54 protein-coding genes and 1 other annotated feature are annotated in these 57,671 nt (G+C 44.4%); of the genes, 38 read left to right on the forward strand and 16 right to left on the reverse strand.

Annotation, left to right across the window (positions count from 1 at the left end):
* The first annotated feature begins 70 nt into the window (after nucleotides 1-70).
* Nucleotides 71-1,000, forward strand: coding sequence for a TolB family protein (locus tag ACRN9H_RS12900; RefSeq protein ID WP_432314220.1), 930 nt, complete (start codon nucleotides 71-73; stop codon nucleotides 998-1,000).
* A 23-nt stretch (nucleotides 1,001-1,023) separates the two neighbouring features.
* Here the strand turns inward: ACRN9H_RS12900 and ACRN9H_RS12905 are convergent, their stop codons facing one another.
* On the reverse strand, nucleotides 1,024-2,133 hold the full coding sequence (locus tag ACRN9H_RS12905; protein ID WP_432314222.1) for an anhydro-N-acetylmuramic acid kinase: 1,110 nt from the start codon (nucleotides 2,131-2,133) through the stop codon (nucleotides 1,024-1,026).
* 20 nt (nucleotides 2,134-2,153) lie between these two features.
* Nucleotides 2,154-3,560: a peptidoglycan DD-metalloendopeptidase family protein gene (locus tag ACRN9H_RS12910; RefSeq protein ID WP_432314224.1), complete on the reverse strand. Its 1,407-nt coding sequence runs from the start codon at nucleotides 3,558-3,560 to the stop codon at nucleotides 2,154-2,156.
* 126 nt (nucleotides 3,561-3,686) lie between these two features.
* Between ACRN9H_RS12910 and tyrS the strand changes: the two genes are divergently transcribed.
* Nucleotides 3,687-4,880, forward strand: a complete 1,194-nt coding sequence (gene tyrS, locus ACRN9H_RS12915; protein ID WP_432314226.1) for a tyrosine--tRNA ligase — start codon at nucleotides 3,687-3,689, stop codon at nucleotides 4,878-4,880.
* A gap of 116 nt (nucleotides 4,881-4,996) precedes the next feature.
* Here tyrS and ACRN9H_RS12920 read toward each other — a convergent pair whose 3' ends face one another.
* The 8 genes from ACRN9H_RS12920 to gltB form a co-directional block, all read right to left on the reverse strand.
* Nucleotides 4,997-5,425 carry a hypothetical protein gene (locus ACRN9H_RS12920; RefSeq protein ID WP_432314228.1) on the reverse strand — a complete coding sequence of 143 codons (429 nt, stop codon included), beginning with the start codon at nucleotides 5,423-5,425 and terminating at the stop codon, nucleotides 4,997-4,999.
* A 124-nt stretch (nucleotides 5,426-5,549) separates the two neighbouring features.
* Nucleotides 5,550-6,041, reverse strand: coding sequence for a nuclear transport factor 2 family protein (locus ACRN9H_RS12925; RefSeq protein ID WP_432314230.1), 492 nt, complete (start codon nucleotides 6,039-6,041; stop codon nucleotides 5,550-5,552).
* A gap of 1 nt (nucleotide 6,042) precedes the next feature.
* A complete protein-coding gene (locus tag ACRN9H_RS12930) occupies nucleotides 6,043-6,669 on the reverse strand; it encodes a trimeric intracellular cation channel family protein (protein ID WP_432314232.1) in 627 nt (208 codons plus the stop codon).
* Nucleotides 6,666-7,043 (reverse strand): DUF2721 domain-containing protein, encoded by a 378-nt coding sequence (locus ACRN9H_RS12935; RefSeq protein ID WP_432314353.1) that lies wholly within the window; start codon nucleotides 7,041-7,043, stop codon nucleotides 6,666-6,668. Before ACRN9H_RS12935 ends, ACRN9H_RS12930 begins: the two co-directional genes overlap by 4 nt.
* Nucleotides 7,044-7,098: 55 nt before the next feature.
* Nucleotides 7,099-8,088: a cobalamin biosynthesis protein CobD/CbiB gene (locus tag ACRN9H_RS12940; protein WP_432314234.1), complete on the reverse strand. Its 990-nt coding sequence runs from the start codon at nucleotides 8,086-8,088 to the stop codon at nucleotides 7,099-7,101.
* 22 nt (nucleotides 8,089-8,110) lie between these two features.
* The gene (locus ACRN9H_RS12945) at nucleotides 8,111-8,821 is read right to left on the reverse strand and encodes a 5'-methylthioadenosine/adenosylhomocysteine nucleosidase (RefSeq protein WP_432314236.1); all 711 of its coding nucleotides are present in this window, start codon (nucleotides 8,819-8,821) and stop codon (nucleotides 8,111-8,113) included.
* Between the two features lie 215 nt (nucleotides 8,822-9,036).
* Nucleotides 9,037-10,443: an FAD-dependent oxidoreductase gene (locus ACRN9H_RS12950; RefSeq protein WP_432314238.1), complete on the reverse strand. Its 1,407-nt coding sequence runs from the start codon at nucleotides 10,441-10,443 to the stop codon at nucleotides 9,037-9,039.
* Nucleotides 10,444-10,449: 6 nt separating this feature from the next.
* Entirely contained in the window at nucleotides 10,450-14,898 is a 4,449-nt protein-coding gene (gltB, locus tag ACRN9H_RS12955; RefSeq protein WP_432314240.1) for a glutamate synthase large subunit, read from the reverse strand.
* A 585-nt stretch (nucleotides 14,899-15,483) separates the two neighbouring features.
* On the opposite strand from gltB, the gene ACRN9H_RS12960 reads away from it, so the two are divergent.
* The 3 genes from ACRN9H_RS12960 to oxyR all read left to right on the forward strand — a co-directional run bounded on the left by ACRN9H_RS12960 (nucleotide 15,484) and on the right by oxyR (nucleotide 18,146).
* Nucleotides 15,484-16,407 (forward strand): TIGR01212 family radical SAM protein, encoded by a 924-nt coding sequence (locus tag ACRN9H_RS12960; protein ID WP_432314242.1) that lies wholly within the window; start codon nucleotides 15,484-15,486, stop codon nucleotides 16,405-16,407.
* Nucleotides 16,408-16,607: 200 nt separating this feature from the next.
* Nucleotides 16,608-16,973 (forward strand): Hpt domain-containing protein, encoded by a 366-nt coding sequence (locus ACRN9H_RS12965; RefSeq protein ID WP_220774922.1) that lies wholly within the window; start codon nucleotides 16,608-16,610, stop codon nucleotides 16,971-16,973.
* 261 nt (nucleotides 16,974-17,234) lie between these two features.
* Entirely contained in the window at nucleotides 17,235-18,146 is a 912-nt protein-coding gene (gene oxyR, locus ACRN9H_RS12970) for a hydrogen peroxide-inducible genes transcriptional activator OxyR (protein ID WP_432314244.1), read from the forward strand.
* A gap of 43 nt (nucleotides 18,147-18,189) precedes the next feature.
* Here oxyR and ACRN9H_RS12975 read toward each other — a convergent pair whose 3' ends face one another.
* Nucleotides 18,190-19,257 carry an adenylate/guanylate cyclase domain-containing protein gene (locus tag ACRN9H_RS12975; protein WP_220774920.1) on the reverse strand — a complete coding sequence of 356 codons (1,068 nt, stop codon included), beginning with the start codon at nucleotides 19,255-19,257 and terminating at the stop codon, nucleotides 18,190-18,192.
* A 122-nt stretch (nucleotides 19,258-19,379) separates the two neighbouring features.
* Nucleotides 19,380-20,051, reverse strand: coding sequence for a DNA mismatch repair endonuclease MutH (gene mutH, locus ACRN9H_RS12980; protein WP_432314246.1), 672 nt, complete (start codon nucleotides 20,049-20,051; stop codon nucleotides 19,380-19,382).
* 690 nt (nucleotides 20,052-20,741) lie between these two features.
* Here mutH and rppH point away from each other — a divergent pair.
* The 10 genes from rppH (at nucleotide 20,742) to ACRN9H_RS13030 (ending at nucleotide 29,406) form a co-directional block, all read left to right on the forward strand.
* Nucleotides 20,742-21,266, forward strand: coding sequence for an RNA pyrophosphohydrolase (gene rppH / locus ACRN9H_RS12985; RefSeq protein WP_432314248.1), 525 nt, complete (start codon nucleotides 20,742-20,744; stop codon nucleotides 21,264-21,266).
* A 23-nt stretch (nucleotides 21,267-21,289) separates the two neighbouring features.
* Nucleotides 21,290-23,524 carry a phosphoenolpyruvate--protein phosphotransferase gene (ptsP, locus tag ACRN9H_RS12990; protein ID WP_432314250.1) on the forward strand — a complete coding sequence of 745 codons (2,235 nt, stop codon included), beginning with the start codon at nucleotides 21,290-21,292 and terminating at the stop codon, nucleotides 23,522-23,524.
* 57 nt (nucleotides 23,525-23,581) lie between these two features.
* Nucleotides 23,582-24,382 carry a sulfite exporter TauE/SafE family protein gene (locus tag ACRN9H_RS12995; RefSeq protein WP_432314252.1) on the forward strand — a complete coding sequence of 267 codons (801 nt, stop codon included), beginning with the start codon at nucleotides 23,582-23,584 and terminating at the stop codon, nucleotides 24,380-24,382.
* A 36-nt stretch (nucleotides 24,383-24,418) separates the two neighbouring features.
* Nucleotides 24,419-25,225, forward strand: coding sequence for a prolipoprotein diacylglyceryl transferase (lgt, locus tag ACRN9H_RS13000; RefSeq protein ID WP_432314254.1), 807 nt, complete (start codon nucleotides 24,419-24,421; stop codon nucleotides 25,223-25,225).
* Nucleotides 25,225-26,019 carry a thymidylate synthase gene (thyA, locus tag ACRN9H_RS13005; RefSeq protein WP_432314256.1) on the forward strand — a complete coding sequence of 265 codons (795 nt, stop codon included), beginning with the start codon at nucleotides 25,225-25,227 and terminating at the stop codon, nucleotides 26,017-26,019. Before lgt ends, thyA begins: the two co-directional genes overlap by 1 nt.
* Nucleotides 26,020-26,135: 116 nt before the next feature.
* Nucleotides 26,136-27,305, forward strand: coding sequence for a Na+/H+ antiporter NhaA (nhaA, locus tag ACRN9H_RS13010; RefSeq protein ID WP_432314258.1), 1,170 nt, complete (start codon nucleotides 26,136-26,138; stop codon nucleotides 27,303-27,305).
* Between the two features lie 2 nt (nucleotides 27,306-27,307).
* Entirely contained in the window at nucleotides 27,308-27,694 is a 387-nt protein-coding gene (locus tag ACRN9H_RS13015) for a hypothetical protein (protein ID WP_432314260.1), read from the forward strand.
* 51 nt (nucleotides 27,695-27,745) lie between these two features.
* Nucleotides 27,746-28,651, forward strand: a complete 906-nt coding sequence (gene nhaR, locus ACRN9H_RS13020; protein ID WP_220774537.1) for a transcriptional activator NhaR — start codon at nucleotides 27,746-27,748, stop codon at nucleotides 28,649-28,651.
* An 85-nt stretch (nucleotides 28,652-28,736) separates the two neighbouring features.
* A complete protein-coding gene (locus ACRN9H_RS13025; RefSeq protein WP_220774538.1) occupies nucleotides 28,737-28,985 on the forward strand; it encodes a succinate dehydrogenase assembly factor 2 in 249 nt (82 codons plus the stop codon).
* Entirely contained in the window at nucleotides 28,966-29,406 is a 441-nt protein-coding gene (locus tag ACRN9H_RS13030) for a protein YgfX (RefSeq protein WP_432314262.1), read from the forward strand. Before ACRN9H_RS13025 ends, ACRN9H_RS13030 begins: the two co-directional genes overlap by 20 nt.
* 46 nt (nucleotides 29,407-29,452) lie before the next feature.
* Here ACRN9H_RS13030 and nadB read toward each other — a convergent pair whose 3' ends face one another.
* Nucleotides 29,453-31,066 (reverse strand): L-aspartate oxidase, encoded by a 1,614-nt coding sequence (gene nadB / locus ACRN9H_RS13035; RefSeq protein WP_432305397.1) that lies wholly within the window; start codon nucleotides 31,064-31,066, stop codon nucleotides 29,453-29,455.
* Nucleotides 31,067-31,256: 190 nt separating this feature from the next.
* Between nadB and rpoE the strand changes: the two genes are divergently transcribed.
* From rpoE to ACRN9H_RS13095, 12 genes are all read left to right on the forward strand, one after another.
* The gene (gene rpoE, locus ACRN9H_RS13040; RefSeq protein WP_432314264.1) at nucleotides 31,257-31,835 is read left to right on the forward strand and encodes an RNA polymerase sigma factor RpoE; all 579 of its coding nucleotides are present in this window, start codon (nucleotides 31,257-31,259) and stop codon (nucleotides 31,833-31,835) included.
* 26 nt (nucleotides 31,836-31,861) lie between these two features.
* Nucleotides 31,862-32,473, forward strand: coding sequence for a sigma-E factor negative regulatory protein (locus ACRN9H_RS13045; RefSeq protein WP_432314265.1), 612 nt, complete (start codon nucleotides 31,862-31,864; stop codon nucleotides 32,471-32,473).
* Between the two features lie 15 nt (nucleotides 32,474-32,488).
* On the forward strand, nucleotides 32,489-33,421 hold the full coding sequence (locus tag ACRN9H_RS13050; protein ID WP_263188811.1) for a MucB/RseB C-terminal domain-containing protein: 933 nt from the start codon (nucleotides 32,489-32,491) through the stop codon (nucleotides 33,419-33,421).
* 10 nt (nucleotides 33,422-33,431) lie between these two features.
* Nucleotides 33,432-33,905 carry a SoxR reducing system RseC family protein gene (locus ACRN9H_RS13055; protein ID WP_263188812.1) on the forward strand — a complete coding sequence of 158 codons (474 nt, stop codon included), beginning with the start codon at nucleotides 33,432-33,434 and terminating at the stop codon, nucleotides 33,903-33,905.
* A gap of 166 nt (nucleotides 33,906-34,071) precedes the next feature.
* Nucleotides 34,072-35,862, forward strand: coding sequence for a translation elongation factor 4 (lepA, locus tag ACRN9H_RS13060; RefSeq protein WP_220773372.1), 1,791 nt, complete (start codon nucleotides 34,072-34,074; stop codon nucleotides 35,860-35,862).
* A gap of 185 nt (nucleotides 35,863-36,047) precedes the next feature.
* Nucleotides 36,048-36,965, forward strand: a complete 918-nt coding sequence (gene lepB / locus ACRN9H_RS13065) for a signal peptidase I (RefSeq protein WP_432314267.1) — start codon at nucleotides 36,048-36,050, stop codon at nucleotides 36,963-36,965.
* Between the two features lies 1 nt (nucleotide 36,966).
* A complete protein-coding gene (gene rnc / locus ACRN9H_RS13070; protein WP_220773370.1) occupies nucleotides 36,967-37,647 on the forward strand; it encodes a ribonuclease III in 681 nt (226 codons plus the stop codon).
* Nucleotides 37,644-38,660: a GTPase Era gene (era, locus tag ACRN9H_RS13075; RefSeq protein WP_432314269.1), complete on the forward strand. Its 1,017-nt coding sequence runs from the start codon at nucleotides 37,644-37,646 to the stop codon at nucleotides 38,658-38,660. The genes rnc and era overlap by 4 nt, the downstream gene beginning before the upstream one ends.
* A gap of 26 nt (nucleotides 38,661-38,686) precedes the next feature.
* Nucleotides 38,687-39,397: a DNA repair protein RecO gene (recO, locus tag ACRN9H_RS13080; protein ID WP_432314271.1), complete on the forward strand. Its 711-nt coding sequence runs from the start codon at nucleotides 38,687-38,689 to the stop codon at nucleotides 39,395-39,397.
* 70 nt (nucleotides 39,398-39,467) lie between these two features.
* Nucleotides 39,468-40,205, forward strand: coding sequence for a pyridoxine 5'-phosphate synthase (pdxJ, locus tag ACRN9H_RS13085; RefSeq protein WP_432314273.1), 738 nt, complete (start codon nucleotides 39,468-39,470; stop codon nucleotides 40,203-40,205).
* Nucleotides 40,205-40,588: a holo-ACP synthase gene (gene acpS, locus ACRN9H_RS13090; RefSeq protein WP_432314274.1), complete on the forward strand. Its 384-nt coding sequence runs from the start codon at nucleotides 40,205-40,207 to the stop codon at nucleotides 40,586-40,588. Before pdxJ ends, acpS begins: the two co-directional genes overlap by 1 nt.
* 195 nt (nucleotides 40,589-40,783) lie before the next feature.
* Nucleotides 40,784-41,305 (forward strand): DUF962 domain-containing protein, encoded by a 522-nt coding sequence (locus ACRN9H_RS13095; RefSeq protein ID WP_432314276.1) that lies wholly within the window; start codon nucleotides 40,784-40,786, stop codon nucleotides 41,303-41,305.
* A 99-nt stretch (nucleotides 41,306-41,404) separates the two neighbouring features.
* Here the strand turns inward: ACRN9H_RS13095 and ACRN9H_RS13100 are convergent, their stop codons facing one another.
* Together ACRN9H_RS13100 and ACRN9H_RS13105 are read right to left on the reverse strand one after the other, a co-directional pair.
* A complete protein-coding gene (locus ACRN9H_RS13100; protein WP_432314278.1) occupies nucleotides 41,405-42,679 on the reverse strand; it encodes an HlyC/CorC family transporter in 1,275 nt (424 codons plus the stop codon).
* 99 nt (nucleotides 42,680-42,778) lie between these two features.
* The gene (locus ACRN9H_RS13105; protein ID WP_432314280.1) at nucleotides 42,779-43,567 is read right to left on the reverse strand and encodes a cytochrome C assembly family protein; all 789 of its coding nucleotides are present in this window, start codon (nucleotides 43,565-43,567) and stop codon (nucleotides 42,779-42,781) included.
* A 288-nt stretch (nucleotides 43,568-43,855) separates the two neighbouring features.
* Here ACRN9H_RS13105 and ffh point away from each other — a divergent pair, with 288 nt between their 5' ends.
* From ffh to ACRN9H_RS13160, 11 genes are all read left to right on the forward strand, one after another.
* The gene (ffh, locus tag ACRN9H_RS13110; RefSeq protein ID WP_432314282.1) at nucleotides 43,856-45,229 is read left to right on the forward strand and encodes a signal recognition particle protein; all 1,374 of its coding nucleotides are present in this window, start codon (nucleotides 43,856-43,858) and stop codon (nucleotides 45,227-45,229) included.
* A gap of 217 nt (nucleotides 45,230-45,446) precedes the next feature.
* Nucleotides 45,447-45,698, forward strand: coding sequence for a 30S ribosomal protein S16 (rpsP, locus tag ACRN9H_RS13115; protein ID WP_006080788.1), 252 nt, complete (start codon nucleotides 45,447-45,449; stop codon nucleotides 45,696-45,698).
* 20 nt (nucleotides 45,699-45,718) lie between these two features.
* On the forward strand, nucleotides 45,719-46,249 hold the full coding sequence (gene rimM, locus ACRN9H_RS13120; RefSeq protein WP_432314284.1) for a ribosome maturation factor RimM: 531 nt from the start codon (nucleotides 45,719-45,721) through the stop codon (nucleotides 46,247-46,249).
* A 15-nt stretch (nucleotides 46,250-46,264) separates the two neighbouring features.
* A complete protein-coding gene (gene trmD / locus ACRN9H_RS13125) occupies nucleotides 46,265-47,011 on the forward strand; it encodes a tRNA (guanosine(37)-N1)-methyltransferase TrmD (RefSeq protein ID WP_220773360.1) in 747 nt (248 codons plus the stop codon).
* A gap of 34 nt (nucleotides 47,012-47,045) precedes the next feature.
* Nucleotides 47,046-47,399 (forward strand): 50S ribosomal protein L19, encoded by a 354-nt coding sequence (gene rplS, locus ACRN9H_RS13130; RefSeq protein ID WP_432314286.1) that lies wholly within the window; start codon nucleotides 47,046-47,048, stop codon nucleotides 47,397-47,399.
* 253 nt (nucleotides 47,400-47,652) lie between these two features.
* On the forward strand, nucleotides 47,653-48,744 hold the full coding sequence (locus ACRN9H_RS13135) for a 3-deoxy-7-phosphoheptulonate synthase (protein ID WP_432314287.1): 1,092 nt from the start codon (nucleotides 47,653-47,655) through the stop codon (nucleotides 48,742-48,744).
* Nucleotides 48,745-48,772: 28 nt separating this feature from the next.
* Nucleotides 48,773-49,912, forward strand: a complete 1,140-nt coding sequence (tyrA, locus tag ACRN9H_RS13140; protein WP_432314289.1) for a bifunctional chorismate mutase/prephenate dehydrogenase — start codon at nucleotides 48,773-48,775, stop codon at nucleotides 49,910-49,912.
* A 217-nt stretch (nucleotides 49,913-50,129) separates the two neighbouring features.
* The gene (gene hcp, locus ACRN9H_RS13145) at nucleotides 50,130-51,794 is read left to right on the forward strand and encodes a hydroxylamine reductase (protein ID WP_432314291.1); all 1,665 of its coding nucleotides are present in this window, start codon (nucleotides 50,130-50,132) and stop codon (nucleotides 51,792-51,794) included.
* Between the two features lie 61 nt (nucleotides 51,795-51,855).
* Nucleotides 51,856-52,989 carry an FAD-binding oxidoreductase gene (locus ACRN9H_RS13150; protein WP_432314293.1) on the forward strand — a complete coding sequence of 378 codons (1,134 nt, stop codon included), beginning with the start codon at nucleotides 51,856-51,858 and terminating at the stop codon, nucleotides 52,987-52,989.
* Between the two features lie 166 nt (nucleotides 52,990-53,155).
* Entirely contained in the window at nucleotides 53,156-53,491 is a 336-nt protein-coding gene (locus ACRN9H_RS13155) for a hypothetical protein (protein ID WP_432314294.1), read from the forward strand.
* A gap of 43 nt (nucleotides 53,492-53,534) precedes the next feature.
* Nucleotides 53,535-54,839, forward strand: a complete 1,305-nt coding sequence (locus ACRN9H_RS13160) for a cation:proton antiporter (protein WP_432314296.1) — start codon at nucleotides 53,535-53,537, stop codon at nucleotides 54,837-54,839.
* Nucleotides 54,840-54,989: 150 nt separating this feature from the next.
* On the opposite strand, the gene ACRN9H_RS13165 is transcribed toward ACRN9H_RS13160, so the two are convergent.
* Nucleotides 54,990-56,984 (reverse strand): chorismate mutase, encoded by a 1,995-nt coding sequence (locus ACRN9H_RS13165; protein WP_432314298.1) that lies wholly within the window; start codon nucleotides 56,982-56,984, stop codon nucleotides 54,990-54,992.
* A gap of 41 nt (nucleotides 56,985-57,025) precedes the next feature.
* Nucleotides 57,026-57,142: a sequence feature (Phe leader region), on the reverse strand.
* Between the last annotated feature and the right edge of the window lie 529 nt (nucleotides 57,143-57,671).

Consider the following 57,671-nt stretch of genomic DNA (forward strand, 5'->3'; position numbering starts at 1 on the left):
TTAATGCTTTTAGCTGCTTCTTTAGCAAAAGCTTCAATATCTTTGTTGTTCATGAGTAATCTGCCTATCCTTGACTCTCTATAGAGTACTTTTTGATAAGCAGTTACACAAAATTAGTTACAGTCTCGACAGCGGAGAACTTGTCTATCATCAATATCACCGTCAGTTTGAAATAGCTTACCTCTCCCTTAATAGTAAAGTGCCCACGACCTTATTTCCTTTGTTATATTCAGGGGTTAATCATCGTAATCCAGATTACTCAACGCAAGCCTTACGTCTTGTTTTTGTATCTAATGAGAGTGGTTTTAATGAGATTTGGACCTCAGACTTTAATGGCCAGAAGCTGGAACAACACACTAAGCTTAAAACTCGAGTCGCTTATCCGCGCTGGTCTCCGGATGGTACTAAAATTGCCTTTATTGCTCCAGATGACAATCACGAAGGCAATCGTATTTACATTCTAGATTTAGCAAGTAAACATATTATCGCGTTAGCATCTACTTACCATAATCATGGCAGACCAGCTTGGAGTTGGCAGGGGAAATCTGTTTATGCTTCAACAAGCGCAGGCATCACGGAGTTTTATTTAAATAACCAAGCTCCCAGAGTCGTTAACTCACTGAACATGGGCGTTGGTTTTGCAAGCTCAGCGTCAGAGTTAGTATTTACTCGCTCTGATACTCAAGGGCTATGGTTAATTAATTTAAATCAGCCTGATGTTGTTGAAACCTTGATTGCTAATACGGACTTTAAAACAACTAATAATTGGACATTAACGCAGGAGGGGATTTATTTTAAATCGGATCATATTGGTGAACAGAGATTAAATTTTTGGGATGCTAAATCTAAAAATATCATGCCAGTATTGCAAGTACCGCGCTCAAGTTTAAGCTCCTTTGGCTCTATGACTTATATTCCAGAGTCTAGTCGCTTATTGATGACGCTTGATGGTTACCCTCAGCGCGATATTATGTTACTAAAGCATAAATTAATCCGATAATCGGTGTTGTATGCTTAGTTGGCCTATTTCGCGCTAAAATATCCACCGAGTATGGCTTCGCGTGAAGCGCCTGTCACTGCGGGTAGATTGGCGGGTAAGCCTAAGTGATTACGCATGGCAAGCCACGCAAAGGCGATGCCCTCTACCCATTTAGGATCAACACCAAGGGCTGAGGTCGTATCTAATTGATAACCGGGTAATAAGACGGCTAAACGCTGCATCAGTTGACCGTTGAACGCGCCACCACCGCAAACGAATAATTCCCCTTCATTAGATAGCTTAATGATATCCCGAGCTATGCTGTGACAAGTTAAATCTAATAATGTCGATTGAATATCTTCTTCATCTAAATGGTTAAACGGCGATAACTGTTGTTCTAACCAAGCTTGGTTAAATAACTCTCGGCCTGTACTTTTAGGGTAAGCCAGCGAGAAATAGGGGTGCGATAATAGATGAGTTAATAGGCTTTGATCGGTTGTACCCGATGCGGCCCAGTCACCCCCTTTATCGAAGGGCTCACTTTTAACCTGTTGGATCCACGCATCAATTAAGGTATTGCCTGGGCCAGTGTCAAACCCGAGTACCTGTTCATTATTACCTGGTAAATAAGTAATGTTGGCTATGCCGCCAATATTTAAAATGATACGTTTTTTACCGACTTCCGCAAAGGTTTGCTGGTGGAATGCCGGAACTAAAGGCGCACCTTGACCACCGAGCGCAATATCTTTACGACGAAAATCCGCAATGACATCGATACCCGTTTCGGTCGCAATGGTATTAGGATCGCCAATTTGTAGGGTAAAACCCACTTCGAGGTTTGGCATATGGCGCACGGTTTGGCCGTGACTGCCAATGGCAATAATATCTTCTTTAGCAATAGCGCATTTTGCCATTAAATTATTGACGGCGAGGGCAAATAGCTCACCGACATTGCGATCTAAGCGGCCGAGACGATTGATTTCATCTGTGCTCGGTAAACATAAACGTTGTAGACCTTTGAGTAAATGACTCGGAATGGCCTCTGTATGGCTACAAATCAGTTGCGGTTTTATACCCGAAAAGTCGACTAATACTGCATCAACACCGTCCATGCTGGTGCCTGACATCAGTCCAATATAATACGCATTTTTCATGGGGAGGAGTCCGCCCTTCGTTATTGCATTGCCAATTGCGTTTGCTTGTTTTGCGAAAGTGTTGCCATCAACTGTTTACTGAGCGTATCGAATTGAGGTTTTTCTTTTCTCGCAATCGATTCTGATTTCGGTAGCGTAATCGTTCTTGGGTTACGGTGTACGCCATTGACGATAAATTCGTAATGTAAATGTGCCCCTGTCACGCGGCCCGTTTTACCTAAAGTACCGATAATTTGCCCTTGCTTGACGCTAGCACCTTTACTCACATTACGTTTAGTCAGATGCAGGTATTTGGTAGTATAAGTGTTGTTATGCTTAATAAAAACATAGTTACCATTAAATTGATTATAACCCGCCTCAATTACGTGACCACTACCCGCCGCTTTAATCGGAGTGCCAATGGCGGCAACGTAGTCTACGCCGCGATGAGCTTTAACTTGCCCAGTAACAGGATGCAAACGTCTTGGATTAAAGTTGGAACTGACATACTTGAAATCAACGGGTGAGCGCAAGAAAGCCTTACGCATGCTCGTACCATTCTCGGAGTAATAGTTACCATCGGTATAGCGAATGGCGGTATAGCGTTCATCTTGGTTAACAAATTCGGCGGCAAGAATATTACCGTTACGTAAAAACTCTCCATCGGCATATTCTTGCTCATAGATAATGGCAAAACTGTCGCCTTCACGTAAATCTAAAGCAAAATCGATATCCCAACCGAATACGGTCGATAACTGCATGATTTGGTTCGCGGTCATTCCCGCATCAACCGCCGCGCTCCAGAAGTTGCTCTTAATATTCGCACTGGTGAAATGGCTGCGGATTTCGATATCTTTTTCGGAGATTTTTTCGTGGTATTGTTCGTGATTTTTAGTGATAACTAGCGTCGAAACGGCATTAACTCGATAACGTACCTCAGTTAAATCACCATTAATATCCTTTGAAATCACAATTTCTTCACCAGGCATAATTTTAAGTAAATTTTGCTTGGCTAAGGGGAGTTGGGTGATTTCGTACACATCTTTAGTGGTTAAGCCTGCGCGATCAAATACCGCAGCTAAGGTATCCCCATTTTTAACATTAAAATGTTCGACATCTCTGTGATGGGCACTTTCGAGTGATTCAATGGCTTGATTATTGGCTTCACCTGCTGCTAGTGCATCGGATGAAGATAATGGCGTTGCCATTTCTACGGCGTTGTGTGTTTGATGTTCAAGTGATTCTGGCCGTTCAGGTGAGCGAAAGGCTAAAGGCACATCATAACGAGTGTTGATTTGAGAATGTTCACCTAGGCTGGCAGTTTGCTTTGAAGCTTGGGCTTCTTCTGCAGGTAGCAGCATGGTTATCATAGTGATAACAGAAAGAATGCTGAGGAGAATTTGATGCTTTTTAGGCAACAATTTAAATAATGTTATAACCTTTGCCATTGACGCCGATACCGATAACCAGAAACTTGAATAATCTCGTTAGTGTACACACTTTCAATTGTAGTGGCTAACAAGTAACATAAGTCTCTTCATTTTATGACCATGGCCCTAGGAGTCCTTGCCGAAATGGCTGATTTAGACCAAGTATTAGCAGAAATTAGACGTGGTACCGATGAGATTTTACTCGAAGCAGATTTGCTCGAAAAGCTCAAGGAAGGACGTCCACTGCGGATTAAATTAGGCGCCGATCCTACGGCTCCGGATATTCACCTTGGACACACAGTAATCTTAAATAAACTAAGGTTATTCCAAGAGTTAGGTCATGAGGTCATTTTCTTGATTGGTGACTTTACCGGTATGGTGGGTGATCCTAGTGGTAAAAATAGCACGCGTCCACCGCTGACCCGTGAACAAGTGTTAGCGAACGCAGAAACCTATAAAGAACAGGTTTATAAAATTCTCGACCCGGCCAAAACACGTATTGAATTTAACTCTAGCTGGTTGGAGCCATTGGGCGCTGCGGGTATGATCCGTCTAGCTTCTCAGCAAACGGTTGCCCGTATGATGGAGCGTGACGACTTTAAAAAGCGTTATGCGTCTGGCCAATCTATTGCGATTCATGAGTTTATGTATCCTTTATTGCAAGGTTATGATTCAGTTGCATTAAAAGCCGATGTAGAGCTAGGCGGAACAGATCAAAAGTTCAACCTGTTGATGGGGCGTGAACTGCAAAAAGCGGAAGGCCAAAAGCCACAAGCTGTGATCATGATGCCGCTGCTCGAAGGTTTAGACGGCGTGAAGAAAATGTCTAAGTCGGCGCACAACTATATTGGCGTGAGCGAACCTGCCAACGAAATGTTTGGCAAGCTGATGTCGATTTCGGACGACTTAATGTGGCGCTACTTTGAGCTGCTGTCATTCCGCCCACTGGCTGAAATTGAACAGTTTAAGCAAGATGTGGCGAATGGGTCTAACCCACGTGACATTAAAATCGCTTTGGCGAAGGAAATCATCACACGTTTCCACGACGAAGCGTCTGCCGAGAGTGCACACCAAGCTTTTGTTGATCGCGCGAAGGGAATTATCCCTGACGATATTGAAGAGCTGGAGTTAGCTGCTGGTGAAGGACTAGCAATTGCCAATTTACTAAAAGATGCCGATTTAGTATCGTCGACTTCAGAAGCCATGCGGATGATCAAGCAAGGCGCGGTGAAGATGGACGGTGAAAAACTAGATGATAGCCGTATGATGCTGTCTTCGGGTACTGTAGCGGTATTCCAAGTCGGTAAACGTAAGTTTGCCAAAGTGACGTTGGTTTAAGTGGCTTGGTTGTTTAAGTCACTTTAGTTTAAGTTATTTTCATTTAAATCAGTTAAATGAACAAAAAGAGCGCCTTAAGGCGCTCTTCGTTTTTAAGTCTTTTTTATCCCATAAAATTAAGGTGCTGTACTCGCTTCATGTTCAGCGATATTGCATCTATCGGTGCCAAAGTGTTTTCCATCACTGCATTTCCACGCTAATTGCGCCGAGCTAACTTGCCACAGTTTAGCGTCTTGCTTTAGAGAGATAATCAACAGCATCTGCGGATGTTGTTTAGAAAACTCACTTACTTGATAAGTTAAGATACTGTCTTTATTGGCCTGAGTACTTACTAAAGTAAATTTATCGCCAGCGTAGTGGTTACTGATCTTATTAGGATCATCCGCCCATGGTTGATGTTGCGCCTGAGCTACCCGCAATTGTTGGTTAAAATGGCTCACTGGCTGAACGGCGTAAGAAACGATAATGGGCTGCAATGCCAAGGCATTGGGGGTTAGCACTAGGCTATTAAGAAGGAGTAGAGCAAGTAATCCCAAAAACTTCATATGAACCTCATTGAAACGAACTAACTCAGTCAACCTGTCTAAGGCATCACACTCAGGTATTGACCTATTGTTAGTTTCGACCCTTTTTTAGGACTCAAGTTTCAAATATTCGTAAATTTTGTCACTACTGCATGGCTAATTGGTCAGACATGGTTTGGTAATCGAGCAGATCCATATGCTCAATTACCCTATGGTTGAGCATATCGAGTTTAAGGCTGGTGACGCCCGGAATGGCAATATCAATGATTTTACCCGGCTTGCCGAATTGTTCACCGGGGCCTTTTAAATGGTAGTTACCTATCATCACCACTAAAGAGCCGGCGTTATACATATGTTCTATGTTGAAGTCGTACTCGAGCACGCCCTCGTGGGCGCGCTCGAGAAAGTCGATAATAAAGCGGCCGCCAGTGTATTTACGGTTGGCGGTTTTGTCGAAAAAAACGCTTTCACGGTTATAGAATTTTCGCAGTGTCTTGTAGTCGTGTTCGGTTAGCGCATTCATATACTTTACGGCTAACTGCTGTTCTTGTGGCATTTCACCTGTATTGGCTGTTGCCGCTGTGGGATTGAAGGCTAGTCCAAAAATAAGACTCAACATAAAAAACAATATTCGCAAATTATTCCCTCTTGGTTTTGAGATCAAACGCTGGTAAAGACAGGTGCCATTTAATGGCGCTTAAACGGATCGTTAAGATGCTTGTCATCGCTAAAAATAGTGCCGTTTTTTCGCCCATGCCATAGGCTAAACTCACGGTATAGCCTATGCCACCTACGATAGAAGCCGTAGCATAGATTTCTGTACGCAATACCATCGGGATTTGTTTGCACAGTACGTCTCGAATAATGCCTCCTCCTACGCCTGTGATCAAGCCCATAACGACAGCAATCATGCCACTTAAGCCCATACTGAAGGCTTTTTCAGCACCAATTACCGTAAAAAGGGCTAATCCAAAGGCATCGGCAACGGGTAAAATGTATTCAGGCACCTTACGAGGCCGGCGTACTAACAGCAAACAGGCGAGTACTGTTGCGAGTATCACTATGATGTAATTGGGATCGCGGATCCAAAAAACGGGCGTTGCACCAATTAAGGCATCGCGGATACTGCCGCCGCCAACGGCGGTAACTGAGGCGAGTACAATAACGCCAAAAGGATCCATTTTATGACGCCCAGCAGCTAGCGCACCGGATAAAGCAAATACAGCAGTGCCACATAAGTCAAAAAAATAAATCCATTGGCTCATTTACTCATCTCTTTGATATGGATATTTAATGCATCGACGGAGATGCGGATTTCAATTACAGATAAAATCAGTGAATAGAGCAGTAACAACAAGCTAGCACCAAAAATCACTGAACCTGTTTTATTGAAGCCGATATAGATAAATATCATACACAATACGCACAGGGCGAAGCTTGATACACCAGCCTCTTGCATGCGGCGAATAATAGTGATGCGCTGGCTCAGGTTTTTAAGTTGATCTTTTTGCACTAGCTTATCACCATTGCTTAAGTTTCGGATTAATGCAGCCAAAGCAAAAAAACGGTTGGTATAAGCAAGCAATAACAATGAGATCGCGGGAAATAACAACGCAGGAGTTGTCAGTGAAACATGCATACTTTCGAGCAAAATAACCGCCTTTAACCTAGTGCTAACAGAGGGCTAGAGCATATCACATGCTATGTAACCAACGTAAACTTGCCCATAACACGGGGAGTAGAATAATAAAGCTAAACCAGATGGCGCAGGCGCGCGTGGTTAGCTTAATAGCTGGCGCAATGGCATCACTGTTTGGCTGCTGACCATAGCGGAATTTATCCACATTGATACGCACGCCAGCAAACTTTTGTGGTCCACCGAGCTCGATTCTCAAAATGCTGGCCACGAGATTCACACTGAGAACATAACCTCGAATAGCGTGATGATTTTTAGGGGCTCTAAAAAGTTTTGCAAACGCCTTAGGCCCGCCTTGAATGGCGAGCGACAGGCTCCACAACCAAGCCGGAATCGCCAGCAAGATAATGGATACACCATTCACAGTACTGCAGAAATGTTGATACTTTGGTTGAATGGGCGGCCAGCTCAATTCGAGTTGTTTGAGCATGCGCACTGCTAGCACTAACGGTGCTCCAGCAATAGCGAAAAAGAAAATGGTCGATGCTGTGCCGTAAATAGGCGCTGTGGCGAGTTTTTCTATGGTGGCTTTGGCTAGGCCGATTTCCGACAAACTATCGGTATCGCGCACCACCCAAGGCTGTAAAAGCTTTTTTGCGCTGACATTATCTCCACGTTTTAAGGCTTTAGCGATTTCATCGGCGACTTGGCTAAACCCTGCATCGGTTAAGCATAGATAAAGCACCAAAAATTCGAAAAACCATGGAAAGGCAGCCAGTTCGAGTAGAAAGGTGATAATGGCCCAAAATGGAAACAGCAATAGCAACATAGCTAAAAAGCCTGCTGTGGCTTGTTGGCTTGGAGATCGTTCAGGGCGATTCACTTTGGCAGCGAGTTGCTTGGCTAAATGCCCAAACCAAATAAGCGGCTGCATTTCCCGTGGCAATGGCGCTAACCGCGCCAATAACAAAGCAAAAAAAAGTACCAAAAAGCCTTCAAACAAAGCGCCATCTATCTCGACAAGTTGTTGATAAAAAGAGGTGTGCATTCGGTACTTTCCACTTAAGTGATTATTTTACTGCGCTAGGATTCAGTTGCTCAAGCAGCAGCATCACCATCAGAGCCGAGTGATAACCCGCTTTGACAATATAAGAGTCGAAATCCACTGGCGAGTCATTGTTGGCGTTATCCGATAAAGAGCGGATCACCACAAATGGCACTCCAAACTGATGACAAACTTGAGCTATTGCCGCGCCTTCCATCTCACAGGCGGCCATAGTCGGGAAGTTTTTGAGCATGGCTTGGGTGCGAATAGGATCGCAAATAAAGCTATCGCCAGTACAGATCAACCCTTCAATCGCTTTGACTTCACCCAGTTGAGCAATCGCTTTGTTGGCAGCTTCAACTAAATGTGCGGCAGGAATAAACGCGGCTGGTTGCTGCGCCATTTGGCCAATTTCATAACCAAAGGCGGTGACATCCACATCATGGTGACGCACTTCAGAAGAAATCACGATATCGCCAATGGCCAGCGAATCCACAAAACCACCGGCAGAACCTGTGTTGATCACCGCATCCGGCGCATATTTTTCGATGAGTAGCGTGGTCGCAATACTTGCGGCGACTTTACCTATGCCTGAGCGCGTCACGACAACGTCTTTACCCGCGAGAGTACCAGCAATAAATTCAATACCAGCAATGGTTTGCGATGTCGCATTTGTCATGGCGGCGATCAGGTGAGCGACTTCTGGCTCCATTGCGCCAATAATTCCAATTTTCATGGGAGACCTTTTTGATTCAACACTTAAGAGTGGGATACGAGAATGCTGGCTAATATACCACACAGTTTTGTGCAGTCGTTATGGCGAGATTGGGATTGCTTGATAATGGCTGAACTCGTTTGCACGAGTCCAGCCATTGGAGTGCTTGTTAAAATGACAGCGGTAAAATGTTTTTTAGCGATATAACAAACACGTTGGCGCTTAATCTATAGCGCTTAGTCTAAGTAGTTAAGAATACCTTGAGCAGCATCGCGACCTTCGGCAATGGCTGTCACGACTAAGTCAGAACCGCGCACCATATCACCACCGGCAAACACTTTTGGGTTGGTGGTTTGGAATGGGTTTTCGTCTAACTTACTCGCTTTAACACGGCCCCATTGATCGAGCTCGATACCATGGTCGACAAACCACGGTGCTGGGCTAGGTTGAAAACCAAAGGCGATAATAATCGCATCGGCTTCGAGCAACTGTTCGCTACCCGCAATCGCTTCGGCGCGTTGACGACCGCTTCCATCGGCTTTGCCCATGGCGGTTTCGACGCATTCAATACCGATCACTTTGCCATCTTGGGTTTTAATCGCAACAGGTTGACGGTTAAAAAGGAAATTAACGCCTTCTTCGCGCGCATTTTGCACTTCGCGGCGTGAACCAGGCATATTGGTTTCATCACGGCGGTAAGCACACACTACGCTGCTGGCACCTTGTCGTATTGCGGTGCGCACGCAATCCATCGCAGTATCACCACCGCCTAATATCACTACACGTTTACCTTCAAGGTTCAGGTAGGGCGTTTCGTCATTCTGGGTGCCCATTAAATGATGGGTGTTACCAATCAAATAGGGCAGGGCTTGGTATACGCCTTGGGCATCTTCACCCTCAAGGCCTGCTTTCATCGCGGTATAGGTGCCCATACCGAGGAAGACGGCATCGTATTCTTCGAGCAGTTTAGTAAATGGGATGTCCCTACCAACAGTGACACCGAGTTTGAATTCAATGCCCATGCCTTCTAATACACTGCGACGGGTCGCCATAACGGCTTTGTCGAGTTTAAAAGACGGAATACCGTAGGTGAGTAGACCACCAATTTGTGGATATTTATCAAAGACCACAGCTTTAACGCCGTTACGAGACAGAATATCCGCGCAGCCTAAACCCGCAGGACCCGCACCGACAATCGCCACTCGTTCAGGGCGAGGCGTGACCTTGCTCATATCGGGGCGCCAGCCTTGGGCGATAGCTGTGTCGGTAATGTATTTTTCGACATTACCGATAGTGACAGCGCCAAAGTCGTCGTTCAGAGTACAAGCACCTTCACAGAGTCTGTCCTGTGGACAAACGCGGCCGCAGATTTCGGGCAGCGTGTTGGTCTCATGCACTAAATCTGCCGCTTCCATGATGCGACCTTGTTCCGCTAGCTTGAGCCAGTTAGGAATATAATTGTGTAGCGGGCACTTCCACTCACAATAAGGATTGCCGCAATCTAAACAGCGGTCCGCTTGCTCAGCCACTTGAGGCTGGGCAAAAGGCTGATAAATCTCAATAAACTGAGTCGCACGTTTAGCTGCTGGGTGTTTAGCGGGGTCTTTACGACCCACTTCAATAAATTGAAAATCGTTACTCATGCGCCATTACCCCGCTTTTACAACTAATTCTGGGCTCGATTTCTCTAATTTGAGCAGATCGGCCACGGCAATATTTTTAGGTTTTACTAATACGAAGCAATCTAACCAGTTACCAAAATCACTTAAGATCATCTTGGCATGTTCGCTGCCCGTTTCGGCCACGTGGGCTTCAATCAGACCTTTTAAATGTTGTTGATGGATCGGTGATTCGAGTTTTTGAGTATCGACAAGCTCAGTATTCACACGGCGATTGAAGCGGCCGAATTGATCGAACACATAGGCAAAACCGCCTGTCATCCCAGCGCCGAAGTTCACCCCTGTTTTACCAAGGACAACCACAATGCCGCTGGTCATGTATTCGCAGCCGTTATCGCCAAGCCCTTCAACCACAGCAATCGCCCCAGAGTTACGGACTGCAAAACGCTCGCCTGCTTGACCTGCGGCGAAGAACTTGCCGCCCGTCGCGCCGTAAAGACACGTGTTACCGACAATGGCGCTGCGCTCACTTTGGAACGGACTGCCAATAGGCGGGTATATGACAATCTGGCCGCCAGACATGCCTTTACCCACATAGTCGTTGGCATCGCCGCAGAGTTTTAACTCAAGGCCTGGGCTGTTCCACACGCCAAAGCTTTGGCCGGCACTGCCGTTAAAGCTCAGTTTGACCGGCGCTTTGGTGCCTTTGACGCCGAGTGTGCTCGCGATATAGCCTGACAAGGTCGCGCCAACGGAACGGTCAGTATTGTTAATGCTGTAAGCAGCATAGAAACTCTCGCCCTTATCGACGGCGCTTTGGCATTCGTTTAATAAATGCTGGTTAAGCAGCCCTAAATCCGCCGGTGGATTGGTTTCTTGCCAAGTGCGTGACGAGGTTGCTGGCACCTTGGGTTGATACAAAATCGGTGACAGATCTAAGCCTTGTTGCTTCGCGGTTTGGCCTTCGAGGGCATATAACCATTCGCTGCGACCGACGAGGTCTTCAAACTTGCTCACCCCTAAGGTCGCCATCCATTCACGAACTTCCTGTGCAACAAACTCAAAGTAAGTCATCACTCGCTCTGGCAGACCATGGTAATGGTTGTCGCGCAGGTTTTTATCTTGCGTTGCTACGCCAGTCGCACAGTTGTTCAAGTGGCAAATACGCAGGTATTTACAACCTAGGGCGATCATAGGCACAGTACCAAAACCAAAGCTTTCGGCGCCCAATAACGCGGCTTTAATCACATCGGTACCGGTTTTTAAGCCGCCATCGACTTGCAGGCGAATTTTATGGCGTAGACCATTTTCTACTAGCGATTGATGCACCTCGGCTAACCCTAGCTCCCATGGACTGCCCGCATATTTCACTGAGGTAATTGGGCTGGCACCTGTGCCGCCGTCATACCCTGAAATGGTGATCATATCCGCATAGGCTTTAGCTACGCCGGTGGCGATGGTGCCGACACCGGGTTCTGATACAAGCTTCACTGAAATCAGCGCTTTAGTGTTGATTTGCTTCAAGTCGAAAATCAGCTGGGCTAAATCTTCGATAGAGTAAATATCGTGGTGTGGCGGTGGTGAAATCAAGGTTACACCTGGGCGTGCATGACGCAGTCCGGCGATTTCAACACTCACTTTATGGCCGGGTAACTGACCACCTTCACCGGGTTTTGCCCCTTGGGCGACTTTAATCTGCAACACATCGGCATTGACTAAGTAGTGCGCGGTAACGCCAAAGCGCGCCGAGGCAATCTGTTTAATCGCAGAGTTGCGTTCAGTATTAAAGCGGCGTGCATCCTCACCACCTTCACCTGAGTTCGAGCGGCCACCTAAGCGGTTCATCGCGATAGCCAGCGCTTCATGGGCTTCAGGGCTCAAGGCGCCGATGCTCATGGCGGCGCTGTCAAAACGTGAATATAGATTTGATGCCGCTTCTACATCGGCGACATCAATCGATGTTTGTGCGCCCTTAATACCGATTAAGTCACGCAGTGTGGCCACGGGACGATTGTCGACGAGTTCGGTGAATTTTTTATAGCTCGCGAAGTCTTTGTCAATCAATGATGCTTGCAAGGTGTTGACCACATCAGGGTTGAAACAGTGATACTCGCCGCCCTCAACGTATTTCAGCAGGCCACCTTGCGGTAATGGCACATGGGCACGGTAGGCAGCTTTGTGCAGAATAGCTTGGTCTTGGGCGATTTCTGCAAAGCCTGCACCCTCGATGCGGCTGATTACGCCTTTAAAACACAGTTCGATCACTTCGCTGGCAATGCCTATGGCTTCAAACTGTTGGCTACAACGGTAGGAGCCGACAGTGCTGATGCCCATTTTGGACATGATCTTACGCAAGCCTTTTTCGATGCCGTAACGGAAGTTCAACATTAATGCCGTGGTATCTGTTAAGTCATGGCGTTTCGCCAGTTCGGAAATTGACTCATACACTAAATACGGATAAATCGCCGTGGCACCAAAGCCAAGCAATACGGCAAAGTGATGCGGATCTCGCGCCGATGCCGTTTCAACTATGATGTTGGTGTCGCAGCGCAGGCTCTTATTCACTAGCATTTGTTGCACAGAACCGACCGCCATGGCCGCGGGGATCACTTGCGCTGTTTTACCTATGGCTCTATCCGAAAGGATCAACAAAGTCGTGCCGCTGCGGGCTAAACGTTCGGCTTCGGCAGTGATGCGGCGAATGGCGCTTTCTAAGCCTTCCTGTGGTTCGTAATTTAAATCGACAATATTGGCGCGATAGTAAGTGCTATCTAATCCCAGTAACTGGTTAAAATCACTGAATAATAAAATAGGTGAATTGAACATGACGCGGTAAGCATGCCCAGTCGTTTCATTGAAGAGGTTCTGTTCACGGCCAATACAAGTGGTCAACGACATGACGTGCTTTTCACGTAAGGGGTCGATAGGCGGGTTAGTGACCTGAGCGAATTTCTGTCTAAAATAGTCATACAGTGAACGTGACTTTTTCGACAATACTGCCATAGGTGTGTCGTCGCCCATAGAACCTGTGGCTTCTTCACCTTGCTTCGCCAATACCCAAATAACTTGTTCTAATTCTTCACGGGTATAGCCAAATTGTTTTTGATATTGCAACAATAGTTCAGGGCTTAACTCGCTGGCACCGTGCTGCTCAGAGGCTAAATCTTCCGCTGGCGTTAAAGTACGGCTGTTTTTCGCCATCCACTCTTTGTAAGGGTGGCGGCGTTTAAGATCGTTATCAATCTCAAAGGATTGATATAATCGGCCGTTCAAGGTATCTAATACCAGCAGTTCACCTGGGCCAACGCGACCTTTTTCAATCACTTCATCGGCGGAGTAATCCCAAATGCCGACTTCGGAGGCTAAGGTCAAGATGCGATCTTTAGTGATCACATAACGCGATGGACGCAGACCATTACGATCAACAGCGCAGGCGGCATGGCGACCATTGGTCATCACAATACCTGCCGGACCATCCCAAGGCTCCATGTGCATAGAGTTAAAGTCGTAGAAGGCTTTTAATTCGTCATCCATTTCCGGATTACTTTGCCAAGCAGGCGGGATCAATAGACGCATGGCACGGTATAAGTCCATGCCACCAGACAACAGCATTTCCAGCATATTATCTAAAGATGAAGAGTCTGAGCCTGTTTCATTCACAAAGGGAGCGGCCTGCTGCAAATCTGGCAGTAGCGGCGAATTAAATTTATAGGCACGGGCACGGGCCCATTGACGGTTACCCGTAATCGTATTGATTTCGCCGTTATGGGCTAAATATCTAAACGGCTGAGCTAATGGCCATTTAGGAGACGTATTCGTTGAGAAACGTTGATGGAATAGACAAATAGAGCTTTTTAAGCGAATGTCCGCGAGATCGGGATAAAACGCGGGCAAGTCCACAGGCATCATCAGACCTTTATAGACGATAACTTGACCTGACAAACTCGCGACATAGAAGTCATTATCGTCGATGATTTGTTGTTCTAAGCGACGACGAGCCATATAAAGACGGCGTTCTAAGTCTTTTTCACGCCAGCCAATTGGCGCGTTAATCAGCACTTGGTAAATCTGCGGCAAGCTAGCTTTACCTATTTCTCCTAACACATCTGCATTGATAGGCACTTTGCGCCAGCCAGCAATGCTTAATGTTTCACGCTCAAGCTCACGCTCAAGTATACGTTTTGCTTGTTCAGCCAATTCATTCTCTTGACTTAAAAACAACATTCCGACAGCAAATTTACGGCTCAAATGCCAATCGTTTTCTGCAGCAATCGCTTCAAAAAATTGCACCGGTAATTGCATCAATAAACCACAACCATCGCCAGTGCGGCCGTCGGAGGCAATGCCCCCGCGGTGCTTCATGCGATCTAGACCATGGATTGCCGTGCGCACTATACGGTGGCTGGCTTCGCCATCCATCTGTGCTATCAACCCAAAACCACAATTGTCCCGCTCAAAACTGGGATGATATAAGCTCATACAAAAACCTCCCTAGACCTCAACTAATTACTACTCGGGGAGAAAATGTTGGACTTTCTATAGATATGCACCCGAACCACTCAAATTAGCCTGAGATTCACTAAAGGTCAAACCAAAATTTTGCATAAAGTGTGGGTGTTTATCCATGTTTCATACACAAAACACAATTGCCTTACGTTAACGTAAACAGTAAATTTATACGTATAACATTATGAATAAAAAGAATTTTAAAAATAATAAAACCGTGGATTCACTAAGTTGTAACACTGTGACTGGATTGTTTTTTATTTAAAAATAGTGATTTTTATTATCAGCACAGTGTTTGAATAAAAAACTATTTTTATTGAATTTTTATACGTCCACGTATGAGGTGGCTCTTAGTGTGATTCTGCTGTATTTGAGAATACACTCGTTTATGGTTATAAGGTTATGTATTAGATGAGAACTTGACGTAGCGCAGTGAAACCGTTTTCGGCCTTGTTTATACTAAGTTTTTTATTCAATGGGTTGACGTTTTTCTTATCTATTGGTGAATTTATCTTGGCTATTGTTAATGAAACGATATGAACTTGGATTGGTGCTCTGATGGGGCTTGATGCATATGTTAATACTTTTGGTGCTGTTTGTAAGGCGCAATATGGTACTCGCTTACGAAAGCTTACCATTGATGCTAAGTTTACCTGTCCCAATCGTGACGGCACCTTAGGTCGTGGAGGTTGTACTTTCTGCAATGTGGCGTCATTTAACCATCAACCTGTTGATCTTCTTAGTATTACTGAGCAACTTGAACAGGGTAAGAGCCGTTATCGTGAGGCAAAACCTCGGGCGCAAGCCGATAAGTTTATTGCGTATTTTCAGGCTTATACCAGTACTTATGATGAGTATCAGGTGTTAATTGCTAAGTACGATGAGGCGGTCAAAGATGGCGATATTGTGGGGTTGTGTGTTGGTACTCGCCCCGATTGTGTACCAGATAAGGTATTAGGTTTGCTGGCGAGTTATCAGGCAAATGGCATTGATGTGTGGTTAGAGCTTGGATTGCAAACAGCTAAAGATGAAACCTTGCGTAAAATTAACCGTGGCCATGATTTTGCGTGTTATTGCGATACAGTTTCTCGAGCAAGGGCTCGCGGACTTAAGGTGTGTACTCATCTTATTCTTGGTTTACCCGATGAAACCCATCACGATTATATGATGACCCTCGCCGCTGTGTTACAGCAGGGCGTTGATGGTTTGAAGCTGCATCCTTTACATATTGTTGAAGGGAGCACTATGGCAAAATCGTGGCGAAGTGGACGCTTACCTTTATTGAGTCTTGAAGATTATGCTTACAGTGTTGGCGAGATGATCCGGCATACACCGCAGGCTGTGATTTACCACCGTGTCACCGCTTATGCTAAAAAACCAATGTTACTAGCACCTGATTGGTGCGCCTATCGTTGGAATGGATTAGTCGCAATTGTGGATAATTTACAGCGTTATGGTGGACAAGGACATTCATTGGCGTAATGGTAGTGGAGTGAGGGATTTCTTCAAAGTACACTGTTATTGTTATCATTTCATGGGCAGGATTTGTCAGCGTTGAGTGTATATTCTGTTAAATATGACGGTTATTAGACCCAGAATATCGCTATAAGTTGCACAGTCAATTTTAGTGAGTATTATGTGATAAATTCGTTTTAAGCATTGAACCACTTAAGGGAGGCCTCATGGCCACAGTTGAATTAGAAGCAATACTTGATCTCAATACTCTCGAACAATACTGCAGCGCTATTGGTGCCGGTACCTTGCTCAAGAGTGTGGTGTTATTTGAGCAGCTAATGCCTGAATATGTGGGAAATCTAATTAAGGCTAACGACGCTGCAGACAAAGAGACTTTATGCTCAGAAGCGCATAAATTTAAAGGTGCGGCTGGTTCGGTGGGCTTAAAACGTATTCAACAAATTGCCCAGCTATTACAACATGGTGAAGAGCCGCAATGGGATGCTGAACATGCGACTTGGGTTGCACAAATTGTTGAACATGCGAGTGCTGATTTACAACAGCTAAAACTCTTTTTGCAAGCAAAAGCATAATCATAACCATATAGTATGTAAGGCGCAGCAATTTGGTGAGTTGTTGTGCCTTAAGGGTTAATGTTGTTGATAGTTTCCCCCTCTTTTTAATCTGCTTAACCTTACATCGCTTTTATTTCCTACTCGCTCTTCGTGCTATGTTGCCTGAATTGAATATCGATTTCGGTCACACTCTTGGTATCTTGTGCCACGTTATTATTAATCACTTATGCTAAAGTAGATTTAATTTATTAATTCATAACCTTAATGGCAATCGAGAAAATGAAAAGTTTACCTAGCTTAAAAAACTTATTCTATTTGGTGAATCTCCATCAAGAGCAGAATTTTAACCGCGCCGCTAAGGTGTGTTTTGTCAGTCAATCAACACTTTCAAGTGGGATCCAAAACCTAGAAGAGCAGTTAGGGCATCAGTTGATTGAGCGAGACCATAAGTCATTTATGTTTACCGCCATTGGTGAAGAAGTGGTGCAGCGCGCCCGTAAAATTCTCACTGATGTGGATGATTTGGTGGAATTAGTGAAAAATCAAGGTGAGCCGATGACGGGGGATATTCGCTTAGGCTGTATTCCAACCATAGCGCCTTTCCTATTGAGTCGTGTGATCCGCCAGTGTCAGCAATCTTATCCGGCGATGAGTTTATTATTGAAGGAAGATACCACTGAGCGTTTGCTAGATGCTTTGGGTAAAGGAGAGCTGGACTTATTGATCCTAGCGCTACCCGTTGATACTAGCGGTTACCACAGCATGAAAGTGGGCATAGATCCTTTCAAAATGGTGGCCCATAAAGATTTAGCGGGTGGCATACATCAACCTATTGATTATCAAACTCTGCCGGATGAGAGTATTTTTCTTCTGCAAAGTGAGCATTGCATCACAGGTCATGCTATTACAGCATGTCAGCTCGGTGATAGTGCGAAAGTCAATCCGTTTGCCGCCACCAGTTTGCATACTTTAGTGCAGATGGTGAACAGTAAGCTGGGCACCACATTCCTGCCGCAAATGGCCATTGACGCGGGTATTTTGAATGATACAGATTTAGTGGTGATGACGCCACCGGGTGAGGCACCTTACCGTGATATCGGCCTTGTCTGGCGTCAAACCACCAGTCGGATTTTAACCTTCCGTACTTTAGGTTTGATGATCCAAAAGCTGCTGGTTAAAGAGCCTGAGTAAAGCTGACGGCCAAATAATGTTATAGCGATTATTTGACGTTACATTATAGCGGGGAAACACCAAACACTTCGATTGAGTGTTGTTTCCCTTTCAGTTTGATTGGACCTAAGTTCGATAGATGATACAAGGTATTAGGGTTATCTAAACGTCCCGCCAATGCACCCGAAATCAACATACGCTGTCCTAGTGGATTACACTGATCTTGCAACCTCGCGAGGGTGTTGATCACATCACTAAAGAAACTAATTTCTTGTTTCTGCACCCCAACTACTGCTGCGACAACTTGTCCACAATGTGCCGCGGCTTTGAATTTGGGTACAAAACCGTAGTGTTTTTCAAAATAATGTCTTTGCCAATTGAGCTGCTGGCTGAATTCAAAATAAATATTCAGACAGCGGTCATGCACAATCCCTTCTTCTAATGGCCAATGGATCAACACAGCATCGCCCATATAACGATAAATCTCAGCTTCGTTATTGGTGACGGTATCTGAAAGTAAGCTAAAGCTATCTTGGATCAAGCGACTAAAACGATAATCACCCAGTGATTCAGCATGTGTGGTTGAGGCGACCATGTCTAAATACAGAAATAACTGCTGTTCATATCTGGGCTTATGATATTTACCTAGGCCAATGTTGAGTAAGATGCGTGGCCCAACTAACAGCGCCATTTGTTCTACGAAGGCTAAGCTAACGCGTACGACCACCAGATAAACGATTAATGCTTGAAATGAAGGGCTATAGAGTATGTGAGCCGTTAACATTTGCCTGAGCGTTGACATGTGGTTTTCGATAGCCCACATATTTAAAAACTGAGTCATGTAAGCTAATGTTGTTGCGCCAAGGAATAAAAATAGCCCCTTAAAAATGACAGAAAACATATAGGGGAGTCGATTTATGGCACTGAAATCTGCGATGACGTTTGACATCCAATGTAGACTGCCAAAAATAATGCCCATATAAATTGCGAGTGTCGCAAGATCGGCCGAGCCTACCGCCCATTGAGGTAAGTCTGGTGATTGGGCATATCGAAAAAACACGAATGCAGCCATGGCTATCGCCCAAGCTAAAATCGCAAAAAGGAGTTTTTTCGCTTGTCTACGTGCTCTCACTGCTTGATGGATGTCCGAATACGGCTGTGCTTTCAGGATGCCGTAGTTTATAGAAAAGTGTCACCTAAGTGCCAGTGATATTTGTGATCTGGATCAATCCAAGTCTATATCGTTACGTAAAATTAACCAAAAATCCGCTTGAGTATGTTGGCTGTGAAGGTTTTTTTTAAATAAAAGCCTCTAGGGTTAGTCATTTTTAGACTGCCATCTTCAGCGATACTTTGCGTCAGTGCCTTACTGTTTGCTGCTTTGGGGCGTAATTGCAGCACTTCACCGTGGCGTGCCGTCACTTTATCAACTTTGCCCAAGGCGATGAACTCCATAATTTCTTCCCAATCTTGTTGCAATAACTGTAACTCATGGGATGTGGGTTCCCACAATATGGGAGTACCAATTCGGCGCTCTCCTACAGGAATCTGCCGCTCACCTTCTATTGGCACCCACAGTACGCGTTGTAGCTTGTGGCAGACTAAGCTGTTTTGCCAAGTTAAGCCTTGGATATTATGCAGCGGTGCTACGCACACATAAGTGGTTTCTAGTGGATGTCCCCGTGAATCAATCGGGATAGTTTTAAGCTCGACCCCTAAATGTAGAAAATCTTGCTCAGGTTTAGAGCCTGCAGTTGCACCCAGCTCCATTTCGATTAATTGACCGACCCAGCCTTTATCGCGCTTAAGATCCTTAGGAATTGGCATGCCTCTTTGAATGGCAATGTGCGCCAAATTTACGCCAGCCATTAAATAAGCGCGTTCAAGTAATTCAGAGAGGTTTTCGGGGGGGATGATTTTATTCATGGTTGGATTTTACTTAAAAATAACGGCTTAGCAATAGTGGTCAAAATATGAGCTATGATATTTGGATAAACTTGTCTCCCTTTTTTTTATTCTAAGTAACTGATTTTAAATTCCATATGTGAGTTAACCACCGTTTTGTAAAAAAGTGTTCAAAGTTACTCTCTGCTTTCCCCTGTGTTCCCCACATACTTATCCACAGATATTAGGGATAAGTCAGTGAATTAGTTTCCATAACCTAATGAAATCTCCAAGTCAATGCGTAAAAAGCGTCTTTATTCGTGCTTTTATGGGCAAGGTTGAACCCATTTTGTGTATAAATTTAACTTATAGCGTAACAGTAATAGAAATCCCTTTGGATGGGTAAAAAGTGAGCTTTGATGGTTTTAGTAACGTTAATAAAATTTAATTACTAATTAAATTGTTGAATTTTAATGGGTTAATTATTGGTTTGCCTGTTTTTTAAATAGCGCGAAACTGATGTTTTTTGAGCGTTATAACAAGTTCACTGGAGTTTCAAACAGAGATATCCACAGAAAATGTGGATATCCCACGGTTTTATGGTGATGCCTTGTTGATAAATGTCTTGCGAGACCGATTTTATCCAAGGCGTAGGGTGAAATAGAGGTTTGCTGAGAGACTAGCTTTATGAAACAATCAGTTTATTAAAATTTAATGTAATTTGGAGTCCATGTGATTGATAGCGACGGCTTTCGCGCAAATGTGGGCATTATAATTTGTAACAGATATGGCCAAGTCATGTGGGCTAGACGCTTCGGTCAACATTCATGGCAGTTTCCTCAGGGCGGTGTTGACGATGGCGAGACGGCCGAAGAGGCGATGTACCGTGAATTATATGAAGAAGTTGGCCTTAGACCCGATCATGTGGATATATTAACTTCGACGCGTTCTTGGTTACGTTATCGTTTGCCAAAACGTTTAGTGAGGCAAGACAGTAAACCTGTGTGTATTGGCCAAAAACAAAAGTGGTTTCTGTTACAACTGAAAAGCCAAGACAGTGCGATTAATTTAAGCTTATCAGGGCATCCTGAATTTGACGATTGGCGTTGGGTAAGTTATTGGTATCCTGTGCGGCAAGTTGTCTCATTTAAACGGGATGTTTATCGTAAAGTGATGAAAGAGTTCGCAGCAACGGCGTTGTCATTCCAGATTCAGGAAATACCGAGAAAACGGGGAAGACAAAAAACAACGGACTGATTTTCAAAATAGGATTGAAAACAGTGTTAAATACACTCAGGGATATTACGCAGGCCGTGGCATCAGCCAACAGCCTAGAGACCGCACTAGAAACTTTAGTGACCTCAACGAAAGCGGCAATGGCTACTCAATGTTGTTCCATCTATATCTTAGAGGAGCAAGAATTGGTGTTATCTGCAACGGATGGCCTTAAAAAAAGCGCTGTCGGACGTGTGCGCATGCCGTTGAGTGAAGGATTAGTTGGACTCGCTGCCCAGCGAGAAGAAGCGGTTAACTTAGCAGACGCAAGGCTTCATCCACGATTCAAACTCTTTCCTGAAGTTGCTGAAGAAGAATACCGTGCTTTTTTAGCCGTGCCTATTATCTACCAGAAAGCGGTCGTTGGCGTTATCGTGGTGCAGCAAGCGAGTGCGCGTCAATTCAGCGAAGGTGAAGAAGCCTTCTTGATGACCTTAGCCGCTCAGTTAGCAATGGCAGTGCGCGGTTTAAAACAGAAAGCACAAGTCAGTTCCCATCAACATCAAATAGTGTTTCAAGGTACCTCTGCATCGAACGGTATCGCTATTGCTTACGCATTTGTGCTGGGTGGCGAAATCGCCCTCGAACAGCCCGATGTACGTAGTGACAATATTATCCATGAGTCCAGTCGCTTAACGGCTGCAATGGCGCGCTGTAAAGAAGCCATTGGCGCCTTGTCGCAGCGGTTTGATCGTGAGCAGGATGAAGAAGTTGTCTCTATTTTCAATGCATTGCAGTTACTGCTTGATGATGCCAGTTTAGGTGGCGAATACGCCCGTGAAGTGCAATTAGGTTGGGCGGCTGAGTCGGCGGTGAGCCGAGTGTCTTTACGTTATATCCAACAGTTTTTAGCGATGGAAGACCCTTATCTTAAAGAGCGCGCGAGTGATATCCGCGACTTAGGTCAAAAGGTATTGCGCCAGTTAATTGAGCCGGAGCGGCTTGAGCTTGAGCCTGACAAACCGGTGATACTTATTACCCGTGAAGCCGATGCGACTATGTTGGCAGAGTTTCCAAGGCAAAAGCTTGCTGGGATTGTTACCGAACTTGGCGGCGTGAACTCCCACGCCGCTATTTTAGCCCGCGCCTTAGGTGTGCCGGCGATTACTGGCGTTGAGCAATTATTATCGGCCAATATTGACCAGAAACTCTTAGTGGTGAATGCGAGCCGTGGTCAGTTATTAGTGTCGCCATCCCCAGCTGTTGTTGGTGAGTATCGCAGCTTAATTTCGGCGCAAAAAGCGTTGCAACGTCAATACGCTCAGGAGCTAGCCTTACCTTCAGTCACGCTCGATGGCTCGCGTATTCGTTTGTATTTAAACGCCGGATTACTCAGCGGTGTAGCTTCTGAAATTGCCACCGGAGCCGATGGAATAGGGCTTTACCGTACTGAAATCCCTTTTATGCTGCAGCAACGTTTTCCGAGTGAATCTGAGCAAGTTAAAGTGTATCAACAGGTGTTATTGGCTGCATCGGGCCGACCTGTGGTGATGCGTACTTTAGATGTGGGTGGCGATAAACCTCTGCCTTATTTTCCGATTAAAGAAGACAATCCTTTTCTGGGATGGCGCGGGATCCGTTTGTCACTGGATCATCCTGAATTATTTTTAGTGCAGTTACGGGCCATGTTACAAGCTGGAGGCGACGGTAAGCAGCTAAGTATTTTATTGCCTATGGTGAGTAACTTAGATGAAATCGATCAATCTTTGGCGTATTTGCAGCAAGCTTATATTGAATTAAAAAATGATGTAAATATCGATATTGTTATGCCAAGAATTGGCATTATGCTCGAAGTGCCTGCCATGTTATATCAGCTCAATGATGTGGCTAAAAGAGTCGATTTTGTCTCTGTTGGCAGTAATGATTTAACGCAGTATTTACTTGCGGTCGACAGAAATAACCCACGGGTAAGTTCGTTATTTGATAGTTTTCATCCGGGCATTTTACGGGCGTTGCATCAAGCACTCCTCGATTGCCGACATCATAAGCTCGACATTAGCATTTGTGGCGAGTTAGCGGGTGAGCCCATGGGAGCCATTTTGTTGGTTGCGATGGGATATGATCAATTGAGCATGAATCAGGGCAGTTTAGCGCGCATTAATTATTTACTACGTCGCGTTGCGCGCACCGATTTAGATCAATTGCTTGCCAAAGCGCTGCGTCTATCCAACGGTTTCCAAGTGCGTGAATTAGTTAAAGAGTATTTAAGTCAGCAAGACCTTGAGAGCATTCTTAACTAATGCTGCCTTTTGCTTTAAGCTGATGTCCTCGGTTTAGCATTCGCTCGGTGTGTTTCTGTGGATAGTTTGTTGTCGGTATTCTTAATCTGCTTAGCCCTAGGCGCTTTTGTCGGTTTTATGGCCGGACTACTCGGTATTGGTGGTGGCTTGATTGTGGTGCCGGCGCTACTTTATATTCTGCCATCGGTTGGTATTCATTCCGCTCAATTACCCCATATTGCAATAGCCACGTCACTGGCGGCGATTATTCTGACGTCGATTTCGTCAGCACGAGCACACCATCAACGCGGTAATGTTCCTTGGCCGTTATTTAGAACTATGTTGCCGGGGCTCATGCTGGGGGCGTTAACTTCGGCATTTATTGCGGAACAAATTTCTGCAGTAACATTACAACAGGGTTTTGCGATATTTGTGGTGCTTATGTCGATTCAAATGGCTTATCCCTTTAAAGCGGAGTCGAGCCGTCAGTTACCCAGTGCGCCAGTGTTATTCATTGTCGGAACCTTTATCGCCATGATTGCAGGACTAATGGGTATTGGTGGTGGCGTTTTATTAGTGCCGTTTTTAACCTTCTTTGGCCTGCAGATGCGTTACGCTATTGGTTTTTCGGCTGCGACAGGTTTATTAATTTCATTGTCAGGCAGTTTAGGGTATGTCATTGCAGGCTTTAATGCGTCTGAACTGCCCTATGGCACCTTAGGTTTTATCTATCTACCTGCATTGTTTGGTTTAGTAGTAACGTCAGTGTTGATGGCACCAGTGGGGGTAAACGCGGCCAGCTCTTGGCCTACCCCAGTGCTTAAGAAAATATTTGCACTGTTACTTTTGTGTGTCGGTTTGAAGTTAATGCTGACCTGATTTTTACCTCTATTTGAGGTGGTTAATGGATATGTTATGGCACTGAGTTTTCCCAATATCGATCCTGTGATCGTATCATTTGGACCGTTTAATCTTTTTGGCGAAAGCTTTGAGCCTGCACTGCGCTGGTATGGTTTTACCTATTTAGTTGGCTTTGTGGCGGCGATGTGGTTGCTTAACCGTCAAGCGGATCGCTCCAAGGGATTATGGACACGTGATCAAGTTTCCGATCTGCTATTTTATAGTTTTCTAGGGGTGATATTAGGCGGACGTATTGGTTACGTGCTTTTTTATCATTTTGATTATTTTCTGGCTAGCCCGATGTATTTGTTTAAAATATCTGAAGGAGGTATGTCGTTTCATGGTGGGTTGATAGGCGTAATCACCGCCATGATTTATATCGCGTGGCAACAAAAACGACCATTTTTTGCTGTTGCAGACATGGTGGCGCCTGTGGTGCCTATCGGTTTAGGGGCAGGGCGTATTGGTAACTTTATCAATGGCGAACTCTGGGGGCGCACTACAGATATGCCTTGGGGTATGGTATTTCCAGCGGGTGGATTAGATGCTCGTCATCCTTCGCAGTTGTACCAATTTGTACTTGAAGGTATGGCGCTATTTCTACTGCTTTATTGGTTTAGTAAACGCACAAATAAAGTGGGTGCGGTGTCGGGAATGTTTTTAGTCGGTTACGGTGTTTTCCGTATAGTGGTTGAAACGGTAAGACAACCTGATGCGCAGCTTGGACTCTATTGGGGATTTATAACCATGGGGCAGATACTCTCAGTACCTATGGTGTTAATCGGTATGTATTTGATTTTTCGTAAGCAGGATAAGCAGTAATGAAACAATATATAGACTTAATGAAGCACATTTTGGCCGAAGGCGTCGATAAATCGGATCGCACGGGCACGGGAACTCGCTCAGTATTTGGCTATCAAATGCGCTTTGATTTGAGCAAAGGGTTCCCTTTGGTGAGTACCAAAAAATGTCATATGCGATCTATTATTCATGAGCTGCTGTGGTTCCTAAAGGGCGAAACTAATGTTGCCTATCTACGTGAGAATAAAGTCAGTATTTGGGATGAATGGGCCGATGAAAATGGCGATTTAGGCCCTGTTTATGGTGCCCAGTGGCGCAGCTGGCCAACGCAAAGTGGTGATGCTATCGATCAGATCTCACAAGTAATTGCGCAGATAAAAGCTCAACCTGATTCTCGTCGTCTTATCGTTTCGGCATGGAATGTGGGCGAGTTAGATAAAATGGCGTTGGCACCATGCCATGCATTTTTCCAGTTTTATGTGGCCGATGGTAAGTTATCTTGCCAACTTTACCAACGTAGCTGCGATGTATTCTTAGGTCTACCCTTTAATATTGCCAGTTACGCTCTGCTCACTATGATGGTTGCCCAGCAATGTAATTTGGCTTTAGGTGATTTTGTGTGGACAGGTGGCGACACTCATCTTTATTCCAACCATATGGAACAAACGGCATTGCAACTTGGCCGTGAACCCAAACCGCTACCCACGATGACGATTCGGCGTTTACCTGAATCAATTTTTGATTATCAATTCGATGATTTTGAACTGACAAACTACGATCCTCATCCCCATATCAAAGCGCCTGTCGCCGTATAAATTCTCATTTTTAATAAAAACCTCGGGATAACCGAGGTTTCTAGTCGAAAATCACGATTTTATTTGTTGTTATTATTCGTCTACACTCAATTCATTATGTTTTTTAGGAGTGTACGATGGAAAAAGCAATCAGAAATTTTTTGAGTCAAGAGTCCGCTGGCGGTATCCTGCTACTTGTTGCTGTTGCCTTAGCCATGTTGATGGCAAATTCCCCCTTAGCTTCACTTTATCAAGGTTTTCTTAGCACTGACGTGCAAATCAAAATTGGCGTACTTAATATTCATAAGCCCCTTCTTTTATGGATCAATGACGGTCTGATGGCCATATTCTTTTTATTGATTGGTCTTGAAGTTAAACGTGAGTTACTCGAAGGCGCTTTATCCAGTGTCGCTCAAGCGTCTTTACCTACTTTCGCGGCAATTGGCGGCATGATAGTCCCTGCCGGAGTCTATTTGTTGTTTAACTATGGTGATCCTGTCACGCAAGCGGGTTGGGCAATTCCTGCTGCCACCGATATCGCGTTTGCTTTGGGGATCATGGCATTACTGGGTAGCCGCGTTCCTGTGTCTCTAAAAGTCTTCTTGTTAGCGCTGGCAATTATTGATGATTTGGGTGTCATCGTGATTATCGCTTTGTTCTACAGTAGCGACCTTTCGACCATCAGTTTAGTGGTTGCCAGTTTAGCGATAGTAGGGTTAGTTGGATTAAACCGAAAAGGTGTCACCTCACTTTTACCCTATGGCATTTTAGGATTAATCCTTTGGGTCGCCGTGCTTAAGTCAGGTGTTCACGCTACTCTTGCCGGCGTTATTATTGCGTTTTGTATCCCAATGCGAGCCAAAGATGGTAGCTCACCCGCCGAAGGTTTAGAGCATAGCCTGCATCCATGGAGCACCTTTTTAATCTTACCTGTATTCGCCTTTGCTAATGCTGGTGTGTATTTAGGTAACATTAACTTAGAGACGTTAATCTCTCCTGTGCCGGTTGGCATTGCATTGGGCCTCATGCTGGGTAAGCCTATTGGTGTCATGTTGTTTAGTTTCATTGCGGTGAAGCTTAAGCTAGCTCGATTACCCGATGGTGTGGGTTGGATGCAAATTGCCCCAGTCGCAGCCATGTGTGGTATTGGTTTTACGATGTCGATGTTTATCGCATCACTCGCCTTTGAGCACGCAGACCCTATGTACGGCGATTTAGCACGTCTTGGTACTTTAATGGGTTCTATGATGGCGGCGTTAATTGGTTATTTCTGGTTATCAAAAGTATTACCTAAAAAAGGAGTATGACTATGATCAATATGAAATTTATGACAGTGGCAACACTCTTATGCCTCTCTTCAACAGTAAGTGCCTCACAAATATTAGATTGTAATAAAGATGCCAGTTCAGCAACGTGTCAAAGTTACCTTGAAGGAATCGTCGATGGGGCTCTAATGTTTAAGTCTGATGCATTAGGGGTAAGATTAGAGACTAATGGCTATGAATCAAGGGCACTTAAATACCGAGGTGGTAAACGTTTCCAAGAGGCCAATCGGGTTTACTGTGCTGGCCGTATTCCCGAACGTGATGTTTTGGTGTCTGGCGTGACCGAAGCGGTAAGTTTGGGGAATGCTACAGATATAGAGCAGTTGCAAGGCGTAGTGACGAACTTACTCGACTGTCAACGGTTACAATAACGCGGCAAATCCTTTAATGTCTTAGATATTAGGGGTGAACAATGGATCAGCATGCATTTAAATTACAACCATCTGTATTATTTTTGGATGATTAAGAAAAAGGGCTCGGTCGCTAAGGCGGCTGAAGCACTATGTTTAACGCCACAAACAGTCACAGGTCAAATTCGTGCTTTAGAGGATAGGCTTAGCGGCAGTTTATTTAAGCGCGTAGGTCGTTCATTAGAGGCCACTGAGATGGGGGAGCTGGTGTTTCGCTATGCTGATAAAATGTTTAGCCTCAGCTACGAAATGCTCGACTTGCTTAATTATCAAAAAGCGGATGCGATGCTTTTTGAAGTGGGTATTGCTGACGCTTTGTCTAAGGCATTGGTTAGTCGTGTTTTGCTATCAGTGGTCCCCACTGATAGCTCTATACATTTGGCTTGCTATGAAGCGACCCATGAGAGCCTAATGGCGCGGTTACGTGAGCATAAATTGGATATGATCCTCTCTGATTGTGCGGGTGAATCATTGAAATATCCTGAAATATTGTCTAAAAAATTAGGGGAGTGCGGTGTGAGTTTTTTTTCTGCTGACACTTACAGTGCTGATTTTCCTGCTTGTTTAGAACAAGGTCAATTACTAATCCCCAGTCGTAGAACTTCACTCGGGCAGCAGTTATATCGCTGGTTTGATGAACAAAATCTTAAGGTGAGCATTTTAGGGGAATTTGATGATGCGGCGATGATGAAAGCTTTTGGTTATCTTAAGCGCGGCATTTTTGTCACTCCATCGATTTACCGCCAAGAGGTCACTTCCCACGGCATGCATTTACTTGGTGAAACTATTGATGTAAAAGAGGAATATCATGTGATGTTTGCCGAGCGAATGATCCAACACCCCGCAGTAAAACGCTTGTTAGATACCGATTTTAGTGATCTTTTTGCTGGGCTCGATACACAACTGCAGCAATGTTGATTTTATCATTCAGTCACAAGGGATGATCGACACTTTAGCCAGTGAGCTGATAGACTAACGCCAAATTTGTGTTGGGAGAAATACCTTGGAATTAATGAACATAGCAAGGGTTCGCTGGGCATGTCGACGTGGAATGTTGGAATTAGACGTTTTGTTTCAACCATTTGTTGAAAATTTTTATCAAGAAATGTGCGATGAAGATAAAACCACATTTATTCGTCTATTGGAATGTGAAGATCCTGAGTTATTTGCTTGGTTTATGGGCCATGAAGTTTGCCCTGATGCTGAACTGGCGCGCATAGTCGTTAAAGTCCGTGGCAGACCAGCACCCTAGTTTTAGTGTAAAAGCCTCCCTCGACCAACGACTCTCGTTGGTCGTTTTTGTTTGTGTCTGTTCTAGTGCTTTCCTACTTTGGCCCCAAAGCGACATTATCGCCTTATCCTTGCTTAAATATTTTTTTATCGCACTGGTCTGTATTTTCTTGCTGTCGCAGTTGTGGCGACTACAGCATTGGCGTTTAGGTTTTATGCTTAATGATAAAGGTGAGGGACGTTTGTCTACGGGGGAACATTTTAAAGTGCTGAAACGAACGTGGGTCACGCCCTTTGTTTGCTTGATTTATATTGAAGTGGATGCCGAGCAGCGGCTGTTGATGGTTTGGGCGGATATGTTAGTGGATACTGATTATCGACTTTTATGTCGACTGTTGCTGCGGGCTAAAATACAACAGACTAAATCTTCTTCCAAGATTTAGTCTGTCTATAATCAAACGATAGTAAAAACAAACTACAGTAAAAACCTTATTTTTCAGGCAGTAAAATGGTTGGCTGAGGAGAGTCTACTTTTTCGGGATGGTCGATATTAAAATGTAGTCCACGACTTTCTTTCCTATCCATAGCACAGCGAATAATCAACTCCGCTACTTGTACTAAATTACGTAACTCAAGCAAGTTATTACTGACTCTGAAATTACTATAATACTCTTGGATTTCTTGCTGCAACATCATACAACGGCGCAGTGCGCGCTCAAGACGTTTATCTGAACGCACAATACCGACATAATCCCACATAAATAACCGTAATTCATGCCAGTTATGGGCAATAACGACCTCTTCATCTGAGTTCGATACTTGGCTTTCATCCCATGCGGGGATCTGTCCTGGCATTTTAATTTTATTCAGTTGGCTCTCAATATCTTGCGACGCTGCGCGAGCAAAAACCAAACATTCGAGTAATGAGTTACTTGCAAGACGATTCGCACCATGGAGTCCTGTATAAGCGACTTCACCAATAGCATAGAGACCATTCAGATCTGTTTGGCCGTGCATATCCGTCATTACGCCACCGCAGGTATAGTGCGCAGCGGGAACCACTGGGATTGGATCCTTAGTGATATCAATGCCCAGTTCTAAGCAGCGGCTATAGATGGTCGGGAAGTGTTTCATCACAAAGTCAGCCTCTTTATGGCTGATATCAAGATACACGCAATCGGCGCCAAGACGCTTCATCTCATAATCAATGGCGCGGGCAACAATATCTCTTGGAGCTAATTCGGCGCGTTCATCAAAGTCTGGCATAAAACGACTGCCGTCTGGACGACGTAAATAAGCACCTTCACCGCGTAGCGCTTCGGTGAGTAAAAAATTGCGGGCATCGGCATGGTACAAACATGTCGGATGGAATTGATTGAACTCCATATTTGCTACACGGCAACCAGCACGCCATGCCATAGCAATACCATCGCCGCTAGCCACATCAGGGTTTGAGGTATATTGATAGACCTTAGAGCTGCCGCCCGTTGCTAACGCAACAAACTTGGCTTTAACGGTTTCAACGTGCTCTTCGTTGCGATTCCACACGTAAGCACCTAATACACGATTACCTGGGCGATTTAATTTACGGGTGGTGATGAGGTCGATGGCGTTATAGCGTTCTAATACTTGAATATTGGGGTGGGCGAGTGCACGTTCTTGTAATGTGGTTTGGACTTCTTTACCTGTAGCATCGGCGGCGTGCAAAATACGCCTGTGGCTATGGCCGCCTTCACGGGTTAAATGGTAAGGTGCGTCTTTTGCATTGCCGTCTGTGGTTTCTTCTTTATCGAAGGCGACGCCACATTCGATAAGCCATTGCATCGCACTCTTAGCATTTTCAGCGGTAAAAGTGACGACGTCTTTGTCGCATAAACCCGCACCTGCGATTAATGTGTCTGCAACATGGGATTCGATAGTGTCACTTTCGTCGAAGACGGAGGCGATACCGCCTTGGGCGTAGTAAGTCGACCCTTCCGAGAGTGGGCCTTTTGAAAGCAGAATTACTTTTGCTTTTTCAGCAAGATGCAAAGCTAGTGTCAGACCTGCGGCACCGCTACCTATGACTAATATGTCAGATTGGTGTTCAACGACTTGTTTCATCGGGTATCATGATGTGACTGAAGAGTGCCAACTATGGTAAACCAACTCACGGATTATGGGTACTTTCCTTTTAACCTTACTTTTTTTGTATATTTTTTAGAACTTTTTCAAAGTACGCGAGTCTACATAAGTGAATATGATTCGAGCGACTGAGAAATCAGCATTTTAGATTTAGGAGAAGTCGGCTCGGATGAGTGGACAATTAAGTGATCAACAATTAGTTGAGCGCGTACAACAAGGTGATAAAAACGCTTTTAACCTGTTAGTGCTTAAATATCAAAGTAAAGTCATTAGCTTGATATCCCGTTATGTACGGAACCAAGCGGACGTTGCCGATGTCGCACAGGAAGCGTTTATCAAAGCTTATCGAGCTTTGCCAAACTTTCGCGGTGAAAGTGCATTTTATACTTGGTTGTACCGCATCGCAGTAAACACTGCGAAGAATTATCTCGTATCACAGGGGCGTAGAACGCCCGCTAATGATGTTGATGCAGAAGATGCCGAATATTATGAAGGCAGTGACGCGCTGAAGGAGTTCGCCTCCCCGGAACGGCTATTGTTATCGGAAGAAATCAAAAAAGTGATTTTCGATACCTTAGAAACGCTGCCAGAAGAATTACGAATGGCTATTTCGTTGCGGGAACTCGACGGTATGAGCTACGAAGATATCGCCATCGTCATGGAATGTCCCGTAGGCACAGTAAGATCGCGTATCTTTCGTGCTCGTGAAGCGATAGATAAAAAACTCCAGCCCTTGCTGGAAGAATGACATCCTTATATTTAGACAGGTGAAAAATGGATAAATTAGGTCAAGAATGGGTATCTGCTACAGTCGATGGAGAGACTGATGCGCAGACCATGGCAGATTTAGCTGCTGATACACATTCACATGATAAATGGCATAACTATCATATGATAGGCGATGCAATGCGGGGTGAGTTACCTCAAAATATTATGTTAGATCTGTCTGCTAGTATTGCCGCTGCCATCGAACTTGAGCCAGCCATTATTGCGCCCAAGAGTCGTGCGTCAACAGCTCCACAAATTGCTGCTAATGCTAATAGTGAACAAAGTCGCGTAGTGCCTTTGTTTAAGCAATTTGGTCAATATGCTATTGCAGCAACCGTTGCCATGTTTGCGATTGTGGGTGTGCAAAATTATAATCAAACTGCCGATGACGCCGCATCGCCGTCACCAGTATTGATTACTCGACCTCTGATTGGCAGTGCATCGCCAGTGAGTTTGCAAACGGGGCCAGTACAACAAAACCAAGGTCATAGTAATGATCAGGTGAACGAACAGCGTCACAGAATTAATACTTATATTCAAGATCATATGTTGCAACAACGATTGAACACGGGTGCGGTTGTAGAGGACAATAACGACGTTGTACCTGTTCCTAATTAATAATGAGGAGTTAGCTTGCGTCTAATCCTATTGGCTTTATTCGCCTTGGTCTTTCCTGCGATGGCGCAAGAAGACATGGCAGCCAAAGTCTGGCTCGATAAAATGAGTCAGGCTTTAAAAGAAAAAGAGTTTAAAGCATCCATCATTCAACTTCAGGCCGATCATATTCGGCCTTTGGTTTATCTGCACGGTAAGGTTAATAATCAAGAAGTTGCCTTTCTTGAATACCTTAATGGGCCGCCTAAAAATGCGGTTCGTGTTGGTAATCGTGTCACGTTTATAGAACATGATGAGCCTGCTTACAGCATTGTTTCCGATCATATTCAAGGTGTATGGCCCGCTGCGTTTTCCGCTAACATGGCTGATTTAGAAGTCGGTTATCAATTTGTGCTAGGTGGTCGAAGCCGTATTGCTGGTCGTCCAGGTCAAATGATCCGCCTGCTGCCTAATGATGAATTTCGCTATGGCTTTCAGGTTTGGATCGATATGGAAACCTATTTGCCGCTCAGATATGACATGCTGACCCAAGATAAGCAATTACTTGAGCAAATTATGGTGATTGAACTTATCGAACTCAGTGAACCGCCGGCTATTTTACTCGAAGCCTATAAGCAAGAGTGGCCAGCAGTGATAGATCAAGCCGAGCGCCAAGATGGCCAAAACTGGCAGTTTTCTTGGCTTCCTGCTGGCTTTATAGTGGTTGTTCGTGACCACCATAGATTGATTGGCAGCCATGAAACGGTGGAATATATTGCACTGACCGATGGATTGGCGAATATTTCAGTTTATGTGGCAAGGGCAGGGACAAGCAAATTACCCGAAGAATTGATTACTCGTAATGGTTTGTCGTTAGTTTCAGAAACCGTGGGTAATGCAGAAGTGGTTGCTGTGGGTAAAGTGCCTACAGAAACCTTGGCGCGTATTGCTAAAAGTCTGACGCTAAAATAGGACAAAGATTATGATGGAAGAAGTAGCTAGGGTCGTTGCCAGCGATAATCAAGGTTGGTTGACGGTTGAAGTTGAGCTTAAAAGCACTTGTAAGAGTTGTTCTAGCAGTGAGTCTTGCGGAACCTCAGCCATAGCACAGGCTTTTTCTTCGAAAACTCAGCAATTCTCTATCCAAAGCGAGCGTCGCTGCGATGCAGGTGAACTGCTTAAACTGGGACTTCCCGAGAGTGTTATTCTAAAAGCAGCGGCATTAATTTATTTAATGCCGCTGTTTGGTTTGTTTGTTGGCGCGGCGTTAGGGCAGTATTTAGGCCAGCTATTTGAGTTTAATCCTAACCTTAGTGCTATGGGCTTTGCTATGCTGGGTGCTTTACTGACGTGGACTTTGGGTAAACAACAGGCCAAACGTTTAGAAGCAGATGCTCAGCCTGTGATTTTGGCTTATTTAGGTATGAGTCTCAATTTACAAAAAATAGCTCAATAATTTCAATATTTTATCTCGTGTTAAATAACAGCTAACTGCGGTTTTAGGCGTGGTTTTATCTAACAGTCCTAAGTAAGAGTGAATGTGATTGGTATTGAAACCGCAATCAGGTACAATTTCGCTCCTTTAAACCGTATCCATTTTCAGTATTAGTCATTGCAGCATAATGAAACAAATTAGAAACTTCTCAATTATTGCCCATATCGACCACGGTAAATCGACGCTATCAGATCGTCTTATTCAGGTTTGTGGCGGGTTAACCGACCGTGAAATGGATACTCAAGTTTTAGATTCTATGGATCTAGAACGTGAGCGTGGTATTACGATTAAGGCACAAAGTGTCACTTTGGATTACAAAGCCAAAGATGGCCTCGTCTATCAACTTAACTTTATTGATACCCCTGGTCACGTTGACTTCTCCTATGAGGTTTCGCGTTCATTAGCGGCCTGTGAAGGCGCTTTACTGGTGGTTGATGCGGGTCAGGGCGTTGAAGCTCAGACACTCGCAAACTGTTATACCGCGCTGGATATGAATCTTGACGTGGTACCTATTTTAAACAAAATCGACTTACCTCAAGCCGATCCTGAGCGTGTTGCTGCCGAGATTGAAGATATCGTCGGTATTGATGCGATGGATGCTGTGCGTTGCTCGGCTAAAACGGGTGTCGGTATCGACGAAGTTTTAGAAGTCATTGTGGCTAAAATTCCTCCGCCAGAAGGCGATCCTGACGCACCATTGCAAGCCTTGATTATTGATTCTTGGTTTGATAACTACTTAGGCGTAGTGTCTTTAGTGCGGATTAAACACGGTAGCCTGAAAAAAGGCGACAAGTTTAAGGTGATGTCGACAGGACAAAACCACACGGCAGATCGCGTGGGTATTTTTACACCAAAACAAACCGATAAAACCGAACTTAAAACCGGTGAAGTAGGCTTTGTTATTGCGGGTCTTAAGGAAATTCACGGCGCGCCCGTGGGCGATACTTTGACGTTAGCTAAAAATGGTGCTGAAAAACCGTTACCTGGCTTTAAGAAAGTTAAACCACAGGTATACGCTGGCGTATTCCCTATTTCTACCGATGAATATGAAAACTTCCGTGATGCGCTGAATAAGCTCAGTTTAAACGATGCTTCATTATTCTTTGAACCCGAAAGTTCATCGGCACTGGGTTTTGGTTTCCGGATTGGCTATTTAGGCCTACTCCACATGGAAATCGTGCAAGAGCGTTTAGAGCGTGAATACAATCTAGAGTTGATCACCACAGCGCCAACCGTAGTGTACGAAGTGGTGATGACCAGCGGTGAGACAATTTATGTCGATAATCCGTCTGATTTACCAGCGCTTAATAATATTGAAGAAATGCGTGAGCCGATTGTTGAGGCCAACATTTTAGTGCCAAAAGAATACCTAGGTAACGTGATTACTCTCTGTATTGAAAAACGCGGCACACAAGTGAACATGGTTTATCACGGTAACCAAGTGGCTGTGACATATCATCTGCCGATGGCGGAAGTGGTCATGGACTTCTTTGACCGTTTAAAATCGACTAGCCGTGGTTACGCATCACTCGAATATAACTTTATTCGTTTTGAACCTGCTGACATGGTGCGTTTAGATATTCTGATTAACGGCGACAGAGTCGATGCTTTAGCTATGGTTATCCATAGATCAAACATTCGTCATCGCGGCTTAGCTTTAGTGGATAAGATGAAAGAACTGATCCCACGTCAGATGTTTGATATTGCGATTCAAGCGGCAGTGGGCAGTCAAGTTATTGCTCGTTCAACCGTTAAAGCGCTTCGTAAAGATGTCACGGCTAAATGTTATGGCGGCGACGTTTCTCGTAAGAAAAAACTCTTAAATAAACAAAAAGAGGGTAAGAAACGTATGAAGCAAGTCGGTAATGTTGAGGTGCCGCAAGAGGCATTCTTAGCGGTACTTAAGCTAAACGAGTAATCGTTAGCATAAGAATGTGACAATTTAGTTGACTATTGCGCCGCTGTTTGCGGCGCTTTAGTTAGGTTATCGTGTTGATTTATGGCCTTGGATTTATGAAGGAAAAATGCGGTAAGTTAACTAAAGTTTGATATTCGCTGAGTTAGGACAGATTAATTATTTTTAAAGCAGGAGTTCAATCATCAATGGCAGCGTATTTTTCAATTATTCTAGTAATAATCACCCTGTTTTCAGGGATTATTTGGTTAGTCGATGTACTTTTTTTTGCCCCTAAGCGTCGTGAAAACTTAGCGTTAGCAAAAGCTTCTCAAACCAATTTGACCGAAGAGGCTGAGTACCAAATTATTCGTGAGTCGACCATTGTCGAAACGGCGCATTCTATTTTCCCTGTGATTGCGTTTGTGCTGATCCTGCGTTCATTCATTTATGAACCATTTCAAATTCCATCGGGCTCTATGATGCCAACCCTGCTCGTGGGTGACTTTATTCTGGTAGAAAAATTTAGTTATGGTCTTAAAGATCCTGTGTGGCGTAATAAATTGATTGAAACGGGCGAGCCTAAACGAGGCGATGTGATCGTGTTTAAATACCCCGAAAACCCTGCCATAGATTACATTAAACGTGTCGTTGGTTTACCGGGCGATAAAATCATTTATCGTAATAAACAGTTGATGATTCAAAGTGCTTGCGGTGTTGAGCAAACCGATTGCCCCGAACCACAGGTTATCGCCCGCACTGAAGTTAGCCGTGGTGAGTACAACCAAGATGGTGTGCCATTGCTGCGTTATACCGAACAGTTAGACGAGGTGGCTCATGATATTTTGATCAACCCGAGTCGCCCCGACATGCTGGCTTATTTTAAGCGTGAAGGTAATTTACCCGCGGGTGAGTTTTTAGTGCCAGAAGGCCAGTATTTTGCCATGGGTGATAACCGCGATAACAGTACCGACAGTCGTTTCTGGGGCTTTGTGCCAGAAGCAAATCTTGTTGGTAAAGCGGTAGCGATTTGGATTAGTTTTGAATTTGATCGTTCAAAAGCCGACTTCATCCCAACTTGGGTACCAAGCGGTGTACGTTTTGAGCGTGTAGGTGGAATTAAATAGCATGGAACCGATTAAAAATTTGCCACGTTTGTGTCGTACTTTAGGTTATGAGTTCAAAAATATTGAGCTGTTGACGCAAGCGCTGACCCACAGAAGTGCGGCAAATAAACACAATGAACGCTTAGAGTTTTTAGGTGATTCAATTTTATCTATCGTGATTTCTGATGCCTTATATCATCAGTTTCCGAAGGCGACCGAAGGCGATTTAAGCCGGATGCGCGCCACCTTAGTGCGCGGTGATATGTTAACTGTCATCGCCCAAGAATTTAAGCTTGGTGACTATTTATATTTGGGGCCAGGTGAGCTAAAAAGTGGCGGATTTAGACGCGAGTCGATTCTTGCCGATGCGGTCGAAGCCATTATTGGCGCGGTTTACCTCGATTCAAATCTCGAAATTTGCCGAGCATTATTATTGAAATGGTATGCTGAGCGTTTGGCCGAAATCCAGCCGGGGATCAGCCAGAAAGATGCTAAAACGATACTGCAAGAGCATTTACAAGGGTTTAAAAAGCCGTTACCTGACTATCAAGTCATCAATATCGAAGGCGATGCCCACGATCAGACATTTACCGTTGAATGTCGTATTGAAGATTTGAGCCAAAGCGTGATTGGTGTTGCCAGCTCACGCCGTAAAGCCGAGCAAATCGCGGCGGCTCAAGTATTGGAGTTACTAAAGAAATGATCAAAAAAACAGACTTGTCAGGTAAGGATGCTGCCAATATGGCCACTGAGCCGAGTTTAGATGAATTACTGGCAAGGATGAATGCGGCTGCGCCAACGCCGTCAGCCCAATATGATGTGACTTATTGCGGTATGGTGGCAATCATTGGTCGCCCTAACGTTGGTAAATCGACGTTGATTAACCGTTTGCTTGGACAGAAGGTGAGTATTACTTCTAAAAAGCCGCAAACGACGCGTCACCGTATCATGGGTATTCATACCGATGGTCCTAAGCAAATCGTGTTTATCGATACTCCAGGTTTGCACATTGAAGAGCAACGGGCGATTAACCGCCTGATGAACCGCGCTGCAGCCAGTTCGCTTTCCGATGTGGCAATGGTGATTTTTGTGGTCGATGGGATGACGTGGACCGCCGATGACGAGATGGTGCTGAGTAAATTACGCCGTGGCGGTGAAGAGCGTCAGACGATTCTGGCAATCAATAAAGTCGACAATATTAAAGATAAAGAATCGCTATTCCCGTATTTGGAAGAAGTTGCTAAAAAATATCCGTTCGACGAGATTTTACCCATTTCTGCCAGTAAAGGCACTAACGTCCAGCGAATTTTAGAGCTGGCGGCGGCATCAATTCCTGAAGGACCATTCTTCTTCCCAGAGGATTATGTTACCGATCGCTCGCAACGTTTTATGGCATCGGAAATTGTGCGTGAAAAACTGATGCGTTTCCTCGGTGATGAATTGCCCTATGATGCCACGGTTGAAATCGAACAATTTAAGATGATGGAGAACGGTGTTTATCAAATTAATGCCTTGATCCTTGTCGAGCGCGAAGGCCAAAAGCGGATGGTGATTGGTAGCAAAGGCGAACGTATTCGTACTATCGCAACTCAAGCTCGCTTAGACATGGAAACCATGTTTGATAATAAAGTTTTCCTCGAAGTGTGGGTTAAAGTGAAATCGGGTTGGGCTGATGATGAACGTGCGCTGCGTAGCTTAGGGTACGGCGAAGATTAAGTTTTAATTCCTGCGAGCGCTTACCGATGAAACGTGGTTATGTTCTGCATCATCGTCCATATCGAGAGTCCAGTGTGTTAGTTAACCTTTTAGTTGACGGCATTGGACGGGTTGATGTGGTTGCTCGAACGGGCAGCGGTAAGCGCTCAATTAAGAGTATTCTCCAGCCCTTCCAACCACTGATTTTTGAATTTAGCGGCAGATCTGAATTAAAAACCTTAACCCAAGTTGAAGCCGCAGCACCCGCTGTGCCGCTTACTGGTCACAGTTTATTTGCTGGCATGTATATCAATGAGTTACTGGTCCGTACTTTGTCTGTGCAGCACAATGCCGAAGCATTATTCCTCATTTATCATCAAGCCTTAGTCGGTCTTGCCGCAAAATTTTGTCAATCCCAATTGCGTTATATTGAACTCGCCTTACTGCAAGAGTTGGGTGCAATGCCCTCGCTTGGCCGCGATACGCAAGCTGAGCCGCTGAACGCTGAAGATTACTATCAATTAGTGCCCGAGTTAGGCTTTCAATTTGTGCTTAACTCCCGTGCCCGCAATGCCTATCAGGGCGCCATGCTCTTGGCTTTAAATGATAATCAGCTCAATGATGAGCAGTTTTTGAGTGCCAAGCTATTGATGCGGTCGCTGTTAAAGCCCTTACTGGGAACAAAACCCTTACTCAGTCGACAATTGTTTATCAGCTCTGTCACGTCGACTAAAATTGATGCGAATAATTCGCCTTAACGCCTGTTTTTTAGCGCAAGCCTAAGTACAATAGGCCGCAATATCATCGTTAATAATTAAGGAGTTCCCGATGAGCCGTATCCTATTGGGCGTGAATATCGACCATATTGCGACCCTGCGCCAAGCCCGTGGTACTAGCTATCCTGATCCAGTGCATGCCGCAGCGGTGGCTGAACACGCTGGCGCCGATGGTATTACTATCCATTTACGTGAAGACAGGCGCCACATCATCGATCGTGATGTGTATGTACTCGCAAAAACATTAAAAACCCGCATGAATTTTGAATGTGCGGTAACCGAAGAAATGCTCAATATCGCCTGTGAAATTAAGCCGACTTATGTTTGTTTAGTGCCCGAAAAACGCCAAGAAGTGACCACTGAAGGCGGTTTAGATGTGGCAGGACAACTGGATAAAATCACTGCCGCTGTGACGCGTTTAGCCGCTGAGGGCATTCAGGTCTCCTTATTTATCGATGCCGATAAAAGCCAAATTGATGCCGCCGTTGTCTCTGGCGCACCGCTTATTGAAATTCATACGGGCTGTTATGCTGATGCTAAAACAGAAGCGGAAGAAGCCATTGAGTTAGCGCGTATTAGCGAGATGGCAAAATACGCCCATGGCAAAGGCTTGGTGGTGAACGCCGGCCATGGTTTGCATTATCACAACGTCAAGCCTATTGCGGCAATTCCTGAATTATATGAACTTAATATCGGTCATGCGATTATTGCACGTGCCGCTATTGATGGTTTAGCAACAGCAGTAAAAGATATGAAAGTGCTGTTGCTTGAAGGGCGCCGAGGCGAGTAATGGCGATTGTTGGCCTAGGAACCGATATCGTTGAAATTGCGCGGATAGAAGCGCATGTGGCGCGTGCAGGCGATAAGCTGGCTAAACGTGTGCTGACTGAGGCCGAATTGGCGATTTATACTGTTCACAAGCAGCCGAGTCGTTATCTTGCCAAGCGTTTTGCCGCAAAAGAAGCTGCAGCTAAGGCGCTCGGCACCGGTATTGGCCGCGGCGTGTCGTTTCAGCATATCCACATTGGTAATAATGACGATGGCGCGCCGACAGTGCATTTTACTGATGGGGCTTTAGCACGCTTGCAACAGCTTAACGCTGTGGTAGGGCATATCTCCATTGCCGATGAACAGTCTTACGCGATAGCGACAATCATCATCGAATCTCGATAAGTGCCAGTGTGTATTTATTGATATGCAGGGGAACCTTAGGGTTCCTTTTTTATTGGTCAGAGAATTTACCCACCATTGTGCATAACAATTTATTTACTTTTACTATTCAGCCTAGTTGTTTTACGTTAGCTTGATGCTTCAGCATATCCTTATTGGATGCTGGTAATAGCAGCTGTAAATTTAAAGGAGCCCGAAATGAAATCCGCCGCAGAGCAGTTATCAACCTATAAAAGTGTGCATTTAAACCAACGTAATATTCAAACCCATTTTATTGGAATTCCATTGATTATCTGGTCAGCTTTTTTGTTACTGGCCACAGTGCGTATTCCGCTGGGGAGTATTGGTGAAACCAGCTTAGCGGTGATCGTGGGTGTGGGCGTGTTGGCTTATTATGTCCGTTTGCACATAAGGCTTTCACTAGGACTCATACTATTTATGATACCAGTACTCGTGACGGCACAATGGGTTGCACATATTAACGGTGCTACTTGGCTTGCTTTAGGCGTCTTTGTGGTCGGCTGGGTGTTGCAGTTAATTGGTCATCAATATGAAAAAGCCAAGCCTGCCTTTGTAGATGATTTGAATCAGTTGTTAATTGGGCCATTTTTTTTGATGGCGGAAGTGTACTTTATGCTGGGATTAGAAAAAACACTTCACGCGCAGATAACGCCGATGGCCATTGAAAAGCGTCGGTCGCTTGAGGCGAAAAAGCACTAAACGTTTAAATAGCGCTTAAAACAGTATTGCTCGGGTAACCGTCGGATGAACCACCTATTAGCATGCGGTTCAGCCATTTTTTATTTATTAAATCATAAGCTAAGTTCTGGGTGGATGATAATACAGTGGGATAACACGCACAGTTTTAATCATGTTTTCTGCCACATCGACTATCTCTAAAGGATAGCCCGCCAAACGCAAACTAGTATTGGCTGAAGGGATTTCTTCTAGATATTCCAGAATAAGACCATTGAGTGTTTTAGGGCCATCGGTTGGGAAATTCCACTTCATTTCTTTATTCAAGTCGCGGATGGTAATACTCGCATCGACAAGATAGCTACCATCTTGCTGCACTTTAATGTCTTCACTCGGGGCAGTTACCATCGAAGTGGTAAAGTCACCGACAATTTCTTCAAGAATATCTTCAAGTGTCACTAAACCTTGAATATCACCATATTCATCGACCACTAAACCGATACGTTCTTTATTTTGTTGGAAGTTAGCCAGTTGTACATTAAGTGGCGTACCTTCGGGGATAAAATACAGTTCTTTCACCGCCCGTAGTAAAGATGATTTGCTAAATTGCTTTTTAGATTGCAGGCGCAGGGCATCGCGTAAATGAATAAAACCCACTGCATCGTCTATGGTGTCGCGGTAAATGAGCACGCGGGTGTGCGGACTTTGAATGACCTGGCGGTTGATATATTTAAATTCATCATTCATGTTAATGGCGTAAATATCAGAGCGCGGCACCATAATATCTTCAACGGTGACTTTTTCTAAATCTAGGATAGATAACAGCATTTCTTGATGGCGTTGGGGAATGAGCGCGCCAGCTTCATGTACGACAGTGCGTAATTCTTCTTGGCTTAATGCATCGCTACTATTGACCGTTTTTATCCCTAACAACCGTAAAATAGCCGTAGTTATCAAGTTAACGCTTGAGACAACATAGGCGAAAACCGTTGAAAGTATGAGTAACAGTATGCTGGAAGGGAAAGCAATACGCTCAGGATTGAGGGCTGCAATAGTCTTTGGCGTGACCTCTGCAAACACGAGCACAACCAATGTCAGCACACCAGTGGCAATAGCCACACCTAAGTCACCCCAAAGACGCATACCAATGATGGTAGCAATCGCAGAGGCTGAAATATTGACTAAATTATTGCCGATTAAAATCAAGCCAATCAAGCGGTCAGGACGCTCAAGTAATTTTAAGGCTCTAATCGCCCCCTTATGGCCATTACTGGCTAAGTGGCGTAAACGGTAACGATTGAGTGTCATCATGGCGGTTTCTGAGCCTGAAAAATAGGCTGAGAATAGAATAAGCACTAGTAAAATGATCAGGAGTGCGCTTGTCGATATAGCGTCCAAAAAAGGCTCCAATATAGCCAGTAAACTTAATTAAATACCGACATTAAAAAAAAGTGTCAAGTCGGCAGCAGCATTAATTGCCTTTACCGACTTAAATGTTTAGTTGAGGATTAACTCTTTGACAATGCGCGCGCCAAAATAAGCGAGCGAAAGTAAACCTGCGCCAGTGAGCGTGTAAATGACGGCGGTACGAATTTTACAGCCGACCCAGTATTGCTGCCACAACATAGTTATGTACACAAACCACGCCATTATAGACAAAATGGCCTTGTGACCTTTGCCATCAGCAAACATGTCATCAAGAAAAATAAACCCAGTAGCAAGTGACAAACTGAGCAAGATAACGCCGATAATCACTAGGTGATAAAGTTGTTTTTCAACTGTCATCAGTGGTGGAATGCCTGGGCTCAACATAAACTGTTTTTTCTTCAGTTTATTTTGAATCATTGCCAATTGTATCGCATATAAAGCCGCAATCATTAAGGCACTGTAAGCCATGAGTGATAGCACCACATGGGCTAACACTTCAGGGTAAAGTTCAAAATGAATAATAAATTTAGGCGGTAATAGCCAGAGCAGGGCAACGGATAGCACAGAACAGGCATAAACGACGGGCACAACCACAATCACTTTTAACCTAAACATCAATATGGTAAAGGTGAAAGCGATAATCCAGTTTACTAAGGAAATCACATTCGTCAGGCTAAAGTTTTGGCCATCAGTGGTGAAAATCATCTGAGATAGTGCAGCAGCATGCAATATCACTGCTATCGCCGCAAAGCCTGCAACAGCGCGGCGATTTGGCCCTTCTGGATGGAACAATCGACTCGTCACTAGTACCAATGCAATGCAGTAAAAAAACATGGCTGAGGCAGAAAAAATGACCATGGGTAATTAACCTATTTGTGTAGTTAAAGGTGCCTTAAAAACGGCGTGTACAGATCAATATTTCCTTAGAATAACATGAGCGGTTGGCAAATGGGCAGTGACATGAGCTGCAAAATTTAGCAGACTCTTATTGTTATGCATAAATAATGTGTCATCGGCAATAAAACATGACTCAACGCAAGTAAAACACTTAAGCACCATCAAGATGAGTGCAGCAGTAGCATAATGCGCATGCATCGTTATAATACCACTCATCAATAGAGATGCTTAAAGGTATAGAACAGGACGATGTTTGAGAACCTAACCGACAGACTGTCACGCACACTGAAAAACATCAGTGGCCGTGGTCGCTTAACTGAAGAAAACGTTAAGGAAACCCTACGCGAAGTGCGTATGGCACTGCTGGAGGCCGATGTTGCCCTGCCTGTGGTGCGCGAATTCGTTAATAATGTAAAAGAACGTGCTGTTGGCCAAGAAGTCTCTAAAAGCTTAAGCCCAGGTCAAGCCTTTATTAAGATAGTTCAAAACGAACTTGAAAAATCCATGGGCGAGGCGAATGAAGCTTTAGATTTAGCGACTCAGCCGCCAGCCGTAATTATGATGGCAGGCCTGCAAGGCGCCGGTAAAACCACCAGTGTTGCCAAACTCGGTAAGTTTTTACGTGAGCGTCATAAAAAATCAGTATTAGTTGTCAGCGCCGACGTTTATCGCCCTGCGGCGATTAAACAGCTTGAAACCCTAGCACAAGAAGTTGAAGTTAACTTTTTCCCATCAGATGTCAGCCAAAAGCCTATTGATATCGCTAAGGCAGCTATTGCCCACGCTAAATTAAAGTTCATCGATGTGGTGATCCTCGATACCGCAGGTCGTTTGCATGTCGATGAAGCCATGATGGACGAAATCAAAGCGTTACATGCTGCGGTTAAGCCTATTGAAACCTTATTCGTTGTTGATGCGATGACAGGTCAAGATGCGGCGAATACGGCCAAAGCATTTAACGAAGCATTACCATTGACCGGGGTTATCTTAACCAAAGTCGACGGTGATGCGCGTGGTGGTGCAGCGTTATCGATTCGCCATATTACAGGTAAGCCGATTAAATTCCTCGGTGTGGGCGAAAAAACGGATGCGCTAGAACCGTTCCATCCGGATCGTATTGCTTCACGTATTCTCGGCATGGGCGATGTATTATCGCTTATCGAAGAAGTGGAGCGTGGCGTAGATAAAGAAAAGGCCATGAAGCTTGCTTCGAAAGTGAAGCAAGGTGGCAGTTTCGATTTAGAAGATTTCCGTGAGCAGTTACAACAAATGAAAAACATGGGCGGCATGATGAATATGCTGGAAAAACTGCCCGGCGTAGGTCAATTACCCCCAGAAGCTTTAGCACAAATCCAAGATGGTAAAATGACCGGCCAAATGGAAGCCATGATCAATTCGATGACGTCTAAGGAACGTAAGAACCCTGACTTAATCAAAGGCTCACGTAAACGTCGTATTGCTGCAGGTTCAGGCACGCAAATCCAAGATGTAAACCGTTTACTCAAACAGTTTACCCAAATGCAAAAAATGATGAAAAAAATGTCGGCTAAGGGTGGTATGCAAAAAATGATGCGCGGAATGCGCGGAATGATGCCACCAGGAATGAAATTTCCTGGACGTTAATCACCTATTTCTGGTTGAATTTAATACGTTATCAGTCGGTAGATTCTGATTGTGACTATGAGTGTACTAAGGTGGTAGGTTTAATAATCGCCATCTTGGGTTGCATTCGTTGGAAACTCAGGTAAAATCTTTCGGCTTTCTATCTGGAACTCTTCGCGAACACGGGGTTCCAGTTTTTATTTTTGCTTCAAGCAAATCATTAGAGGATTGAAAACGCATGGTTACCATTCGTTTAGCTCGTGGCGGCGCAAAAAAGCGTCCATTTTATAACATCGTTGTTGCTGATAGCCGTAACGCTCGTGACGGTCGTTTCATCGAACGTGTTGGTTTCTTCAACCCATTGGCCCGTGGCCAAGAAGAAACGTTACGTTTAGACCTAGCACGCGTTGAGCACTGGGTTTCTAACGGTGCAGCTGCTACAGAACGTGTAGCAAAATTGATTAAAGACGCTCGTAAAGCAACTGCTTAATAGCGTTAAGGTATAGATTGATGAGCAGTAACCAACAGCCAGTCGTACTGGGGAAATTAGGCTCCTGTCATGGCATTAAAGGTTGGCTGAAAATCACCGCCTATACCGATTCTGTTGAAGGTATCTTTGACTATTCGCCTTGGCTTATTAAAGAAAATGGTGAATGGCGCGAAATAAAGGTCACCCAGTGGCGTCATCAAGGCAAGGCTGTAGTGGCTTTACTTGACGGTGTAGAAACACGGGAGCAAGCGCAAATACTCACCAATTGTGAGATTGCGATTTTGCCGGAACAGATGAATGACTTGCCAGTAGATGAATTTTATTGGCGCGATCTCATCGGTTGCGAAGTGGTCAATACAACTGGCTATAACATGGGTGTCGTCGATCAGATCGTGGAAACAGGATCGAACGATGTACTACTCGTTAAAGCCAACGCTAAAGATAGTTTCGGCAAAGTGGAACGTATGATCCCCTTTGTCCCTGAGCAGTTCATCAAAACGGTGGATCTGCAAGGTAAACAGATTTTAGTGGATTGGGATCCTGACTTCTAAGTCGAGGTACAACAGATGTGGTTAGGGGTAATAACCCTGTTCCCAGAGATGTTCCGTGCCGTGACAGACTTTGGAGTTACGGGTCGAGCCGTGAAAAACGGCCTGCTCGAGTTGCACACGTGGAATCCCCGTGATTTCACCCATGATAGACATAATACGGTAGATGACCGACCTTACGGCGGTGGTCCCGGAATGTTAATGATGGTGCAGCCCTTGCGTGATGCCATCCATGCGGCGAAAGCTGCAGCGGGTGACGGTGCGAAGGTGATTTACTTGTCACCTCAAGGACGCAAGCTGGACCAGCAAGGCGTCAGTGAGTTGGCTCAGTCATCACGTTTGATTTTGGTGTGTGGTCGATACGAAGGTATTGATGAGCGCATTATTCAAACGGAAGTGGATGAAGAGTGGTCGATTGGGGATTACGTGCTTTCGGGCGGCGAATTACCGGCGATGACTCTGATAGATTCAGTATCGCGATTGGTTCCTGGCGTGCTAGGAAAACAAGCTTCGGCGGAGCAAGATTCTTTCTCCGACGGTCTACTGGATTGCCCACATTACACTCGCCCTGAAAGCCTTGATGGTCTTGACGTACCGGCAGTGCTGCTAAGTGGCAACCACGAACAAATTAGACTCTGGCGTTTACAGCAAAGCCTTGGTAGGACTTTACTGAGACGACCAGAATTATTGCAAAATCTAGCTCTGACTGACGAACAAACGACTCAATTAGCGCAGTTCGTTGAAGCAATGGACAAGCATGCTTAGTCGTAGCTCAGTTAATTCTAGAACGGAGTAAGTTATGAACAACATCATTAAAATGCTCAACGATGAGCAAATGAAACAAGACGTACCTGCGTTTGGTGCTGGTGATACAGTAGTAGTTCAGGTTCGTGTTAAAGAAGGTGATAAAGAGCGTTTACAGGCTTTCGAAGGCGTGGTAATTGCTAAGCGTAACCGTGGTCTGCACTCTGCATTCACAGTACGTAAAATCTCTAATGGCGAAGGTGTTGAGCGTGCTTTCCAAACGCACAGCCCACTGATCGCTAGCATTGAAGTTAAGCGTCGTGGCCGCGTTCGTCGTGCCAAACTGTACTATCTGCGTGATCGTTCAGGTAAATCTGCACGTATCCGTGAGAAGCTGGGAACTAAGTAATAGTTACCGCTACAGAAAAAAAGACGTAGTGTTCGCACAAAAAACCGCCCTAGTGGCGGTTTTTTGTTGCTATTTTTTGAGTATTTTTGCTTGATCTCAATGGAATGTGTAGGCATAGTGTCCACTCGATTGTAATGACGTATCATTACACCAGTCCATTACAAATAGCTGATGCTATTTGTTATATGAAATGAAGTCCATTATTTGAGTTTCCGTTAACAACGGATTAAACACTAAGTCCTAGGTGGTAAGCATGCAACAAGATACGATTAACAACGTACACATTAGTTCAGAGAAAGTATTAATTACCCCGCAAGAGCTTAAGAATGCCTTGCCACTTTCTGAGCATGCTTATCGCTATATCCTCAATGCCCGTAAAACCGTTGCCGATATTGTTCATAAACGTGATAACCGCGTATTAATCGTCACAGGCCCTTGTTCTATCCACGATATCGCCGCCGCCAAAGAATATGCCTTAAAGCTTAAAACGCTACACGATGAGCTCAGCGATGAGTTTTACATTTTGATGCGAGTCTATTTTGAAAAACCGCGCACTACCGTCGGTTGGAAGGGCATGATTAACGATCCTGACATGGATGAGTCCTTCGATGTTGAAAAGGGTTTGAAAATGGCTCGAGAGTTGATGATTTGGCTTGCCGAGTTGGGGCTACCTGTCGCAACCGAAGCGCTTGACCCTATCAGCCCGCAGTACATATCTGAATTAGTGACTTGGTCGGCAATTGGTGCACGCACCACAGAATCGCAAACCCACAGAGAGATGGCGTCTGGTTTGTCTATGCCTGTCGGTTTTAAAAATGGTACTGATGGTAAGCTCGAGGTCGCGATTAACGCGCTAAAATCTGCCGCCAGCAGCCACAGGTTTATGGGTATTAATCAGCAGGGCCAAGTGGCCTTATTACAAACGGCGGGCAATCCTGATGGTCACGTGATTTTGCGGGGCGGCATAACGCCTAACTATGATGCCGCCAGCGTAGCAGAATGCGAGCTTCAATTACATAAAGCTAAGCTCAATGCACGCTTGATTATTGACTGTAGCCACGGTAATTCATCCAAAGACTACAGCCGACAAAAGAGTGTATGCGAAGATGTGTTTGCACAAATTTACAACGGCAATAAATCGATTATCGGCGTAATGCTTGAAAGCAATTTAAATGAAGGCAATCAAAGTTGTGATAAACCACTACATGAGCTAGCGTATGGTGTTTCTGTAACAGACTCCTGTATTAACTGGCAAAAAACAGAAACTATTTTACGTAACGGGGCATCAAAGTTATCTTCAGTACTCCCTACACGCTTTGTGGTACTTAACGCCGCCGTAGCTTAAATTAGCCACAGCCTAATGGACTTTATCAATGAACGAGAGAACCACCGCCGACTTAGAACACTTACGCGGTTTGATTGATGGTGCGGACCAACAGTTATTACATTTACTGCGCAAACGTTTGGATTTGGTGGCGCAGGTTGGCACCGTAAAACACGCCGCTGGACTACCTATTTATGCGCCTCAGCGTGAAGCCGCTATGCTGGCTAAACGCCGTGATGAAGCGAAAAAAATGGGCATAGCCCCGCAATTAATTGAAGATATTTTACGCCGCCTGATGCGTGAATCTTATCTCAATGAGAAAGACGTTGGCTTTAAGCAAATCAAAACTGATTTAGGCTCTGTCGTCATTGTGGGTGGTAAAGGTCAGTTGGGCAGCTTGTTTCAACAGATGCTTAAGTTGTCGGGTTATCAGGTTAACATTCTTGATAAAGACGATTGGCAACAGGCTGATAGCTTATTTGCTGATGCGGGTATGGTGCTGGTGACTGTGCCGATTGCCATCACTTGCGAGCTTATCCGTGAAAAGTTAACTAAGTTACCTAAAGACTGTATTTTAGCGGATTTGACTTCGATTAAAACTGAGCCGGTAAAAGCCATGCTTGCGGCACATTCTGGCCCTGTTGTTGGCTTTCATCCAATGTTTGGCCCTGATGTTGGTAGCCTCGCAAAACAAGTTGTAGTGGTTTGCCACGGCCGCTCACCGGAAAAGTACCAATGGCTGCTGGAGCAGATTGCTATTTGGGGCGCGCGCATTGTAGAAGCAGAACCTGAGCGTCACGATAATGCGATGCAATTAGTGCAGGCGATGCGCCATTTTTCGACTTTTGTTTATGGCTTGAACTTATGTAAAGAAGAGGCTGATATTGAAACCCTGTTGCAATTTAGCTCGCCTATTTATCGTTTAGAGTTAGCTATGGTAGGGCGTTTATTTGCTCAAAGCCCTGAACTTTACGCTGATATAATTTTTGCACAGCAAGACAGCCAACATGCAATCAGTGACTATTTAGATAACTACCGTGAAGCATTAGCCCTACTTAAGCGTGGCGATAGAAATGAGTTTATTAAGCAATTTGAAACCGTTGCTAAATGGTTTGGAGATTTTGCCCCTCAGTTTCAGCGCGAAAGTCGTCTCATGCTGCAATCAGTTAATGATATGAAAATAAACTAGTTTATTAATATCTCCTCCTATAAAACGCTCATTATTAATGGGCGTTTTTTATACCTATCAGATAAAAATCTTTGTTTTTAATTAGCAGTTGCTTAAGGTGATCGCTCTCTAATATTTAACATTCCGTCTTAAAAATGACTGTCGCTTATGCTGTGTTTAGGTAGACTAGTTTTAAACATGTAAAAATAAAGCATGAATTTAAATTAGGAGTCTATCCATGTTCTGTATTCAGTGTGAGCAAACCATTCGTACACCCGCTGGTAATGGTTGTAGTTATTCCCAAGGTATGTGTGGCAAGTTGGCGGCAACGTCCGATCTGCAAGACTTGCTGATTTATATGCTGCAAGGCGTTTCTGTATATGCGGTTAAAGCCCGCGAAATGGGCATTATTGATGCCGAAATTGATAGTTTTGTGCCTAAAGCTTTTTTCTCTACTCTAACGAACGTTAATTTTGATGACGAACGCATCATGGCCTATGCCCAGCAAGCGGCCAAATATCGCGCTCAGCTGAAGGCATCTTACGAGGCCGCATGTGCACAAGCGGGTATTACTGCTGAACAGGTACCAGAAGTGGCTCAGTTAGTGCTAGGAACCAATAAAATTGAAATGCTGGCACAGGCACCCATTGCACTGCTGAATAAAGATAAGCATGAAGTGCATGAAGATATTATGGGGCTTAGATTATTATGCTTATATGGTCTTAAAGGGGCGGCAGCCTATATGGAACATGCCCACGTGCTCGGTCAGACCGATGCAGAAGTGGCGGGGCGTTTTCATGAAATCATGTCTTTCTTGGGTGAGCCGGGTGTCGATGCAGACAAGCTATTCACAACTGCGATGGATATAGGTCAGCTAAACTATCGCATTATGGCGATGCTTGATGCCGGCGAAACCCAAGCTTTTGGTCACCCAGAGCCAACAGTCGTCAATACTAAAGCGGTTAAGGGTAAAGCGATTCTTGTTTCTGGCCATGATATGAAGGATCTAGAGCTGATCCTCGAGCAGACGGTAGGCAAGGGTATTAACGTATTTACCCATGGCGAAATGCTGCCTGCGTTAGCGTATCCCGCCTTTAAAAAGTATGCACATTTAGTTGGTAACTACGGCAGTGCTTGGCAGAACCAACAGAAAGAGTTTACCAATTTCCCCGGTGCAGTAGTGATGACATCTAACTGTATTATCGATCCTAATGTGGGCAGTTATAGCGACCGTATCTTTACTCGCAGTATAGTGGGCTGGCCTGGTGTGGTGCATATCGAAGGAGATGATTTCTCGGCTGTCATTGATAAAGCGTTAGCCTTAGAAGGCTTTAGCTATGATGAAATCCCACATCAAATCACCATAGGTTTTGCCCGTAATGCTTTGATGGCAGCAGCGCCCGCCGTGGTTGAAAACGTTAAGAGCGGTGCAATTAAGCATTTCTTCCTCGTGGGTGGTTGTGATGGTGATAAAGCAGACAGAAGCTACTTCACTGAACTTGCTAAATCCACACCTAAGGATTCAATAATCCTGACGCTAGGCTGTGGTAAGTACAAATTCAATAAGCTCGAATTTGGTGACATTAACGGTATTCCACGTTTGCTCGATGTGGGCCAATGTAACGATGCCTATTCAGCGATTCAGTTAGCAATTGCGTTATCGGAAGTGTTTGAATGTGATATCAATGAATTACCTCTGAGCTTAGTGCTTTCTTGGTTTGAGCAAAAAGCCATTGTAGTACTGCTGACGCTGTTGTCACTTGGCGTTAAAAATATTCGAACAGGCCCCACGCCACCTGCGTTCCTGACGGCCAATTTAGCCAAAATTTTGGAAGATAAGTTTGGCTTGCGTAATACCACGACAGTCGAAGCCGATTTAAAAACCATGTTAAACGTGGCTTAAATCAACTGAGAAATCTTGTTTAACTGCGGTTTTAGGTTGTTTAATAAAACCGCAGTGTTGTATGGATAAGAATGCTATGAATATGAACGTGATGGCGGGGACTGGAGTGTTATCAGTTGCGCCTCAAAGATCAGAAAGTGTCAATCAACTGGTGTGCGTTGAGCGCTTGAATGAAACCGCGGATGTGGTCAGTTTTCGTTTTCAAGCGGGTGAACCGATGAAGTTCGATTACAAACCCGGTCAGTTTATGACTTTTGTACTCGAGATCAACGGCGAGCAAGTATGCCGTAGCTATACTTTATCTTCATCGCCTTCACGGCCCTATTCTTTGATGGTGACGATAAAACGTGTCGAGGGTGGGCTGGTATCTAACTATTTGATCGATAATCTTATTCCTGGGCAGAGCGTAAGAGTGCTACCGCCAACGGGACATTTTAACTTAATTGATATTCCTGCACAGAAATATCTTTTTTTGAGTGCGGGTTGTGGCATTACGCCTATGTATTCAATGTCTCGTTATCTGACCGACACCCAAATTAATGCCGATATTGCCTTTGTACATAGTGCGAGATCAGAGGCCGATATTATTTTTAAATCGTCACTTGATACGATGGCGAATCGCTTTAATACTTTCAAACTTAGTTATGCATTAGAGACTGACACTGAAATCGTAACCCGTCTTTCGCCGATAATAAACGTTAATGTTGGCCGCTTAACGTCGCAAATGCTACAAACTGCAGTGCCTGACTTTGCTGATAGAACCCTCTATTTATGCGGGCCAGAGCCTTATATGAAGGCAGTAAAAGCATTATTGGATGAACTCAGTTTCGATATGCGTCAGTTACACCATGAAAGCTTTGCTACCGCTTCGATCGCCGCGCGTGGTCAGCTTATGCAAGATAAGTCTTCAGATGAAACCAATGCAAATTCAGAACAAGTGGTTTTTACCTTGTCTATTGGCGAACGCACTACAACGCTAAAACAAGGACAAAGTTTACTGGAAGGGATTGAGGCTGAAGGATTACCGATTATTGCTGCTTGTCGTTCGGGAGTTTGCGGTGCATGTAAATGCCAAGTATTAGCGGGCGAAACCGCATCGACGAGTGTGATGACTCTAACCGCTGCTGAAATTGAGGCTGGATTTGTACTGGCTTGCTCTACAACGTTAACCTCCAATGTGACACTTAAACTCTAATTTGCTGGTGAAATTATGCCAGTAGTACAGTGCTTATTTGTGCCATTTTTAAATGGATGGAAATATTTCTAATCCTTAGTTGCGCTTATCTCAGTGAGAACGTAAGGTTAATGACAAGGGCGTAGGATGTTTGCGCCCAGTCCATTAGTCTGGCTGGAGTTTCTCAATGACAATGACAACCACTTATGCCACAAAAATTGAAGATCGTACTCTTGGGCATTTGTTGTACGCCTTGATGTCGGGTTTTCCTTTATTATTACTTCCCGTACTGCTAAGTCTGTTTATTAATTTTTCCCAACGCCAATCCCATAGTCATCCATTGTTAACATCACATTTGCGTTGGCAACGGCACTCTAATATCGCCTTTTTAGGGCTATTAGTACTCGGTTATTGTGTGCCGCAAACTTGGCTCAGTCTTTCGATTTACTTCTTTGGAATTATTTGGTTTTGCCATAGGATCATTAAAGGGTGGCTCAGTCTATTGGATGGTTTAGAAATCTAAACTTATGCTAGAGTCTCTAAATTGATAATATTTAGAGGCTCCTATGTCTAGTTACCAAATTCTGTGTATCCTCTGCGCCCTGGCGTTAGTCACTTCAGTTATCTCTTCGCGCGTCCATAAACTGCAAGAAACCGTTGCCATTACGGCTATCGCCCTCGGAGTGAGTTTGTTGTTACTCCTTGGGGGAAAAGCATTAGGCGGTGACGTTTATCTGTATTTTGTTTCAGGATTAGAGAAGCTTGATTTTCAAGCCTTGTTACTCAATGGCATGCTAGGTTTTTTACTTTTTGCTGGTGCATTACAGATCCGCTTAAAAATACTGAGGCAACAAAAGTGGGAGATTTTAATCCTCGCTTTTGTCAGCACATTATTATCAACCTTTATTGTCGGCGGTCTGTTATTTTGGTTTGCACCTATGCTGGGTTTACCGTTATTACTCAGCCATTGCTTGCTGTTTGGCGCCTTGATTTCACCTACCGATCCTATCGCCGTTTTGGCTATTTTAAAGAAAATGGGCGCACCAGAAGATATTGCTATTCAAGTGGAAGGTGAATCTTTATTTAACGATGGCATCGGATTAGTGATTTTTGTGGCGATATCGCAATTAGCCTTCTCCACTGAACCGCTAACGTTTATCCATATCTCGGAGTTATTTATTCAAGAGGCTGTTGGCGGGGTCATTTATGGCTGCATACTGGGTTTTTTACTGCATCATTTTTTCCGCTATTGTGAAGAAGAAACACAATTGATGCTGGTCACGCTGCTTATTCCAACCGCAGGATATGTAATGGCAGAGGTGTTTGGGGTTTCTGGGCCTTTGGCTATGGTGAGCGCGGGGATCATCATAGGTAATTTTAGTGTGCCTAAGTTTTTTACCCGTCACGAGCGAGTGAAGCTACTGACATTTTGGTCGCTGATTGAATCTTTCTTCAATGCTTTACTCTTCCTGTTACTGGGTTTATTACTCTTACTCGTCACTTTTAAAGCGCCATTGTGGTGGTTTATGTTTATGGCTATCCCTCTTGTGCTGCTTGCACGAGCCTTGAGCGTATTATTACCCTATTTGGGCTTTAGATTGTTTAAGTCTTACAACCCCTATGCAGAGACAATTCTGATTTGGGGTGGGTTAAGGGGAGGATTAGCCCTTGCTATGGCGATGAGTTTACCTGAGGGGATTGTTATCGATGCTATTGGTGGTGTGGAGCTGAGGGAATTGTTGTTAGTGATGACTTATGCCGTCGTCGTATTTTCGATTCTAGTGCAGGGCTCCACTATGACAGGGCTTATCCGTAAAAGTAATGCAGCTACCGAACCATCGACAGCTGCCGGCTCTTCTGAAAATGCATAAAGGATGATTAGGCTGCGGTATTAAACGATATTAAGCCTGTTAGTTATCACGCTAACTAGCAGGCCTGTCTTAGTCAATCAGAGATAAAATAAATATCATTTATCCCCTAACAGACTTCGAATTCATTACATTTAACTCAAGATAAAAGTTTTAGTTAACTCGATACAGCTCCCGTACTACAGTGCTAATTAAGTTAAGCGACTCATTTTCATTACCGGTATCGAGTGGGTAATTGAGTATCAATCCATCGACTTTAAGCTGCTTAATACCTTGCGTTTGCACGAGCAATGCATCATCAGCTACGGCATAACTTGGGTTGATCAAAATGGGTAAATGACTTGTAGCTTTAATTTGGATCAGGCTTGCTAAATCGAGTGAGGGGCGATTGGCGTTATTTAAGGTTCTAATACCCGAATCACAGAGGACCAGCTGCTGATTGCCTTGGCTTAAGATCACTTCAGTCGCTGTAAGCCATTCTTCAAAACTTGCCATCTCGTTACGTTCAAGTATTAAAGGTACAGGTAAAGTGCCCGCTTGAGTGAGTAAGGTTTGATTAAACATCTGCTTGCCAGCGAGAAACAGCATATCAGCGTGTTGAATGGCTAACGGCATATCAGCTTCTTGCTCTATAGCGATAATACATACTAAATCATATTGATGCAGGATTTGGCGTAATTTAGCGATCGTCACTTCCGGCATCGCTATTTGATTAATCGCATTGAGCAGAACAGCTTGGAATCCTGCTTCTTTAAGCTGTTTCACATGCTGTTCAAACGCTGATAATGTTAAATGTGAAATTTCATTTTTCAATGTCATTTGGGCAATAGCACCTATGTGGCCTGCACCTATGGACATGGCACCGCAGTTAATCTCACTCGCTTGGTCTTTATAGGCTTTGCTATATCGAATAGGGTTAGTGCTTACCTCATTCTCACTAATTATTTGCTCCTTAGATGTGCTAGGTTCAATCAGTAACTGGCGGTTGCTCAACTGTGTTGGTTTGACTGTTTCACAAGGATAACAGCCTAATACTTTGATAAAACGGGTGATCCGCTCGAGTTGCTTTAAACCCGCCTGCATGGATTCACTGGAGATATTCGCGTCGATATCCAAATAGAACATCTCTTCCCAAGGCGTCCCTGGAATCGGGCGTGACTCTAGTTTGCTCATGTTTAACTGATGTGCTTTGAGTACCAGCAGAGCTTCAACCAAAGCTCCCGCCTTTTGGCTTGTCGCCATAATCAATGTGGTCTTAGCGGGTAACTGTTCAGGCACGGCAACGGCTTTGCGGGCAACCACGATAAAGCGGCTTTGGTTGATCTTCTGATTTGCTAAGCCAGCTTCTATAGACTCTAGCTGATAAAGTGCACCACCTTCGGCGCTGCCAATCGCTGCAGCACTATTATCTGCGCTTTGGTTTACTCTCTCCATCGCTTCTGCGCTGCTCGAGCAATATTCCAGCTTCAAGTCTTTGTGTTGACTTAAATACCTGCTGCATTGGCTAATAGGTTGCGGGTGGGCGTAGACTATTTTGATATCTGCTAATTTACTGCCAGGTTTTCCTAATAAGCAGTGACTGACTTCAATCGTTGTTTCGCCCACAATCGACAGACTGGTGTGCTGTAGCACGTCGTAGACTTCGTTGATTGAACCTGAAGATGTGTTCTCAATCGGCAGGAAACCATAATCAGCATGCCCAGACTCAACGGCTTGCACTATTTCATTAAAACTTTGGCATCCTAAATCCAGCATTTCAACTTGGCGACGTTGGCAGTAGCGGCTCGCGGCGAGATAGGAGTAAGAGCCTCTAGCACCGAGGTAGGCAATACAATACTGTTGTTTCTGTGTTTCAGGGTTGGCACGACCGTGAAGGTAAGCTTGTTGATTCAATACTGAATCTTCGATAATGCTCTGGTAAAGTGAGATGACATAGTGGGCATCTAATCCCTTTTCTCGTCCTTCTTTTACTAGTCGAGCGAGCAGTTCTTTTTCCCTTTGAGTATCTCTGATTGGCCTGATATCGACCTCTTTGCTACGAGCGACTTCTAAACTTAAACGACGACGCTCTGCGAGTAATGCCAGCAGTTCATTATCCAGATTGGTAATCTGCTCTCGGGTTTGATTTAAAGGCTGTGGTGTATGCATTCTGACCTCAATTGCCGCCATGTGTTTTATTAATCGTTAAATACAAAAAAGCCCCCCAGTTGGGAGGCTTTGGATTTTTACTTTCGTTTTTACACAGTAAATCCGCCTCCTAAAGTGAGGGTATAAAAAAGAAAGTAGAAAAAATTGTAGTTATTATTTTCATAGTCTTAAAGCTAAAGGGCTGGGGCTTAGCTGTCAATCAAAACTTTCTTAAATAAGTTCAAAAAGAAAGCGCACCCGAGGGTGCGCTGGTTTGATTATTATATATGGTCAAGCGAGTTTATCCTCCTTATGGTCAATATGGGACAAGGTAAAACACTCGTTTATCTTACATTTACGTGTAACAGTAAAACGTTAACAACTAACTAGATAACGACTTGCATTTACAATGAACATTAATAAGTACTTTAAGCTGCATAGTATATAACCTTTAAACCATGCTGTTTGCAGTACCAGCGAACTTACATACTTACATACTTACATTTATACACTTACATATTTCTATAACATCAATATTAAAAACTTACACTTACACAAATATTAAAAACTACCACTTACAAAAGGAACATTTTAAAATAAACGATTTACGGCTCATTGATTGTACTCAGTACATTTTACTGTAAAAACAGCGTAGCCTTATCATGCGTTTAAGGTTGTTACTTACGTTATAACATTAACATTAACATT

Origin of the sequence: Shewanella sp. MF08487 (assembly GCF_050848685.1) — a bacterium.
Classification (GTDB): domain Bacteria; phylum Pseudomonadota; class Gammaproteobacteria; order Enterobacterales; family Shewanellaceae; genus Shewanella; species Shewanella glacialipiscicola.

Coding starts and splice junctions, on each gene's coding strand:
- ACRN9H_RS12905 (WP_432314222.1), bottom strand. CDS start 2,133: ATGAAAAATGCGTATTATATTGGACTGATGTCAGGCACCAGCATGGAC.
- ACRN9H_RS12910 (WP_432314224.1), bottom strand. CDS start 3,560: ATGGCAAAGGTTATAACATTATTTAAATTGTTGCCTAAAAAGCATCAA.
- tyrS (WP_432314226.1), top strand. CDS start 3,687: ATGGCTGATTTAGACCAAGTATTAGCAGAAATTAGACGTGGTACCGAT.
- ACRN9H_RS12920 (WP_432314228.1), bottom strand. CDS start 5,425: ATGAAGTTTTTGGGATTACTTGCTCTACTCCTTCTTAATAGCCTAGTG.
- ACRN9H_RS12930 (WP_432314232.1), bottom strand. CDS start 6,669: ATGAGCCAATGGATTTATTTTTTTGACTTATGTGGCACTGCTGTATTT.
- ACRN9H_RS12935 (WP_432314353.1), bottom strand. CDS start 7,043: ATGCATGTTTCACTGACAACTCCTGCGTTGTTATTTCCCGCGATCTCA.
- ACRN9H_RS12940 (WP_432314234.1), bottom strand. CDS start 8,088: ATGCACACCTCTTTTTATCAACAACTTGTCGAGATAGATGGCGCTTTG.
- ACRN9H_RS12945 (WP_432314236.1), bottom strand. CDS start 8,821: ATGAAAATTGGAATTATTGGCGCAATGGAGCCAGAAGTCGCTCACCTG.
- ACRN9H_RS12950 (WP_432314238.1), bottom strand. CDS start 10,443: ATGAGTAACGATTTTCAATTTATTGAAGTGGGTCGTAAAGACCCCGCT.
- gltB (WP_432314240.1), bottom strand. CDS start 14,898: ATGAGCTTATATCATCCCAGTTTTGAGCGGGACAATTGTGGTTTTGGG.
- ACRN9H_RS12960 (WP_432314242.1), top strand. CDS start 15,484: ATGGGGCTTGATGCATATGTTAATACTTTTGGTGCTGTTTGTAAGGCG.
- ACRN9H_RS12965 (WP_220774922.1), top strand. CDS start 16,608: ATGGCCACAGTTGAATTAGAAGCAATACTTGATCTCAATACTCTCGAA.
- oxyR (WP_432314244.1), top strand. CDS start 17,235: ATGAAAAGTTTACCTAGCTTAAAAAACTTATTCTATTTGGTGAATCTC.
- mutH (WP_432314246.1), bottom strand. CDS start 20,051: ATGAATAAAATCATCCCCCCCGAAAACCTCTCTGAATTACTTGAACGC.
- lgt (WP_432314254.1), top strand. CDS start 24,419: ATGGCACTGAGTTTTCCCAATATCGATCCTGTGATCGTATCATTTGGA.
- thyA (WP_432314256.1), top strand. CDS start 25,225: ATGAAACAATATATAGACTTAATGAAGCACATTTTGGCCGAAGGCGTC.
- nhaA (WP_432314258.1), top strand. CDS start 26,136: ATGGAAAAAGCAATCAGAAATTTTTTGAGTCAAGAGTCCGCTGGCGGT.
- ACRN9H_RS13015 (WP_432314260.1), top strand. CDS start 27,308: ATGATCAATATGAAATTTATGACAGTGGCAACACTCTTATGCCTCTCT.
- nhaR (WP_220774537.1), top strand. CDS start 27,746: ATGCATTTAAATTACAACCATCTGTATTATTTTTGGATGATTAAGAAA.
- nadB (WP_432305397.1), bottom strand. CDS start 31,066: ATGAAACAAGTCGTTGAACACCAATCTGACATATTAGTCATAGGTAGC.
- rpoE (WP_432314264.1), top strand. CDS start 31,257: ATGAGTGGACAATTAAGTGATCAACAATTAGTTGAGCGCGTACAACAA.
- ACRN9H_RS13045 (WP_432314265.1), top strand. CDS start 31,862: ATGGATAAATTAGGTCAAGAATGGGTATCTGCTACAGTCGATGGAGAG.
- ACRN9H_RS13055 (WP_263188812.1), top strand. CDS start 33,432: ATGATGGAAGAAGTAGCTAGGGTCGTTGCCAGCGATAATCAAGGTTGG.
- lepA (WP_220773372.1), top strand. CDS start 34,072: ATGAAACAAATTAGAAACTTCTCAATTATTGCCCATATCGACCACGGT.
- lepB (WP_432314267.1), top strand. CDS start 36,048: ATGGCAGCGTATTTTTCAATTATTCTAGTAATAATCACCCTGTTTTCA.
- rnc (WP_220773370.1), top strand. CDS start 36,967: ATGGAACCGATTAAAAATTTGCCACGTTTGTGTCGTACTTTAGGTTAT.
- era (WP_432314269.1), top strand. CDS start 37,644: ATGATCAAAAAAACAGACTTGTCAGGTAAGGATGCTGCCAATATGGCC.
- recO (WP_432314271.1), top strand. CDS start 38,687: ATGAAACGTGGTTATGTTCTGCATCATCGTCCATATCGAGAGTCCAGT.
- pdxJ (WP_432314273.1), top strand. CDS start 39,468: ATGAGCCGTATCCTATTGGGCGTGAATATCGACCATATTGCGACCCTG.
- acpS (WP_432314274.1), top strand. CDS start 40,205: ATGGCGATTGTTGGCCTAGGAACCGATATCGTTGAAATTGCGCGGATA.
- ACRN9H_RS13095 (WP_432314276.1), top strand. CDS start 40,784: ATGAAATCCGCCGCAGAGCAGTTATCAACCTATAAAAGTGTGCATTTA.
- ACRN9H_RS13105 (WP_432314280.1), bottom strand. CDS start 43,567: ATGGTCATTTTTTCTGCCTCAGCCATGTTTTTTTACTGCATTGCATTG.
- ffh (WP_432314282.1), top strand. CDS start 43,856: ATGTTTGAGAACCTAACCGACAGACTGTCACGCACACTGAAAAACATC.
- rpsP (WP_006080788.1), top strand. CDS start 45,447: ATGGTTACCATTCGTTTAGCTCGTGGCGGCGCAAAAAAGCGTCCATTT.
- rimM (WP_432314284.1), top strand. CDS start 45,719: ATGAGCAGTAACCAACAGCCAGTCGTACTGGGGAAATTAGGCTCCTGT.
- trmD (WP_220773360.1), top strand. CDS start 46,265: ATGTGGTTAGGGGTAATAACCCTGTTCCCAGAGATGTTCCGTGCCGTG.
- rplS (WP_432314286.1), top strand. CDS start 47,046: ATGAACAACATCATTAAAATGCTCAACGATGAGCAAATGAAACAAGAC.
- ACRN9H_RS13135 (WP_432314287.1), top strand. CDS start 47,653: ATGCAACAAGATACGATTAACAACGTACACATTAGTTCAGAGAAAGTA.
- tyrA (WP_432314289.1), top strand. CDS start 48,773: ATGAACGAGAGAACCACCGCCGACTTAGAACACTTACGCGGTTTGATT.
- hcp (WP_432314291.1), top strand. CDS start 50,130: ATGTTCTGTATTCAGTGTGAGCAAACCATTCGTACACCCGCTGGTAAT.
- ACRN9H_RS13150 (WP_432314293.1), top strand. CDS start 51,856: ATGGATAAGAATGCTATGAATATGAACGTGATGGCGGGGACTGGAGTG.
- ACRN9H_RS13155 (WP_432314294.1), top strand. CDS start 53,156: ATGACAATGACAACCACTTATGCCACAAAAATTGAAGATCGTACTCTT.
- ACRN9H_RS13160 (WP_432314296.1), top strand. CDS start 53,535: ATGTCTAGTTACCAAATTCTGTGTATCCTCTGCGCCCTGGCGTTAGTC.
- ACRN9H_RS13165 (WP_432314298.1), bottom strand. CDS start 56,984: ATGCATACACCACAGCCTTTAAATCAAACCCGAGAGCAGATTACCAAT.